Origin of the sequence: Pseudidiomarina aestuarii (genome assembly GCF_048263735.1) — a bacterium.
In the GTDB taxonomy this organism is placed as follows: Bacteria; Pseudomonadota; Gammaproteobacteria; order Enterobacterales; family Alteromonadaceae; genus Pseudidiomarina; species Pseudidiomarina aestuarii_B.
Genome location: NZ_JBLXDX010000005.1, coordinates 1 through 57019 on the forward strand (window position 1 = coordinate 1; position 57019 = coordinate 57019).

At 48.0% G+C, this 57019-nt stretch carries 60 protein-coding genes and 1 tRNA gene (1 of these 61 cut by a window edge); 42 read left to right on the plus strand and 19 right to left on the minus strand.

The features are described from left to right. Window positions 1-191 precede the first annotated feature (191 nt). Window positions 192-932: a TerC family protein gene (locus ACN0S4_RS10865; RefSeq protein WP_417657699.1), complete on the minus strand. Its 741-nt coding sequence runs from the start codon at window positions 930-932 to the stop codon at window positions 192-194. Window positions 933-1085: 153 nt separating this feature from the next. Between ACN0S4_RS10865 and ACN0S4_RS10870 the strand changes: the two genes are divergently transcribed. The 7 genes from ACN0S4_RS10870 (at window position 1086) to tgt (ending at window position 7677) form a co-directional block, all read left to right on the plus strand. Further along, window positions 1086-1766 carry a TIGR00153 family protein gene (locus ACN0S4_RS10870; RefSeq protein WP_417657700.1) on the plus strand — a complete coding sequence of 227 codons (681 nt, stop codon included), beginning with the start codon at window positions 1086-1088 and terminating at the stop codon, window positions 1764-1766. Between the two features lie 13 nt (window positions 1767-1779). After that, window positions 1780-3051: an inorganic phosphate transporter gene (locus tag ACN0S4_RS10875; RefSeq protein WP_417657701.1), complete on the plus strand. Its 1272-nt coding sequence runs from the start codon at window positions 1780-1782 to the stop codon at window positions 3049-3051. Between the two features lie 141 nt (window positions 3052-3192). After that, window positions 3193-3735 (plus strand): RNA polymerase sigma factor, encoded by a 543-nt coding sequence (locus ACN0S4_RS10880; RefSeq protein ID WP_417657702.1) that lies wholly within the window; start codon window positions 3193-3195, stop codon window positions 3733-3735. Further along, on the plus strand, window positions 3732-4319 hold the full coding sequence (locus ACN0S4_RS10885) for a hypothetical protein (RefSeq protein ID WP_417657703.1): 588 nt from the start codon (window positions 3732-3734) through the stop codon (window positions 4317-4319). Before ACN0S4_RS10880 ends, ACN0S4_RS10885 begins: the two co-directional genes overlap by 4 nt. Before the next feature lie 5 nt (window positions 4320-4324). Next, window positions 4325-5338, plus strand: coding sequence for a hypothetical protein (locus ACN0S4_RS10890; RefSeq protein WP_417657704.1), 1014 nt, complete (start codon window positions 4325-4327; stop codon window positions 5336-5338). Between the two features lie 116 nt (window positions 5339-5454). Then, complete coding sequence (gene queA, locus ACN0S4_RS10895; protein WP_417657705.1) at window positions 5455-6510, plus strand: tRNA preQ1(34) S-adenosylmethionine ribosyltransferase-isomerase QueA; 1056 nt, start codon at window positions 5455-5457, stop codon at window positions 6508-6510. 51 nt (window positions 6511-6561) lie between these two features. Then, on the plus strand, window positions 6562-7677 hold the full coding sequence (gene tgt, locus ACN0S4_RS10900; RefSeq protein ID WP_417657706.1) for a tRNA guanosine(34) transglycosylase Tgt: 1116 nt from the start codon (window positions 6562-6564) through the stop codon (window positions 7675-7677). On the opposite strand, the gene ACN0S4_RS10905 is transcribed toward tgt, so the two are convergent. Next, complete coding sequence (locus ACN0S4_RS10905) at window positions 7670-8299, minus strand: MarC family protein (RefSeq protein WP_417657707.1); 630 nt, start codon at window positions 8297-8299, stop codon at window positions 7670-7672. The two genes, tgt and ACN0S4_RS10905, sit on opposite strands and share 8 nt — an antisense overlap. 257 nt (window positions 8300-8556) lie before the next feature. Between ACN0S4_RS10905 and rpsU the strand changes: the two genes are divergently transcribed. From rpsU to ACN0S4_RS10945, 8 genes are all read left to right on the plus strand, one after another. Next, on the plus strand, window positions 8557-8772 hold the full coding sequence (gene rpsU / locus ACN0S4_RS10910) for a 30S ribosomal protein S21 (RefSeq protein WP_034733010.1): 216 nt from the start codon (window positions 8557-8559) through the stop codon (window positions 8770-8772). A gap of 167 nt (window positions 8773-8939) precedes the next feature. Further along, window positions 8940-10685: a DNA primase gene (gene dnaG / locus ACN0S4_RS10915; RefSeq protein WP_417657708.1), complete on the plus strand. Its 1746-nt coding sequence runs from the start codon at window positions 8940-8942 to the stop codon at window positions 10683-10685. A gap of 186 nt (window positions 10686-10871) precedes the next feature. Beyond that, window positions 10872-11258 carry a DUF3192 domain-containing protein gene (locus tag ACN0S4_RS10920; RefSeq protein WP_417657709.1) on the plus strand — a complete coding sequence of 129 codons (387 nt, stop codon included), beginning with the start codon at window positions 10872-10874 and terminating at the stop codon, window positions 11256-11258. A 140-nt stretch (window positions 11259-11398) separates the two neighbouring features. Continuing rightward, on the plus strand, window positions 11399-13234 hold the full coding sequence (gene rpoD / locus ACN0S4_RS10925) for an RNA polymerase sigma factor RpoD (protein WP_417657710.1): 1836 nt from the start codon (window positions 11399-11401) through the stop codon (window positions 13232-13234). Between the two features lie 167 nt (window positions 13235-13401). Beyond that, entirely contained in the window at window positions 13402-14169 is a 768-nt protein-coding gene (locus tag ACN0S4_RS10930) for an amidohydrolase family protein (protein WP_417657711.1), read from the plus strand. Between the two features lie 176 nt (window positions 14170-14345). Further along, window positions 14346-14422, plus strand: a tRNA-Ile gene (locus ACN0S4_RS10935). Window positions 14423-14766: 344 nt separating this feature from the next. After that, the gene (locus ACN0S4_RS10940) at window positions 14767-16638 is read left to right on the plus strand and encodes an N-6 DNA methylase (RefSeq protein ID WP_417657712.1); all 1872 of its coding nucleotides are present in this window, start codon (window positions 14767-14769) and stop codon (window positions 16636-16638) included. Then, window positions 16638-17717: a DNA adenine methylase gene (locus ACN0S4_RS10945; RefSeq protein ID WP_417657713.1), complete on the plus strand. Its 1080-nt coding sequence runs from the start codon at window positions 16638-16640 to the stop codon at window positions 17715-17717. Before ACN0S4_RS10940 ends, ACN0S4_RS10945 begins: the two co-directional genes overlap by 1 nt. 53 nt (window positions 17718-17770) lie before the next feature. On the opposite strand, the gene ACN0S4_RS10950 is transcribed toward ACN0S4_RS10945, so the two are convergent. Next, the gene (locus ACN0S4_RS10950; protein ID WP_417657714.1) at window positions 17771-18901 is read right to left on the minus strand and encodes an HNH endonuclease; all 1131 of its coding nucleotides are present in this window, start codon (window positions 18899-18901) and stop codon (window positions 17771-17773) included. Window positions 18902-19667: 766 nt separating this feature from the next. Here ACN0S4_RS10950 and ACN0S4_RS10955 point away from each other — a divergent pair. The 15 genes from ACN0S4_RS10955 to ACN0S4_RS11025 all read left to right on the plus strand — a co-directional run bounded on the left by ACN0S4_RS10955 (window position 19668) and on the right by ACN0S4_RS11025 (window position 27621). Beyond that, window positions 19668-20129 (plus strand): hypothetical protein, encoded by a 462-nt coding sequence (locus ACN0S4_RS10955; RefSeq protein WP_417657715.1) that lies wholly within the window; start codon window positions 19668-19670, stop codon window positions 20127-20129. Between the two features lie 42 nt (window positions 20130-20171). Then, entirely contained in the window at window positions 20172-20612 is a 441-nt protein-coding gene (locus tag ACN0S4_RS10960) for a DUF6896 domain-containing protein (RefSeq protein ID WP_417657716.1), read from the plus strand. After that, a complete protein-coding gene (locus ACN0S4_RS10965; RefSeq protein WP_417657717.1) occupies window positions 20597-21055 on the plus strand; it encodes a hypothetical protein in 459 nt (152 codons plus the stop codon). The genes ACN0S4_RS10960 and ACN0S4_RS10965 overlap by 16 nt, the downstream gene beginning before the upstream one ends. Window positions 21056-21104: 49 nt before the next feature. After that, entirely contained in the window at window positions 21105-21539 is a 435-nt protein-coding gene (locus ACN0S4_RS10970; RefSeq protein WP_417657718.1) for a hypothetical protein, read from the plus strand. 19 nt (window positions 21540-21558) lie between these two features. Further along, the gene (locus ACN0S4_RS10975; protein ID WP_417657719.1) at window positions 21559-21969 is read left to right on the plus strand and encodes a hypothetical protein; all 411 of its coding nucleotides are present in this window, start codon (window positions 21559-21561) and stop codon (window positions 21967-21969) included. 87 nt (window positions 21970-22056) lie between these two features. Further along, a complete protein-coding gene (locus ACN0S4_RS10980; protein ID WP_417657720.1) occupies window positions 22057-22596 on the plus strand; it encodes a DUF2569 domain-containing protein in 540 nt (179 codons plus the stop codon). A 156-nt stretch (window positions 22597-22752) separates the two neighbouring features. After that, window positions 22753-23706: a sensor domain-containing diguanylate cyclase gene (locus tag ACN0S4_RS10985; RefSeq protein ID WP_417657721.1), complete on the plus strand. Its 954-nt coding sequence runs from the start codon at window positions 22753-22755 to the stop codon at window positions 23704-23706. Between the two features lie 132 nt (window positions 23707-23838). After that, window positions 23839-24090, plus strand: a complete 252-nt coding sequence (locus ACN0S4_RS10990; RefSeq protein WP_417657722.1) for a type II toxin-antitoxin system Phd/YefM family antitoxin — start codon at window positions 23839-23841, stop codon at window positions 24088-24090. Next, the gene (locus tag ACN0S4_RS10995) at window positions 24080-24364 is read left to right on the plus strand and encodes a type II toxin-antitoxin system RelE family toxin (RefSeq protein WP_417657723.1); all 285 of its coding nucleotides are present in this window, start codon (window positions 24080-24082) and stop codon (window positions 24362-24364) included. Before ACN0S4_RS10990 ends, ACN0S4_RS10995 begins: the two co-directional genes overlap by 11 nt. Before the next feature lie 66 nt (window positions 24365-24430). Further along, window positions 24431-25972 (plus strand): S10 family peptidase, encoded by a 1542-nt coding sequence (locus ACN0S4_RS11000; RefSeq protein WP_417657724.1) that lies wholly within the window; start codon window positions 24431-24433, stop codon window positions 25970-25972. Window positions 25973-26005: 33 nt separating this feature from the next. Continuing rightward, window positions 26006-26377 (plus strand): VOC family protein, encoded by a 372-nt coding sequence (locus ACN0S4_RS11005; protein WP_417657725.1) that lies wholly within the window; start codon window positions 26006-26008, stop codon window positions 26375-26377. 132 nt (window positions 26378-26509) lie between these two features. After that, window positions 26510-26845: a hypothetical protein gene (locus ACN0S4_RS11010; protein ID WP_417657726.1), complete on the plus strand. Its 336-nt coding sequence runs from the start codon at window positions 26510-26512 to the stop codon at window positions 26843-26845. Window position 26846: 1 nt separating this feature from the next. Further along, complete coding sequence (locus ACN0S4_RS11015) at window positions 26847-27014, plus strand: hypothetical protein (protein ID WP_417657727.1); 168 nt, start codon at window positions 26847-26849, stop codon at window positions 27012-27014. 19 nt (window positions 27015-27033) lie between these two features. Next, window positions 27034-27381, plus strand: coding sequence for a VOC family protein (locus ACN0S4_RS11020; protein WP_417657728.1), 348 nt, complete (start codon window positions 27034-27036; stop codon window positions 27379-27381). Between the two features lie 30 nt (window positions 27382-27411). Beyond that, a complete protein-coding gene (locus ACN0S4_RS11025) occupies window positions 27412-27621 on the plus strand; it encodes a hypothetical protein (RefSeq protein ID WP_417657729.1) in 210 nt (69 codons plus the stop codon). On the opposite strand, the gene ACN0S4_RS11030 is transcribed toward ACN0S4_RS11025, so the two are convergent. Next, complete coding sequence (locus ACN0S4_RS11030; protein ID WP_417657730.1) at window positions 27602-29788, minus strand: OsmC domain/YcaO domain-containing protein; 2187 nt, start codon at window positions 29786-29788, stop codon at window positions 27602-27604. The genes ACN0S4_RS11025 and ACN0S4_RS11030 overlap by 20 nt on opposite strands. Before the next feature lie 81 nt (window positions 29789-29869). Next, the gene (locus ACN0S4_RS11035) at window positions 29870-30412 is read right to left on the minus strand and encodes a DUF3750 domain-containing protein (protein WP_417657818.1); all 543 of its coding nucleotides are present in this window, start codon (window positions 30410-30412) and stop codon (window positions 29870-29872) included. Between the two features lie 115 nt (window positions 30413-30527). Between ACN0S4_RS11035 and ACN0S4_RS11040 the strand changes: the two genes are divergently transcribed. The 3 genes from ACN0S4_RS11040 (at window position 30528) to ACN0S4_RS11050 (ending at window position 33725) form a co-directional block, all read left to right on the plus strand. Then, window positions 30528-30824 carry a YciI-like protein gene (locus tag ACN0S4_RS11040; protein WP_417657731.1) on the plus strand — a complete coding sequence of 99 codons (297 nt, stop codon included), beginning with the start codon at window positions 30528-30530 and terminating at the stop codon, window positions 30822-30824. Window positions 30825-30893: 69 nt separating this feature from the next. Continuing rightward, complete coding sequence (locus tag ACN0S4_RS11045) at window positions 30894-32264, plus strand: diguanylate cyclase domain-containing protein (protein WP_417657732.1); 1371 nt, start codon at window positions 30894-30896, stop codon at window positions 32262-32264. A 114-nt stretch (window positions 32265-32378) separates the two neighbouring features. Beyond that, a complete protein-coding gene (locus tag ACN0S4_RS11050; RefSeq protein WP_417657733.1) occupies window positions 32379-33725 on the plus strand; it encodes a sodium-dependent transporter in 1347 nt (448 codons plus the stop codon). A 73-nt stretch (window positions 33726-33798) separates the two neighbouring features. Here ACN0S4_RS11050 and ACN0S4_RS11055 read toward each other — a convergent pair whose 3' ends face one another. The 3 genes from ACN0S4_RS11055 to ACN0S4_RS11065 form a co-directional block, all read right to left on the minus strand. Further along, the gene (locus tag ACN0S4_RS11055; protein WP_417657734.1) at window positions 33799-34704 is read right to left on the minus strand and encodes a tetratricopeptide repeat protein; all 906 of its coding nucleotides are present in this window, start codon (window positions 34702-34704) and stop codon (window positions 33799-33801) included. A 137-nt stretch (window positions 34705-34841) separates the two neighbouring features. Further along, a complete protein-coding gene (gene kynU, locus ACN0S4_RS11060) occupies window positions 34842-36092 on the minus strand; it encodes a kynureninase (RefSeq protein ID WP_417657735.1) in 1251 nt (416 codons plus the stop codon). Further along, window positions 36082-36954, minus strand: coding sequence for an alpha/beta hydrolase family protein (locus ACN0S4_RS11065; RefSeq protein WP_417657736.1), 873 nt, complete (start codon window positions 36952-36954; stop codon window positions 36082-36084). Before ACN0S4_RS11065 ends, kynU begins: the two co-directional genes overlap by 11 nt. Window positions 36955-37120: 166 nt before the next feature. On the opposite strand from ACN0S4_RS11065, the gene ACN0S4_RS11070 reads away from it, so the two are divergent. Next, window positions 37121-38416 (plus strand): NAD(P)/FAD-dependent oxidoreductase, encoded by a 1296-nt coding sequence (locus ACN0S4_RS11070; protein WP_417657737.1) that lies wholly within the window; start codon window positions 37121-37123, stop codon window positions 38414-38416. Here ACN0S4_RS11070 and ACN0S4_RS11075 read toward each other — a convergent pair. Both ACN0S4_RS11075 and ACN0S4_RS11080 read right to left on the minus strand, forming a co-directional pair. Then, window positions 38413-39057, minus strand: a complete 645-nt coding sequence (locus ACN0S4_RS11075; RefSeq protein WP_417657738.1) for a response regulator — start codon at window positions 39055-39057, stop codon at window positions 38413-38415. The genes ACN0S4_RS11070 and ACN0S4_RS11075 overlap by 4 nt on opposite strands. Then, on the minus strand, window positions 39054-40196 hold the full coding sequence (locus ACN0S4_RS11080) for a sensor histidine kinase (RefSeq protein WP_417657739.1): 1143 nt from the start codon (window positions 40194-40196) through the stop codon (window positions 39054-39056). The genes ACN0S4_RS11075 and ACN0S4_RS11080 overlap by 4 nt, the downstream gene beginning before the upstream one ends. Window positions 40197-40332: 136 nt before the next feature. On the opposite strand from ACN0S4_RS11080, the gene ACN0S4_RS11085 reads away from it, so the two are divergent. Together ACN0S4_RS11085 and ACN0S4_RS11090 are read left to right on the plus strand one after the other, a co-directional pair. Beyond that, complete coding sequence (locus ACN0S4_RS11085; protein ID WP_417657740.1) at window positions 40333-41103, plus strand: hypothetical protein; 771 nt, start codon at window positions 40333-40335, stop codon at window positions 41101-41103. 59 nt (window positions 41104-41162) lie between these two features. After that, a complete protein-coding gene (locus ACN0S4_RS11090; RefSeq protein WP_417657741.1) occupies window positions 41163-41369 on the plus strand; it encodes a hypothetical protein in 207 nt (68 codons plus the stop codon). 30 nt (window positions 41370-41399) lie between these two features. Here ACN0S4_RS11090 and ACN0S4_RS11095 read toward each other — a convergent pair whose 3' ends face one another. Next, window positions 41400-41897 (minus strand): DUF962 domain-containing protein, encoded by a 498-nt coding sequence (locus ACN0S4_RS11095; protein WP_417657742.1) that lies wholly within the window; start codon window positions 41895-41897, stop codon window positions 41400-41402. A gap of 66 nt (window positions 41898-41963) precedes the next feature. On the opposite strand from ACN0S4_RS11095, the gene ACN0S4_RS11100 reads away from it, so the two are divergent. Then, entirely contained in the window at window positions 41964-43007 is a 1044-nt protein-coding gene (locus ACN0S4_RS11100; protein ID WP_417657743.1) for an AI-2E family transporter, read from the plus strand. 12 nt (window positions 43008-43019) lie between these two features. On the opposite strand, the gene cfa is transcribed toward ACN0S4_RS11100, so the two are convergent. The 3 genes from cfa to ACN0S4_RS11115 form a co-directional block, all read right to left on the minus strand. Continuing rightward, window positions 43020-44165: a cyclopropane fatty acyl phospholipid synthase gene (gene cfa / locus ACN0S4_RS11105; RefSeq protein WP_417657744.1), complete on the minus strand. Its 1146-nt coding sequence runs from the start codon at window positions 44163-44165 to the stop codon at window positions 43020-43022. 80 nt (window positions 44166-44245) lie between these two features. Beyond that, on the minus strand, window positions 44246-45418 hold the full coding sequence (locus ACN0S4_RS11110; protein WP_417657745.1) for an ammonium transporter: 1173 nt from the start codon (window positions 45416-45418) through the stop codon (window positions 44246-44248). Window positions 45419-45429: 11 nt separating this feature from the next. Next, the gene (locus ACN0S4_RS11115; protein ID WP_169931409.1) at window positions 45430-45768 is read right to left on the minus strand and encodes a P-II family nitrogen regulator; all 339 of its coding nucleotides are present in this window, start codon (window positions 45766-45768) and stop codon (window positions 45430-45432) included. 259 nt (window positions 45769-46027) lie between these two features. On the opposite strand from ACN0S4_RS11115, the gene rcsF reads away from it, so the two are divergent. From rcsF to glpQ, 3 genes are read left to right on the plus strand one after another with little or no spacing between them, the layout of a single operon-like run. Continuing rightward, the gene (rcsF, locus tag ACN0S4_RS11120; protein ID WP_417657746.1) at window positions 46028-46402 is read left to right on the plus strand and encodes an Rcs stress response system protein RcsF; all 375 of its coding nucleotides are present in this window, start codon (window positions 46028-46030) and stop codon (window positions 46400-46402) included. Between the two features lie 26 nt (window positions 46403-46428). Continuing rightward, entirely contained in the window at window positions 46429-47472 is a 1044-nt protein-coding gene (locus ACN0S4_RS11125; RefSeq protein WP_417657747.1) for a cysteine synthase A, read from the plus strand. Next, a complete protein-coding gene (glpQ, locus tag ACN0S4_RS11130) occupies window positions 47465-48526 on the plus strand; it encodes a glycerophosphodiester phosphodiesterase (RefSeq protein WP_417657748.1) in 1062 nt (353 codons plus the stop codon). The genes ACN0S4_RS11125 and glpQ overlap by 8 nt, the downstream gene beginning before the upstream one ends. Here glpQ and ACN0S4_RS11135 read toward each other — a convergent pair. Both ACN0S4_RS11135 and ACN0S4_RS11140 read right to left on the minus strand, forming a co-directional pair. Continuing rightward, on the minus strand, window positions 48435-48926 hold the full coding sequence (locus ACN0S4_RS11135; protein WP_417657749.1) for a GNAT family N-acetyltransferase: 492 nt from the start codon (window positions 48924-48926) through the stop codon (window positions 48435-48437). The two genes, glpQ and ACN0S4_RS11135, sit on opposite strands and share 92 nt — an antisense overlap. Continuing rightward, window positions 48916-50382, minus strand: a complete 1467-nt coding sequence (locus ACN0S4_RS11140; RefSeq protein ID WP_417657750.1) for a RimK family protein — start codon at window positions 50380-50382, stop codon at window positions 48916-48918. The genes ACN0S4_RS11135 and ACN0S4_RS11140 overlap by 11 nt, the downstream gene beginning before the upstream one ends. Before the next feature lie 158 nt (window positions 50383-50540). On the opposite strand from ACN0S4_RS11140, the gene ACN0S4_RS11145 reads away from it, so the two are divergent. After that, window positions 50541-51047, plus strand: a complete 507-nt coding sequence (locus tag ACN0S4_RS11145; RefSeq protein WP_417657751.1) for a TIGR03546 family protein — start codon at window positions 50541-50543, stop codon at window positions 51045-51047. 5 nt (window positions 51048-51052) lie between these two features. Beyond that, window positions 51053-52825, plus strand: coding sequence for a TIGR03545 family protein (locus ACN0S4_RS11150; RefSeq protein ID WP_417657752.1), 1773 nt, complete (start codon window positions 51053-51055; stop codon window positions 52823-52825). 57 nt (window positions 52826-52882) lie between these two features. Here the strand turns inward: ACN0S4_RS11150 and ACN0S4_RS11155 are convergent, their stop codons facing one another. The 3 genes in view from ACN0S4_RS11155 to ACN0S4_RS11165 are tightly spaced (at most 11 nt apart) and all read right to left on the minus strand, a layout consistent with a single transcriptional unit that may run on beyond the window. Further along, a complete protein-coding gene (locus tag ACN0S4_RS11155) occupies window positions 52883-54052 on the minus strand; it encodes an E22 family MetX-like putative esterase (RefSeq protein WP_417657819.1) in 1170 nt (389 codons plus the stop codon). Window positions 54053-54054: 2 nt separating this feature from the next. Continuing rightward, window positions 54055-55725 (minus strand): long-chain fatty acid--CoA ligase, encoded by a 1671-nt coding sequence (locus tag ACN0S4_RS11160; RefSeq protein WP_417657753.1) that lies wholly within the window; start codon window positions 55723-55725, stop codon window positions 54055-54057. Window positions 55726-55736: 11 nt separating this feature from the next. Next, window positions 55737-57019, minus strand: partial view of a GntP family permease gene (locus ACN0S4_RS11165; protein WP_417657754.1) — the 3' portion only. Its footprint extends 13 nt past the window's final position; only the last 1283 of its 1296 coding nucleotides appear in the window; its start codon lies beyond the right edge, outside the window — the gene reads right to left on this strand; the stop codon is at window positions 55737-55739.

Here is a 57019-nt window from a genome sequence, read left to right on the forward strand (position 1 = left end):
GTCGATGCGATTGAAGTCATTCGTGTGGATGGTAAATCCAGTGGTGGTCAGTTAAGTATCTGGCTGGCCTTGATGGCTCTGGGTGGCGCGCTTTGGCGTCGTCGCCCACAGGTCAAACTGAAGCGTGCAGCATAAGCCATTAGGCAAATAAAAAGGCGACCCGAAGGTCGCCTTTTTTAATTCTTCTAGCCTTATTCTTCTATGCGCTTTTTCAACTGCACTGGTTCGCGATTTTTACGAATGCGAATATTCAGAAGTTCCACTAATAGTGAGAACGCCATGGCAAAGTAGACGTAGCCTTTCGGTACGTGGAAGCCAAGACCTTCACCCATAAGAGTGAAACCAATCAAGATTAAGAAGCTCAGAGCTAGCATTTTGATGGTTGGATGTGCATCGACGAAGTCCCCAATAGCCTTGGCTGCCAGCATCATGACTAATACGGCAACTACAACGGCGATAATCATTACGGCTACGTAATCAACGAGGCCAACTGCTGTAATAACCGAGTCGAGTGAGAAGACGATATCAACCACCGCAATTTGCGTAATGATTGCACCAAACGTGGCTACTTTCCCCGACGTTTTCTGTTCATGGCTACCCTCCAAAGCATGGTGTATTTCTAAAGTACTCTTGCCGAGTAAGAACAACCCGCCAAAGAAGAGAATCAGGTCACGCCCAGAGAACCCCATATCGAATAGATGAAACAAAGGCTCTGTTAGCCCCATCACCCAGACAATCGAGAGCAATAAGGCAATGCGCATACCCATCGCCAGCATCAATCCAATTTGGCGAGCTTTTTGTCGTTGCGACTCCGGCAACCGCCCAACCAAAATCGAAATAAAAATGATGTTATCGATACCAAGCACAATTTCTAAAGCGGTCAGTGTGGCCAGCGCAATCCACGCTTCTGGTAATAAAATCCATTCAAACATAAAGTTCCACTTACATTGGTTAGAGATTGAATTACAATACGAGGGTTATTGATGCTAGACAAGCGGCAATAAAAAATTGCGTTCACAGCTAACTTTGCTAGTATTCGCAACCCTTATAAAACGTTTCATCCGCAGCAACAAAGGCGAACTTTTATGTCTGCAAATTCGTTTCTTGGTATGTTTGCCAAGTCGCCGATCAAACCGATGATCGAGCACATTGAACAGGTTCATGACTGTGCAATGGCCCTCAAACCTTTCTTCCAAGCCGTCTATAAAGGTGATTGGAAAGAAGCCGAAATCCACCGCAAAGAAATCGTCCGTAAAGAAAAAGCCGCTGACGACCTCAAACGCGAAATTCGACTCAATCTTCCTAGCGGCTTATTCATGCCAGTAGAGCGTACCGACCTACTCGAGTTGGTATCGCAGCAAGATCGCATCGCCAATAAAGCCAAAGATATCTCAGGACTGATTACCGGTCGGGAAATGCAAATTCCAGCCGATATGGTGGAAGGTTTTGATGCCTATTTGCAGCGTTGCCTCGATGCGACCGACAAAGCGAAGGAAACCATCAGCGAATTTGATGACTTACTCGAAGCCGGTTTCCGCGGCCGCGAACGCAAAATTGTCGATAACATGATTTCTGAATTGGATGGTATCGAACAAGACACCGATGTGTTGCAGATTCAATTGCGTCGCCAGTTACGTGCGCACGAACAAAACATGAATCCACTCGACGCTATGTTCCTCTACCAGATTCTCGATTGGGTAGGTGACTTAGCTGACCTCGCAGAGCGCGTTGGTGCGCGTTTCGAGCTGATGCTCGCTCGCGTCTAACAGGAGACTCACGATGGATATTATTTCTACGTATAACCTCACGCTGATTCTTCTCGCTGCTGCATTTGCCTTCTTTATGGCATGGGGTATTGGTGCGAATGACGTGGCAAATGCCATGGGTACCTCGGTCGGCTCCAAAGCACTAACTATTAAGCAAGCCATTATCATTGCGATGATTTTTGAGTTTGCGGGTGCCTATTTAGCTGGCGGCGAAGTCACTTCTACCATCCGCAAAGGCATCATTGATTCAGCATACTTTGTCGATACTCCAGAAATACTGGTGTTCGGTATGATTGCGTCCTTGCTAGCAGCAGGGTTCTGGCTGCTCATCGCCTCGTGGCTTGGTTGGCCAGTATCAACCACGCACTCAATTATTGGTGCTATCGTTGGTTTTGCTGCAGTGGGTGTGAGTGCAGACTCGGTCAACTGGGGTAGCGTTGCGGGTATTATTGGTAGCTGGGTGGTGACGCCGTTAATTGCGGGTCTATTAGCCTACTTTGTATTCCTTAGCGCCCAAAAATTGATTTTCGATCAAGATAATCCGTTTGCGATGGCGAAACGTTATGTGCCGATTTATATGGTGCTAACCGGTTTTGTAATTGCGCTTGTGACGCTAACGAAAGGCTTGAAGCATGTAGGTCTTGAGTTCTCCACATTCCAGAGCTTTATGATTGCGCTAGCTGTAGGTATCGTGGTCGGTATTATCGGCAAGTATGCAATTTCACGGATCAAATTTGACCCTTCTGCTGATAAAGACATGCATTACACCAACGTTGAAAAGGTGTTTGCTATTCTTATGGTTGTGACTGCCTGTGCCATGGCGTTTGCCCACGGTTCCAATGACGTTGCTAACGCGATCGGCCCACTAGCTGCAGTGGTAAGCATTGTTGAAAGTGGCGGTGAAATCCAAAGCAAAGCGCAATTGGCTTGGTGGGTTTTACCAGTCGGAGCCGTAGGTATCGTGCTTGGTTTAGCGATGCTGGGTCGTCGTGTTATTGCCACTATCGGTAAAGGCATTACGCACTTAACCCCAAGTCGTGGTTTTGCCGCAGAGCTAGCAGCGGCTAGTACGGTGGTCATTGCATCCGGTACCGGACTTCCGATTTCAACGACGCAAACTCTAGTAGGTGCGGTATTAGGTGTCGGTATGGCACGCGGTATCGCGGCATTGAACTTGGGCGTAGTGCGAAACATCGTTGTATCTTGGGTAGTTACGCTCCCAGCGGGTGCGATTATGTCGATCATCTTCTTCTATATTCTCAAGGCTTCTTTCGGAGTTATCTAAAAGCCGGTGAATAGTGAAAAGATAATAGAAAAAAGAGACTTCGGTCTCTTTTTTTTTGCCTGCGGAAAACTTTTTTTGATGCGGTTTCGACTACAGTATTGAAGCTAGCGGATACGCCGCTGTGATAAAGGGAATCATTCTGTGTTTGCACCGTCTGATCAGCGCCTCGTCAAACGAGCGCTCGAAAATAATAAACAAGCATGGCTCGAACTCGTGAAGCGCTACGAAGGATTAGTCTACAACTATGCCTTGCGTATGGTGAGCAATCGTGACGATGCACTAGATTTGATGCAGGAAGTGTTTCTATCGGTTTTTCGAAATCTGGGAGCATGGCGCGGCGAAAGCTCATTCAAGAATTGGATGATGACTATTGCGCATCACCGATGCATCGAGCACTACCGTCGCCGCAAGTCTTTTGCAGACGATTACGATTTTGAGCAGGAAGCCTCGACGGCCGATTGGGACAGCCCCGAAGCAGTATATTCCGGTCAGCAACAAGGCCAACGACTCGTTCGGGCGATGCAAGAGTTACCGATTGAACAACGCGTGGTGGTTGAGTTGAAATTTTTTCAGCATTTGAGTTTGCAGGAAATTGCGCAGCAAACTGAAACGCCTTTGAACACAGTGAAGTCGCGCCTGTATGGCGCGGTGAGTAAGTTACAAGAATTGGTGGAGGCAGTATGAGTAAGCACCAGGATTTTGAACAATGGTTGCAACGCACAGCCGATGAGATGGTGAATGAACCAGTGCCCGAGTGGCCACGGGAACGCACCTTCCGCGCGACAGCAGAGAATACCTTACGGTGGTGGCAGAAGCCTTGGTTGCCTATGACCTCATTAGCTGCATCGGCATTTGCCATGGTGTTGGTGATTGGCCAAGTGCAGATCCATAACATCGCTGATGGTTTCTCAGTCAGCTTCGGTGGTGGCGTCGACGAAGCCAAATTAACCGCCATGGTCGAGCAGCGCTTGAATGAATACGGTGCCGCCCAACAACTGACATTAGCGAACTACGCCAGCAACCTGCGCGAAGACTTCCGCGAAGACTTTCGCAGTGAACTCGGTGCCGCTAACCAGCAACTCGTGAATTATGTGCTGGCGACCAATCGGCAAGAACGCCAGGACGACATGGAAGATCTCATTCGTTACGTCAACGCCCAACGCGAAGATGATCAGGTCTTTTTTGCCAACCAGTTACAACAATTTTCGGAAGATTGGCTGCAGGAAACCAGCTATCCGATGAGCCCTATGAATAGCACTCAGGAGTAATAACTATGCGTCAATTAATGGTCGCTTCAGCAGTAGCATTAGCAGTAGGTTCGGTCGCCATGACCGCGCAAGCGAATTCGGAGCAACGCGCCGAGCTACGCAAGCAACTCGAAATTATGAACAGTATTTTTGAAACCTCATTGAAACAGGAACAGTCGGGCGAGCGCCGCTTTAGCTTTGGTCGCGGCTTGGACTACAGCTACTTGGCTGGTCAAGGCGTGGTTTACCGCACCCAAGTAGGTGGCAATTCGTTCCGGATGTTCTTCGGTGATGGAGCACCAACCCCACCAATGCCGCCGACTCCGGGAATGGCTGGTATTGCACCACAGATCGAAGTAATTCGCGGCGGTGAAGATGGTGATGAGCTAGTGCGGATGTATTCCGGTGACTCGTTGGAAGCACTGGAAGAGCTAGAGGCACTCGGTGATGAAATGGAAGTCATCATTGAATCACAGGAAATTGTGATCGACGGTGACTCGGTTTGGACTAGTAGCGGTGAGTCTGATGAATCACGCGAAAAAGTGCGCGCTATTACTCGCAATATTCGTGAATCAGGACGAGAAATTCGGGATGTTAGCCGTAAAATCCGTGACCTTGAATTCTCTCGCCGCTCGGCTAATGGCGAAGGGCTGGTGAAAATCGAAAGCGAGCTCGAGAAGGCGCGCAAAGATATGCGCGAACTCGAAACCGAAGTGCAGCAGGAAACTGAAAAGCTCCAAGCCATTAATGCGGAGCGGCAGCAAAAAGTCCTCGTCCGCCGTGCCGAGCGCGAACAACAACGTGCCGAGCGCATTGCTCAATTTGAACAAACCATGGCACAAACTTTGTGTGACTATGGACGGACACTACGGTCGTTACCGAATGGCGAGAACATTACCTTTATCCTTGAAGGTGCAGGTGACAAAGAGCAAGGTGGTGAGGACAAAATCTTCATTTTCTCGAAGCGTAATGTCACCGAATGTTCAGGTTCTGACGGAGCGAGTGATCTATTAGCAGAAGCAGTCACGTACTCCTTTTAACTGGTCATTAGATCGGTTGTCATCTATTCAGGCGCATCCTCGTGGTGCGTCTTTTTTTTGCGCAACAAAACAGGTAAAGTACGCCTCCCGCAAGCCACATGAATGAACCGCCAGCAATGAACGTTTCTGATTTTACATTCGAACTACCAGACGAATTGATTGCCCGTTATCCGCAACCCGAGCGCAGTGCCAGTCGCATGTTGTGTCTCGATGGTCCTACGGGCACGGTAACGCACAGTCAATTCACCGCTATCGTGGAACAACTCCATGCGGGAGACGTGCTGGTATTCAATGATACGCGGGTTATACCAGCACGATTGCTAGGGCACAAACTTAGCCAAGAGCAGGGCGCTGGTGGCAAAGTTGAAGTACTAGTGGAACGCATTGTGGATTCGCATCATGTGCTAGCGCATTTGCGTAGCAACCGAGCGCCAAAAGTTGGGCAGCGGATGTTACTTGAGAACGCTGTCGAAGTAGAAATGGTCGGGCGCAAAGATGCTCTGTTTGAACTGAAGTTTTTAACCTCAGAGCCGGTGCTAGAAGTACTCGAGCAGCATGGGCATATGCCATTGCCACCGTATATTGACCGGCCCGATGAAGACAGTGACCGAGAGCGCTATCAAACCGTTTACAACAAGAAACCAGGTGCGGTGGCAGCACCGACCGCAGGTTTGCACTTCGATGATCAGATTTTACAGCAGCTTCGCGACAAAGGCGTCGAGTTTGCCTACGTAACGCTGCATGTTGGCGCAGGTACGTTCCAGCCAGTACGTGTGGACGTGATTGAAGAACATGTGATGCACAGCGAATATGCCGAAGTTCCCGCAGATACAGTTGCAGCGATTCAAGCGGCTAAAGCGCGGGGGAATCGAGTTGTTGCGGTGGGTACCACATCAGTGCGTTCGTTAGAAAGTGCTGCTCAGGCAGCAGGCTCTGAGTTGATCGCGCCATTCTTTGATGACACCTCGATATTTATTTACCCGGGCTACGAATTCAAGGTCATCGATGCGATGATCACCAATTTCCACTTACCCGAATCGACGTTAATCATGTTGGTATCGGCGTTTGCAGGACGTGATGCCGTATTAGCCGCCTATGCTGAAGCGGTACAAGAGCGTTATCGCTTTTTCAGTTATGGCGATGCCATGTTTGTGACGAAGCAGAACGGCTAAGGTATACTTGCGCCTCTCGGACTGTTTTTCCGTGTTTAACTCGGTGATGAAATGAAATTTGAACTCTTAAAGACCAGCGGCAAAGCACGCCGCGGGCGCATGATTTTTGATCGTGGTGTAGTTGAAACACCTGCCTTTATGCCAGTGGGTACCGCAGGTACTGTGAAAGGCATGAGCCCTGAAGAAGTGGCCGCTACCGGTGCGCAAATCTGCCTCGGTAATACCTTTCATTTGATGTTGCGTCCTGGCACCTCAATTATTAAGCAGCACGGTGACCTGCACGACTTTATGAATTGGGACAAACCGATTCTTACTGATTCGGGTGGTTTCCAAGTATTCAGCTTAGGTGAGCTGCGCAAAATTACCGAAGAAGGCGCGACCTTTCGTTCGCCAATCAACGGTGAAAAGATTCTTTTGACCCCAGAAAAGTCGATGGAAGTGCAACGTGATCTGGGCGCTGACATTGTCATGATTTTTGATGAATGTACGCCACATCCCGCAACTGAGGAGCAGGCGCGTACATCGATGGAATTGTCATTGCGTTGGGCACAGCGCTCGAAGCAAGCGCATGGCGACAATCCTTCGGCATTGTTCGGTATCATTCAGGGCGGTATGTATGAAGAGCTGCGTACCGAATCATTGAACGGGCTTACAGACATTGGTTTTGATGGTTACGCCATTGGTGGTTTGAGTGTCGGTGAACCGAAAGAAGATATGATGCGTGTACTCGATCATATCGCGCCGGAAATGCCAGCGGATAAGCCGCGCTATCTGATGGGTGTGGGTAAGCCAGAAGACCTCGTTGAAGCGGTACGACGTGGCGTCGACATGTTCGATTGTGTGATGCCAACGCGGAATGCTCGTAATGGTCACTTATTCGTAAGCACAGGTGTGGTGAAGATTCGTAATGCAGTGCATCGCACCGACACCGGACCACTGGATTCTGAGTGCGACTGTTATACCTGCCAGAACTATTCGCGTGCGTATTTGCATCACTTGGATCGCTCCAATGAAATGCTCGGTGGTCGCTTAAACACGATTCACAACTTGCACTACTATCAGAAAGTGATGCGCGATTTACGTGAGGCGATTGCTGAAGATCGCCTTGAAGCACATGTTGCTGAGTTCTACGCGAAACGCGAGATGGAAGTACCCGCGCTTAAATAGCGCGGGCAATATCGATAACGTAAGGCTTGATACCAGCGAAGAAGAATTCGACCGCAATCAGCATTACAATCAGACCCATCAAGCGCATAAGAATCTTCGAGCCACTGCGGCCAAGCTTCGCCAGTAATTGACGGCCGCTCGCTAAAACAATGGCAGTGAGCACACAGACCACAAAAATAGCGACGTACATGCTAATTGAGCTACCTGGACCGGTACTGGCCTGATTGGTCAATATCACCATGGTGATAGCGCCAGGGCCGGCAATCATTGGTATTCCGAGTGGTGTAACTGCTACGTCAGAGCCAAAGTCGCCGTCGGTTTCGCCATCAACGCGCTTGGGAACGGTGCGGCCACGTAGCATTTCGTAGCCCATCACGAAAAATAGAATACCGCCGGCAACGCGGAGTCCGTTGACGGAGATACTAAAGAAGCTAAAGATCGCTTCACCAAGTAATGCAAAGACGCACAGCGCGATAAACGCGGTAATTGATGCCCGCATAGCTACCCAGCGCGCAGCTTTCGGCGTCATTGCCTCGGTCAACGCAATGTAAATAGGAATCGCCGCGACCGGATTGATCATGGTGAACATAGAAGTAAACTGAAATAAAAATGTCTCGAGCATGGGTGGACTCCGCCAATATAGCGCTGCGCTGGGTTAACGAGCTTAGCTATTGTAGCGAGATATTGTAACGGGAATGTAGGGCAAAGCAACGCATTCCAAGCGGTCGCAGAGATTTCCCGAAAGCAAAGAAAAACATGATCTCTAGCTTTACAAGAGGATCTGAACTCGCTACAATTCAGCACCATTTTTAATTGTCGTGGTTAAAAATTAACCAATCCGATAACCAACAACAGAATTTTCATTGAGGTGAGATTTTAATGCCAGTTGTTAAAGTAAAAGAAAACGAGCCGTTTGACGTAGCACTGCGTCGTTTCAAGCGCTCTTGCGAGAAAGCAGGTGTACTGTCTGAAGTTCGTCGTCGTGAATTCTACGAAAAGCCAACTTCAGAGCGTAAGCGTAAGAAAGCCGCTGCTGTTAAACGTCATGCGAAGAAGCTGTCGCGTGAGAACGCGCGCCGCACTCGTCTTTACTAAGACCGCGCTTGATTCTTGCCTGATCGTGTAAACGATTAGAAAAGCCGAATGGGGAAACTCATTCGGCTTTTTCATTGCGTGTTTGCAAGGCTCGCGTTTCACAGTAGAATCGATCGCTCAATTCAAGCGCTGTTCCGTTTCAATCCGACTCAAGCAAAAGGACTTCCATGGCTGGTCTCATTCCAAAAAGCTTCATTCACGATCTGTTGGATCGCGCGGATGTTGTGGAAGTGGTTGATAGCCGAGTCCCGTTGAAAAAAGCAGGTCGGAATTATCAGGCGTGCTGCCCATTTCATAACGAAAAATCACCCAGCTTCACCGTCGCTCCCGACAAGCAGTTCTATCACTGTTTTGGCTGTGGTGAGCATGGCAATGCCATTGATTTTTTAATGAAGTTTGACGGTCTCGAATTCCCCGAAGCCATTGAAGAGCTGGCGCGGATGATGGGTCTTGAAGTACCGCGTGAACAAGTAGCCAATCCACAAGCCGAAGCACGCAAACGCGCACAAGCCGCAGATGACTACCAGCAAATGGAATTGGCAGCCAAGTTCTTCGCTCATCAGTTACGCAAGCATCCGAACTCCGCGCGTGTGATCGACTACTTGAAAGGGCGTGGACTCAGTGGCGATATCGTCAAAAGCTTCCAGATAGGCTATGCGCCTGCTGAGTGGGATGGCTTACTGAAAGCCCTCGCCAAATCGCAAAATGACAAGCAACAACTAGCCGAATTGAAGCTACTGAACAATAACGACAGCGGCCGTTTCTATGACTTCTTCCGTGACCGCATAATGTTTCCGATTCGTGATCGGCGCGGGCGGGTTGTCGGCTTCGGTGGTCGCATCCTCGAAGGTGATGGACCCAAGTACCTGAACTCGCCCGAAACTCGCGTGTTCCATAAAGGCCGAGAGCTGTACGGCTTCTATGAAGCACGGCAAGCGCATAAAAACCAGCTCGACCAAGTCGTCATTGTGGAAGGCTATATGGACGTGGTGGCGCTAGCGCAGGCGGGTATTTCCTACGCGGTGGCGTCTCTAGGTACCGCAACCACTACCGAACAACTGCAGATGCTGTTTCGTGCCACCAAGCAAGTGATTTGTTGTTACGACGGTGACCGTGCCGGTCGCGATGCCGCTTGGCGCGCCTTAGAAAATGCGTTGCCGTTGCTAACTGACGGCCTCGCGATGACTTTCCTGTTTCTGCCCGATGGCGAAGACCCTGACACGCTCGTGCGCAAAGAGGGCAAAGAGGCCTTTGAACAGCGCTTAGGGCAGGCGCAGAGCTTCACTGACTACTTCTTTGAGCATCTGAGTGCTCAGTACGACCTCAGCACTGACAGTGGCCGTGGTGCGCTATTGAGTGATGCGCGACCGCTCATTGAAAAAGTCGCCAGCGAGTTCTACCAAGAGTTGCTGACCGAGCGCTTAGCTAAACTATTGCGTCGCGATGTGTCGCAAATCAAGAGTCATGTGAAAACACAAACAGCGGCAAGCAATAAACCGTCGGATGCACTAAAAATGACACCGATGCGCCGTGCCATTGGGCTGTTGGTACAGCATCCAGCTATCGGCAAAGACATCCCCATTCATGATGAACTCAAAGGACTGAAAATCCCAGGCATCGATTTACTGCTAGCACTGCACAAGCAAACCCATGAACAACCGCGCACCAGCGCACAGTTACTGGAACTCTGGCGTGACACCAAAGAAGAAAAAGCACTCCGCCAATTGGCAAGCTGGCAACATCAGCTTGATGATGAGGATGTGGAGAAAGAGTTCTACGGAATCTTCTGCTATTTCATTGATGAGTTCGTGAAGCAGCGCGCTGATGAATTGATTGAAAAAGAGCGCCACAGTCCACTCACGAAAACCGAGAAGCACGAGTATCTCACCTTGCTTAAATATCTTAAAAAATAGCTAATTTCGCTAATCTGTCAGTGAATTCCTCACTGACGTTTCCTCACGCTTTCTTGCAAACCGTTACATTTAAAGGCTTTCCCGAGTTGGCATCATGCTTGCATACTGTATGAGTCAGAAGTCGACAATACTTCAATTCGAATCATTATTAGACATCGAAATAAAGAATACATATGGAGAATTCAGATGCGTAAAACTCAAGTAGCAGGATTAGCCGCAGCATTGGTTGCTGCTTTAACGTTGCAAGGTTGTATTGTGGTTGCTGACGGCGACGGCAGCTATAGCTCTTCATCCGACAGCTGGCAGAAACAAGAACGTGAAAATCGAAAAGTGATTGCTAGCCTCGACGAAGGTGCCACCATTAACGGTATCGAAAATCAATTAGGTACACCAAATTTCTCTGAGCTGTGGACAGTCGATGGCGACACGTATCGCGTTCTTTACTATCGCACCCATCGTACCGCCTCAGATGGCGAAACCACCAAAGATGAATGCACACCATTAGTCTTTGTGAACGGTAGTTTAGTGGGCACTGGTGACCTAGCTGTGAGCCGAATTCCTGCTAAGAATTGATTAAATTCTGGCTGAAAACTACAGAATCTGCTATCATTTCCGGTCTTATATTTATCTCCCTTTCGAATATCGATACCGGGGATTAAGACCGGTTTTGCTTATTTAATTTTTGCTCGTTAAATAATAGGTGGTAGATCTGTATGCAGCAGAGTCGTCAATCACAACTCAGACTTCTTATTGCCAAAGGAAAAGAGCAGGGTTACCTGACTTTTTCCGAAGTGAATGACCATTTACCTTCTGAGATTGTAGATTCTGATCAAATTGAAGACATCATCAGCATGATCAACGACATGGGTATCAAGGTGTTTGAAAACGCACCAGATGCCGATGAGCTGATGATGAGTGAAGACACCGCCGATGAAGACGCAGCAGAAGCTGCCGCGCAAGCATTAGCGAGTGTTGATGGTGAATTAGGCCGTACCACTGACCCAGTGCGCATGTACATGCGTGAAATGGGTACTGTTGAGCTGTTGACCCGTGAGGGCGAGATCGATATCGCAAAGCGTATCGAAGAAGGCATCAACCAAGTTCAGTGTTCGGTAGCAGAATATCCAGAAGCGATTAACTTCCTGCTCGAACAGTGGGATACCTGTGAAGCTGAAGAAATGCGTCTGACTGACATCATTTCAGGCTTCATCGATCCTAACGAAGTAGACACTGCGCCTGTAGCCGCCACACATATCGGCTCTGAGCTCTCAAAAGAAGAGCTTGAAGACGAAGATGATGACGATGACGACGACGATGATGATGACGCGAACGAGGGTGGTATTGACCCTGAGTTTGCCCGTCAAAAATTCGGCGAATTGCGTGACCAGTATGAGAAAACTCGTGCGGCCATCAGCAAGCACGGTCGTGATCATGCGAAAGCTCGCGTGCAAATTGAAGCACTCAGTGATCTCTTCAAACAATTCCGTTTAGTACCGAAGCAGTTCGACCGTCTGGTCAAAGACATGCGCGACATGATGCATCGTGTGCGTGTGCAAGAACGTTTGATCATGAAAATGTCAGTCGAACAAGCCGGTATGCCAAAACGTAATTTCATGAAAGCGTTTGCTGGTAACGAAAACAGCACCGCTTGGTTGGAAGCACAAATCAGCTCTGGTGAGAGTTATTCGGATGCTCTGAACGAGCTGAAAACCGAACTTGAGCGTTGCATTCACAAACTCGCAGAAGTTGAAATCGAAACCGGTTTAACTATTGCGAAAGTGAAAGACATTAACCGTCGCATGTCGATTGGTGAAGCGAAAGCGCGTCGTGCCAAGAAAGAAATGGTCGAAGCGAACTTGCGTTTGGTTATCTCGATTGCGAAGAAGTACACCAACCGTGGCTTGCAGTTCTTGGATTTGATTCAAGAAGGTAACATCGGTTTGATGAAAGCGGTCGACAAGTTCGAATACCGTCGTGGTTATAAGTTCTCAACTTATGCAACCTGGTGGATTCGGCAGGCAATCACCCGTTCTATCGCGGACCAAGCACGCACCATTCGTATTCCAGTGCATATGATCGAAACGATCAACAAGCTGAATCGTATCTCGCGGCAGATGCTGCAAGAGATGGGGCGTGAGCCGTCGCCAGAAGAATTGGCTGAGCGCATGGTCATGCCAGAAGATAAAATCCGTAAGGTGCTGAAAATTGCCAAAGAGCCAATCTCTATGGAGACGCCCATTGGTGATGATGAAGACTCGCATCTGGGTGATTTTATTGAAGACACCACGCTTGATTTGCCGGTGGATTCAGCAACTTCAGAAAGCTTACGCAATGCGGTACGTGAAGTCCTTGGTGGCTTGACGCAGCGTGAAGCGAAAGTTCTGCGGATGCGCTTCGGTATTGATATGAACACTGACCATACGTTGGAAGAAGTCGGCAAGCAGTTTGACGTAACCCGTGAACGGATTCGTCAGATTGAAGCGAAGGCGCTGCGTAAGCTTCGTCATCCAAGCCGCTCAGAGCAACTGAAGTCATTCCTCGACGAATAGTTGCAGGCCAGCGTGTTCAGGTGAACGAATACGTTGATTAAGAGTCAGAAAAAGCTCCCCATGGTGACATGTTGGAGCTTTTTTCATACCGCGTATAAACGGGCTCGATGTGAAATTTGTGCCTAAATGCGTTAAAGTAGTGCTAATTTCGCTGAAAAGGATGATTTATGATCAACTCCCCAAAGCGTATTGTGGATGCGCATTTTCACATTTACAACAGCGCTTATCCTTTGATTGAGAACCAAGGCTTTTTACCGCCACCGTTCTCGGTTGAAGATTATCAACATCGTACCAAAGAGCTGAATATTGTCGGCGGTGCGGTGGTATCAGGCTCAGTACAGGGCTTTGACCAAAGTTACTTTAAACCGACGCTGGATCAGCTTGGTGAGAACTTTGTGGGTGTTACCAACTTACCTAGTACCGTGTCCGACAAACGCATTCTTGAGCTGCATGAGCAAGGCATCCGTGCCGTGCGCGTGAACCTAAAGCGCGGCGTAGTGAGCGGCTTAGATAACATGGTCGACTACGGCAAACGAATCTGGGATCTAGTCGGCTGGCACTTAGAACTGTATGTCGACAGTCGTGAGCTCGATGAAGTGATTCCAAAACTAGTCAAACTGCCAAAAGCATCAGTGGATCATCTGGGTATGGCACGCTCTGGCTTGTCACAAGTGCTGCGCTTAGCTGAAGCTGGCGTGAAGATTAAGGCAAGCGGCTTCGGTCGTACCGAGGTCAACGTCGCGCAAGCTGTGAAGAAGCTGTACGACGTCAATCCTGACTGTTTGATGTTTGGTACCGATTTACCATCAGCGCGTACCGAGCGCCCGTTCAACTTGGGCGACATCGACACCGTATACGAAGCGCTTCCTGACGAAGCCGCTATCGATAAAGTATTCGCGACCAACGCAGCCGAATTTTACGGCATTAAACTCTAACTTTTCGCGGCTAAGGTCATGACAAGCGGGCGCAATTTTCATATACTTGCGCCCGCTTTCGTTTTCTACGCAGCAATCCTCACATGGCCCCTTAGCTCAGTGGTTAGAGCACCCGACTCATAATTAGTGAGTCCATGTGGTACCATAGGAAATGTTGGTTCAAGTTGTAAAATCGTGGCCCCATAGCTCAGTTGGTTAGAGCATCCGACTCATAATCGGCAGGTCCCCTGTTCAAGTCAGGGTGGGGCCACCAATCCACAAAATACGCGGCTTCTAGCTGTGCTAAGTTCTAAAATCCATCACTCTTACTAGCAAAATCGACTGGCTGTAGCTGAAAAAGCTTGGGCTTGTTAATTATTCATGGTTTCAAGCACAACCAAAGCACCACGTAATACACCGGCTACAGCATAGTGTAAAAAGTCGTAAGGTATATCTAAATTTATCCGTTGTGAATTTGAGGGTTTAAGCATCTTAACCCCCACCCCTAAATTGTCATAAATGACAGAGTGTGATAAGATTATTTTTTTATTTATATTTCATAATGTTATAAATCTATCTCTTGCATGAATACAGTTGAAAACAAAGAGAATTTAAAAAATGACTAAAACCTCGAGTAGCATACAAGTATCAATCAGCGTGCCTGAGCAGCTACTTCAGAGCATAGAAAAAAATCGAAACGGCATGAGTCGGTCTGACTATATCAGAAAAATTTTGGAAAGCTCTGAACTGTCAACGCAAGAAAGAAACGCCAATGGAGTAGTTTACACCCCAAATAATTTGGCAAAGTTTGTAGCTGATAAAGTTTTGTCTTACTATTTTTCGAGCCGAGAGCATCCTAACATTGATAGGTTGAGCATTATTGATCCAGCTTGTGGTGATGGAGAGCTTCTAGTTGCCATAACAGATGCCAGTAAATTTTATGAAAAATACGATAACAAACTCAGTTTGCAAGTTTTCGGCATTGATATTGACAAGAAGGCACTTCAGCAGGCTGAACGAAGATTAAAAGAATACGAGCATCTGCACCTTATTAATACTAATGCGCTATGTCCTTACAACGAATCAAATCATGAGGGTTGGCGTAAACTACTAGACAGATATTCTATTAAAGATGGATTTGATATTGCTATTGCAAATCCACCTTGGGGTGCCGACGTAGTTGATTATAAAGAAAATTTAACTGATGGGTCATTTACTCTCTTTAACAGGCAATTTGATACTTCGGATCTTTTTATAGAGTCAACTCTTAGAAACCTTAAAAAAAATGGATTATTAGCATTCATCATTCCTGACTCTCTTTTTTATCAAGAAAGGGAGCCTCTCAGGAAACACCTTCTGACTAATACAAGAATTCATTTTATTGGGCGATTCGGCGAGAAAATATTTAAAGATATTAACCGTGCCTGCGCTGTTATTATTTGTGAAAAGACCGAACATAATCAACAACATGATATAGATTGTTTCAGATTGTCAGTAGAGCAACGTAACTTAATTTTAGCTGGAAAAACGACTTTTCATGATGCTGAAAGCAAGCTGTCACATAAAGTTAAGCAATCTAGATTTTTATCTAACAACAATTACTTGTTTAATATAGATATAGATTCAGAGCTTGAAAGCACTTATAACAAAATTTCAGCCAAAAAAAGCGTTCTCGGTAATTATCTCACAAGTTCACGCGGTGTTGAATTGTCGAAGAAGGGCAACGTTATAAAATGCCCTAATTGTAGTAAATGGTCTGCATATCCCAGCAGCAACACTTTTAATTGCGGTCACTGTAAAAACGAGTTTATTAAAAGTGATTGTAAAAAAGAAGTAATTATATTTAAAAAACCTATTGATAGTTCAAACCCTCTCATTGTCGGTGAACACATCAATCGCTATAGACTAGAACCAGACTTGTGGATAGACACAACAAAAAGCGGAATAAAATACAAAGGTACAGAACTATATTCCGGAAAGAAAATGCTGGTGAGAAAGACAGGTATTGGTATATCTGCCTCTATTGATTACTCTGGCAGCATGACTAACCAAGTTGTTTACATATTTAAATTAAAGTCAGATTCTAAGTGCTATTTCCCGCTAGAGTTTTATTTAGCCTTAATCAATTCTCGACTAGCATTCTTTCTCATTTCAATGTCAAACGGCGAAATTGAATGGAAATCACACCCTTATGTAACTCAAACTCAAATACTCGACTTCCCTTTACCAGTTTTAGATATGCTTCCACTCTCGATTAAAGAAAGAATAAATTTGGTGACTAGGGAGCTTAGAGAGACTCTAGAAGCAAAAGACGTGGTTTCTAACTTATTAGATGCAAAAATAGAGCGACTTGTTGCAGACATATATGGATTAGATGAGTCTGACTATAAATCCATATATAAAGTCCTAGATAGTTCACAAGAACTGCTAACCATAAAGGCTCTAAAGAACATTTCGATTCAAGATATTTTTACCAGCGAGACGTTGTAATGGGATATCGATACATAGGCTCCAAATCCAAGATTCTGGATATCGTATTAAATAAAATTCAAAAGCTAGCTCCCGTTGGTTCTCACATAACTGACTTAATGACTGGTACAGCTACCGTTGCTATCGAACTTAGAAAATTGGGTTATAAAGTTACGGCTAACGATCTAATGACATACTCTTATCATCACGCAGTGACAGGATTAAAGTTCCAGAGAAGCCCTAGCTTTGAAGGTGCGTTTGAATTTATTGAGAATAATATAACCAAGAAAGAGTTTAGAGACGACAGCGTTTCGGCATATAGTAAATTTATAACTGCACTTAATAACTCACAACCAATCAAAGGATATTTTTGGAATGAGTTTTCTTTAGACGGTTCCCCCAAGAATACCGAGAAACCCAGAAACTATTATAGCAGTGAAAACGCAGCGAAAATTGATGGAATTCGCGCTAACATTACCAAATTGAAAGAGAAAAACTCATTAACAAATGTCGAACTTAGTCTAGTTTTGCACGACCTAATAATGGGTACAAACGACATTGCTAATATTGCAGGAACATATGGCCACCATATGGCGAAACTCTCTGGAAGAGCTTGTGATGATTTGCGGTTATATACTAGCGATTTGCTTTTATTAAATGACACAGAGAACCACACTGTATTACAAGGATATGCTGAGGATGTTTCATCTCAGATATCTTGTGATGTTTGCTACATAGATCCTCCATACATGAAACGTCAATATGCCGCTAATTATCATATATTAGAAACATTAGCGCGTGGAGACATTCCAGAAGCAATAGGTGTCAGTGGCTTAAGACCTTGGAGAGATCAATATTCGAATTTCTGTACAAAAACAAAAATCAGGGATTCATTTAGAAAAATTTTTACCAACATGAAAACCAATAACTTTTTAATTAGTTATAGCGAAGATGGCCTACTACACCTAGAAGACTTTATTGAACTTTTAACTCCTTACGGGCAAGTGGAAATTGATACCTTTTCACATAAAAGATTCAAAAGTAATAATAGCGCATTAAAAAACGAACTAACCGAATACTTAATACACTTACAGAGATAATTTAACAGTCACCTACCATGTAGGTGACTGTTAAATTAGGAAATAATATTTAATTAAGTCGCCTTGTCGAATAACTCAGCATGCCTTGGGTGCCATGTTATTTTATAAGGCTTACTATTTATCGTGATATCCAACGTAGCAGTGCCATCCTCTAAGTGCTCCATTCTACTTAAATCTATTGGAGACACATTAGCAAAGTGTAGCATCTTATGCATTTGCGGGCTTAGAACGACTAAGTTTTCTGGATTATCAGCGCCTCCTTCACCCAGCGGGATGAGATGATGAGCTTCAGTATAGTTTATTCCATCTTTCTTTTGAAAAACGAACTCATCACCAGTTATCTGGCATTTGTGATTGTATAGTGCTTTAAGTTTCTTGACTATTTTGGAGTTCCGATCTCTGATTTTTATCACTCGCTCGGATAACTTAGCTTCACCTTTTCCGAAATCTTCATCGAACCAACTATCAATAACTTCGGTTTCGTCAGACTCTTTTACTGGAAAACTGGCTTCGCTTTTCGGTTCAGACACTAAACTAGGTTGTTGAGCCAAATTAGTACTAAACGGGAATTTAATATCTTCAGGACACAAGAAAACGTCTCCGGCGTCAAAACTCAAAACGCCTGAATATCCTTCATTAAATGCTGCCGAATCAAACATCCCGCCAAATTTTGCTAGATCACCATCTCGCACTGGCAGCGCAGTCGTTCTATCATTAAGATACCAACCAGCCCAAACTTCTCCATCATAAGTAGAAGCAAGAAACACCATTAAACCTGTAGGACACTGATGTCTATCAGTATCATCAATTGGCTTAGGGAAGCCATTTACGGGAAGCCAAGCCTTAACTCTATTTGAACTTCTAGACTGTAATTTCTGACTAGTAATACTAACTGACGCAGCACGTCGCTGATAAATTTTTAATTCTTGGTCAGCATTTCCCGATTTACTGATACCGATACTGTATACGGGGAAGTTCCAGCATGGCCCTTGCGTAGCAGTAGTTCTTTTGACATTTATTATAGGCTCAAAAAAACTCTTCCAATCTTCTAAACGAACCGACTTAACAGGGAAATCTATATAAGCCTGCCCCCCGCCACCAGTTTCCATTCCTGGTGGTTTATTAATATTAAAAAAATCGGCGTGAGTTAAATTTCTATACACTATACTTTTTACAGATTTCATAGTAACACCCTGAAAAACAATACATCCCTCTGTTTCCATTCTGTGTTTTTTCAACTCGGATCGCAAGTATTCTGCTTAAATTTGACAGTTCTAATTTTTATTAATGCTTAGTAGCCTAAAGATAGGAAACTCATTGAACCATTCGTGGGGGTATATAGGGGTGGTTATAAGGTATAAGTATGCCTGCTGAGCAAGTCGCTGTAAATCTGTGGGATTAATCATGGATGAAAGTGATCTATTAGGGATATTAACAGCGAAGAACCAGAATTATTGTTACCAACGGAGTAAAATTGATCCACTGAGGGTGCGGCCTTTTTCTTGGATCAGTTTTCACCCGTTGTTGACACTAAAGCGGTCGATTAGCGAGAAATGATTCTTTAATGTGACTCTCGATTGTCTATGAATGCTAACTCGGATTTTCTATTTGTAAGTTTTAGTATGATTTTTTTTCTGATCAACTAGCCAATGGACGTCGCTTTCGCGTCTCAAATATTGTCGATGATCATAGTTTCGAAGTGTTTGGCCAGCTTAATATGCAAAACAGGTGGCATAAAAACTGAAATCTCATTGAAAATATGGTGTTATTTGGGGGAAAGGTCAGAGGTTCGGGTTTGATCTGGAGAAATTAGAGCTTGTTTACTCAAAACAACTCGTTCCTGAGGAACCAAAATATATGGTCATGTCTTTTGCTGCCGCGTAGGCCACGACAACATATGTTGGCGCCAGAACAGATTCGTTCGATAACCATGACGAGGGCCTGTTAGCTGTGATTAATCCGGAACTTTTGCTGGAAGATTTTTTAACCGTAGCCGACATCGCCCGGATCAAAATTAACCGGGATCAGGTTTCGGTTGAAATACTTCCAGCGCCACATCGGCCGCCGAGCCGCCTGCCAGCTGGTAAAATGGCAATATACGTATTTGTTTACGGGGACACCACACTTAAAGTCGGGAAAGCTGGCTCTAACAGCCAGGCTCGTTACATTAGTCAGCATTACAATGCTGGTAGTTCCCCTAGCACGTTGGCTGCAAGTCTCCTGAAGCGGGGCGGCGAGATTGGAGTGTCAAATCTGGACAATGACTCGGTCTCGGAATGGATCAAGAGTGAAACCGATCGAATCAACTTTGTCTTAGACTCTGAGGTAGGGATTGATGGCCTTTCCCTCTTTGAATCATTCCTGCATTGCCGCCTCAAGCCAGTTTTTGAAGGATTTTCGAGTCAACGATAAGACAAAGACGGCGGTATTAAATCGCCATGTTGTGAGGATGTCATGAGTACGAACCCAATTAAAGCTGCCATTCCGTTATGGTATGCCCAAATGATCTGGGCGAAAGAGTTAATTCGACTAGGATTAGGACTATCGAAGGCAGAAGACATTCTTTTGAGAGAGAATCGTGGCTGCAATTTAGTACCTGGAACTGCTTGGTATATTCGAACTCATGGCACGGGTGTAGATATTTTAAAAAATACTGATGTTGGCGGAATCGATTTTGATTTTGACAAGCCCGATCCAGATCCGTGGCGAATGCAAATCTTTGTTGAGAGGCAAGTGAAAGATGGAAATTTGCCCTACGAAAACTATCGTGAATTACTTGATGATGAAGAACTAATGAAAAAAGCTATTACTGAGGCATTGTCACAAAATGCACAACAAACGCTGGCGTACCGAGCCTTTGAGCAAGGCGTTAGGCATCTATGTTTAGTGCAATGAATCAGCACAAGTATCTCGATTTGATTGAGATACACGAAACTTATAAAGACTGCCTCAGGATCGTGCTAGCTGAGGCAGGTGTATCTGATGTCGCCCCGCAAATGTCATCAGATGAAGAACCCAATGAGGCGCTACGAAAGTTACTTAACGAGAGCAAGCGCATAGAGATTGCTGACAACAGTGCCCGCTATGAAATTGTATTCGATGATTACATAGCATATGCAGTTACCAATGAAAGCTATGCTGGTGGCATCGAAGGAAGTTTCGAGGGTAGGCTTGCACGAGTTTATTCGGAGTCAGCGTTTTTGAACTATATTAGCCAAGCAACATTAGCGTCGGCAGATTATCCTCGCTCTTTTGCACACTATGGCTTTTGCTGCCTCAACCAGATCATAGATGTTGTATCTGAACGACCGCCAACGGTGAGATTGCTCAGTGCCTGAAAAGGTCAACCATCGCGACGTTATACGACAGTAGGAACGGAATCCGCTAATGTTTCAAACTATCAAATCTCGGATAAAAATTGATAACGCCATATTCACCTTCGGTGAGACGGAAACTAATGGTACAAAACAGAATGAATACTTGGTTTTTTGTGCCGGTGCCAGTTCACATCACGTTGAATGGCTGTCACCAGTGAAGGGCAGTTCCCTGCATTTATTAATAATCACGCTTCGCGAGATAATGAATCAGGGATATAAAGGAAAGGTTAAAATCAAAAAGGGTTGGTCTAGCGTTAATTTGCAGTTTTTTGGTGTAAAGCCCAACAAAGGCATAAAAGTTAAAGCTAATTTTTCAAGCTTTTTGTTTTACAGTAGCGCCTTTGGCAGTTCTTATATAACTGAATCAGTAATGGTTCAGTTAGTGTCGAATCTGGAGGACATTGCTGCGTTGCAGGATGCCGCACATCAAGGCGCGCACGAATAGGCAAGGGAGCAGGGAATTTGTGAGTGAAACGATAGCTTTCGAACAGAAACTCCTTATCGAAATCAGAATTGGCGAAAGCCACGAACGAGTTCATGCGGCTTGGCGGGATGATACCAACGAGGGCTTTCTGATTTGCAATGAGATAAATTTAATATTTAATGACCAATCGATCTTCGAGATTAAACCATGTGAAGTGGAGGTTGCTGGTCGATATCCAAGTCTCAGTTTGTCGGTAAACAGAATCGATTCAACGAATCTTCACAAGCGCTTCCAAGCGAATGATCTGCCGATGAAGATCAAAGAAGTTGTGCAAACCGATTACTTGGGTGAGGATACTCCGAATCAGCTTGAAATTGTTCTTCAGAATGCCAGCAAGATTATTATCAGGCACGTTTTCCCACCCATGACTATGGGTATAAGACTAGAGTAAGTGGATATGCCTCTAAACCCTCTGGGTTTGCGAGTGTGTGACCTCTCTCAGAATCAGTGACATTAGCCATATTGGATGGCGCGCGACATGAACAAGGATGAAATGATGAGTGATACCTCGGAATTAAAGGGTTTAGGAGGTTGGTTGATAATTATCGGTATTGGGGTTTGTATGAGCCCAATTGGTATAATTGTCGAGCTTGGACCAATGTATTACAGCATTCTTGCCGAAGGTGTAATTCCAGCGTTAAGCAATCCTCTTTCTGAGTTTTATAATCCATTATTAGTGCTTTTGATTTTTGGTGAACTCGTCATTAACTCGCTAATGGCAGTAGTTTCCGTGTATCTCATTTATCTATTTTTCTCAAAGCATTATCAATTCCCAAAAGTTTATATAGCGGTAACCATTATATCGGTAATTATTTTTCCACTTGATGCATGGTTGGGTTCACTGGTATTTCCAAATCAGCCATTGTTTGATGACGAAACTTTGAAGTATTTCTTCAGATCACTTGTTGCAGCGATGATTTGGATTCCATACATGCTTGTCTCTGAACGAGTGAAAGCAACTTTTGTGGAAAAGCGGCCGGAGAACCAACTGCAGCCAACTACCGACACCATCGGCTAGTTAAAGCCTCAGTTCTATATTTTCGACACGAACCTTGGAAAGGCTACCGTCTCTCAAGCTTTGTCATGTTAGGTCGACACGGCACTAATTAAGATTAGTGTCTAAGTAGATGATCGCCCATACTCATGTTTAGCGTCTAAACATAGAGTTCAAATTATGCAAAAGCCAGCGATCCCAGAAAACGAAGCAGAACGCCTTCACGCACTAAAAACTCTTTGTATTTTAGATACGGGACATGAGGAGCGGTTTGATCGAGTGACACGGATGGCCAAGCGGCTGTTCGGCGTTGACATAGCGCTCGTTAGCTTGATTGATCAGAATCGGCAGTGGTTTAAGTCAAATCAAGGATTGGATGTTGACGAGACACCGCGCGATATATCGTTCTGTGCTCATGCAATCAATCAGGATGGACTGTTCATCATACCCGATGCGGTCGATGATGAACGTTTTTCCAATAATCCATTAGTGACTGCGGGGCCAAAAATTCGGTTTTATGCTGGTTACCCTTTGAAGTTACGGCCGGGCCTAAAAATCGGAACGTTGTGTTTAATCGATTCTAGTCCTCGTGACATGAGTGACGAGGATCGACAACTTCTCGCGGATCTGGGTGCAATGATTGAGCAGGAAGTGAAGTCCATCCAACTGGCAACGTTAGATGAGTTGACTTTGATATCCAACAGGCGCGGTTTCCTAACACTCGCTAATTATTCTATCGGTATGTGCAGACGCCATGAGGTTCCTTTTACCCTCGTAGTTTTTGATCTGAACAAATTCAAACAAATTAATGATAAGTATGGGCACCATGAAGGTGATTATGTATTGAAAGCTTTCGCGCGGCTCATGCTTGAGACGTTCCGAGAATCGGATGTTGTTGGTAGATTAGGAGGCGACGAGTTTACTTTAATGCTGTCCAATACGGCTGAAGATCAAGTCGCTTCAATACTTGCTCAGTTTGCTCAAGCCGTCGAGGAAGAAAACGACTCGAATCAGAAACCTTTTAAAATTGAATACAGTGCCGGTATCGCTAGTTTTGCTCCAGACAATGACCTAACAATAGAGAGCATGATTAAGGTAGCTGATGCAGCGATGTACGAGCATAAACGGAGATGAGTGAGCTTTTCGAATCGGCGACGTTACGCTCGGCTGTTTTGACGGTGTTAGGGCATACACAAATTTCGACTAGCTAACATCAGCAAGCCAGCCTAAAATAAGACCATAATACAGGTCATATTTGAGGTCTTTATGCAACACGTCCTTGCTGATTTCTCCGTAAGTATTTCAGAGTTAAAGAAAAATCCGTCTTCGCTGCTGAGCGAAGCCAGCGGTTCCCCAATTGCCATTCTGAACCATAATAAGCCAACCGCCTACCTGATACCGGCGGCGACCTATGAAGCTATCATGGAAGTGGTTGAGGATTACGAACTCGGCAAGCTGGTCGAAGAACGCCGCGCTGAGCTATCTGATGCAGTGACGGTGTCATTGGATGACTTATAAGCTCAAGTTTGTACCTTCCGCACTCAAGGAGTGGATGAAGCTGAGCGCTCCAATCAAGAGCCAGTTTAAGAAAAAGCTTGAGGAGCGCCTCATTAATCCGAGGGTTCCATCAGCAAAGCTTGGTGGTTATAGCTCCGTTTATAAGATCAAGCTGCGTTCAGCCGGTTACCGCTTGGTTTATGAAGTAATTGACGACGAAATAATCATCATTGTTCTGGTTGTCGGTAAACGGGAAAAAGGCCAAGTTTATAAGACGCTTAAGGATAGAACTTAGAGAGCATCGCTTTACCTTTTCTATTTGTGCTAATCTCAAACAATCGCTCAAATAGGACATAACCCAGTGAAACCAATAACTCCTTACCTCGTTTGCTTCGTGCTACTCATCTCGATCACCCAATCAAACAGTGTGTCAGCACAAGAAACTGATGCCGCTACTGAGCAAGAGCAGGCTGAACAGCCGGTTCCAGAGCCGACGCGCTTTCGTTCTGAGCACAAAGGAACGTTTAATGGTGAGCGACTCAATTACACGGTGGACGCGGGTGAAACCTATCTGCGGAATGCAGAAGGCGAGCCTACTGCGGCTATTTTTTCCTTTGATTATGTGGCGGATAGTAAGCAGCAGCGTCCAGTAACCTTTATTTGGAATGGTGGTCCTGGGTCGTCGTCTACTTGGTTGCACATGGGTGCTTATGGACCGAAGCGTATTGTTGTACCCAGTGATGCGGAGCATCCCGGTGTAGCGCCTTATACTATTAAAGACGCTCCCGAAACCATTCTTGATGTCACTGATATGGTTTTTGTCGATCCCGTCGGTACCGGATTTTCGCGAGCAATTGGGAAGGGCAAAAAAGAGGACTTTTGGGGGCTGACTGAAGACGCGAACTCCATGGCCGCTTTTATTGCTGAATGGCTGACGCAGAATAATCGTTGGAACTCGCCACTATTTTTGTTGGGTGAGAGCTTCGGTACCACGCGAGCGGCTGCGGTTGCGAAAGTACTGCGTGAAGACTATGTCATTAACGTCAACGGTATTGTGTTTGTGTCACAAGCGCTCGACTATCAAGGGTCGACGCCTTATGTCGACGACAACATCATTTCCTACATTACCTATATTCCAACCATGGCGGCGACTGCGTGGTATCACGGTAAAGTGGAGCAATCCGGTGACTTCGAAGCCTTTATTCAAGCGAGCCGTGAATTCGCAACACAAGAACTCCTTCCAGCCCTGTTTCAAGGCAATTTACTGAGTGATGAGAAACGTGCTGAGTTGGTCAGCGAGCTGCAGCGCTTCACTGGCTTAAGTAAGGAATACATTGAGCGGGTTGATTTGCGTATCAATGCATTTAGATTTGCCAAGGAACTCAAGCGCGAAGAGGGTATTGCAGTCGGTCTTCTCGATAGTCGCTACACCCTTGATGAGCGCGATGACGTTGCACCACGCCCGGGTGAAGATGCGGCGGGAGCTATTTCGCCAGCCTACAAAGCCTCGCTGATGCACTATATGCGTAATGATTTGGGTGTGGATTGGAATCGTCCTTATTTGAATCCGGCTGACCCAGAGCTGTCTGGAAAGTGGCACTGGAGTCCTCGGCCTGCAGGTAGCTCGTGGGAACCACATTACGTGAATACGGCTCCTGATCTAGCGGCTGTGCTACGCAGCAATCCTGCGTTAAAAGTCATGGTTGGTTCGGGCTATTACGACCTAATCACACCATTCTTCGACGCCGAGTACACGCTCAACCGACATGGCATTGCCGCGAACGACATCATCTATCACTACTATCACGGTGGCCACGTGATGTACGTGCATGAACCGGCACGAAAGGCCCTACTCGAAGACACCCGTGAATTCATCAAGGCGCAGAGTCAAACTTCTGACTAAACTAATTGAGTTTGATGCCACAGGAGAAAGGACATGAAACTTGGATGCTTTTCAGTCAGCTTGACGGTTAAAGATTTAAAAAAGTCGCGGGAGTTCTACGAGAAGTTGGGATTTACCGTTTATGCCGGTGAGGAGTCGCATCGGTTCCTCATTATGAAGAATGGCGATACCAACATCGGTCTATTTGAAGGCATGTTCGACAAGAACATTCTGACTTTTAATCCCGGTTGGGATCAGGATGCATCGCCGTTGGATTCGTTCACGGATGTAAGAGAATTGCATGAGCAGCTCAAGGCCAAGGGCCTGGAAATTCTGCATCCTTCACTTGATTCAGACAGCGGTCCAGCAAGCTTCTCGGTCATTGATCCGGACGGAAATCCAGTCCTTTTTGACCAACACGTTTAAAGCAAAAGACCGACACGGAGGCCGCACTTGATGTTCAAATATCTGAGAGGATTGTTCTCTGATTTTTGACACGCTCATGGAAAAGTATCGATGTCTATAAAGTCTTACCGAATTGTTGGAGGAGCTCTAGCCATGACTCTCATCGGCTGTGCATCTTCCCCTGAAACGACATATCAGCCGCCTTGTTTCGACACAGTGGACGAGGCGAGAACATTAGGGAGTGCGATCTTCCTAGATGGCTTCAACGAACGAGTCAATTATTGGCTAAATATTGACAGGCAGTCGCCGAGGGTTAGATTTGGCTTGGCGTACGATGGCTTTGATGAGACTAAATATTGTCCAAGTGGAGGCTATCCAATAGTCATTATCTATGACGATGAGTTCGGTCATCACAAAGAAGAACGAGTCATGAAAACGGCGCAAATGGTGTTGAAAAACATGATTCGTCAATCAGTAAAGGAATCTTAAAATGAAAGGATATACCCACGGTTTGTTACTGGTATTATTTTTAGTTGCAGCGATTGTTTGCTATGTGATCGGCATTCCATCCGGAGCTGTAGGTTTTGTCCTCGCAGGCATCGCGTTCGAAGGTCTATTTTGGTTTGGAATTCTCGGCCGCAAACGGAACTCTGAGTAGTCTAAATAAGGACACAGCTATGAGCGGCGAAAAAATTAACTACGTCGAGTTCCCAGCAACTGATATTGAGGGGACTAAAACGTTCTTCAGTAAGGCGTTTGGTTGGACGTTTGTCGACTATGGTCCTGACTATGCATCCTTTCAAGGTGCGGGTTTAGATGGCGGATTTTTTCGCTCTGAAAAGTCTGCTACAGTTGCATCGGGAAGCGCTTTGATTGTGCTCTACAGCAAAGAGTTAGAGGCATCACAACAGCGGGTTGAAGCAGCGGGTGGCACCATAATGGTACCGATCTTCGACTTCCCAGGCGGGCGTCGATTCCACTTTAGTGACCCAAGTGGCAATGAATACGCGGTTTGGTCTGAGTAATTCGGAAAAATAACTACAACAAGGACGACTATGAATATTAATATGACTTACATCGGACAGGGCATGATCCTGTTCATGATTGTCACGGTTATCGTGACTTATTTATTGGGTAAGCGGAAAACACAGAATGCTGGTTGGGCAGCCTTTGTCGGATTCTTAACCGCCTTCGTGCCACCCATAGCATTGCTTTACATGATTGTTTTAGTCATGAAAAAGGACGTCAGCCCTTCTCACGACTAGCACGTGCAGCATGCAGCTTTTGGTAGCTTTCGATAAGACGTAGATGCTTTTCCAAGCCCTCAAGCTGCATATTGGTTGGCTCTAAGCCAGCGAAGCGCACACTGCCTTCAACCGAACCAATCACTTGCTCCATCACCTCAGTGCTGAACATTCGCGTCAGATTGTGTCGGTAATCGTCCAATTCTAACGAATCATCGAGTTCTATCTCTAAGACGGCCTGCATGGCGCGATAGAACAACTGGCGGGCAACCGTGTTGTCGTTGTACTGGAGGAACTCTTCAACGCCTTCCAATGCCTCTTCATGCTGTCCGAGTGCAAGGTAAATCAGTGTTTTTAGTTCAAGAATAGTCAGTTGACCCCAGACCGTATTCTCATCAAATTCAATGCCGATTAGCGTGATGATATCCATATATGGGTCGAGTTGGCTCTCTTCGAGGCGCTCGACTAAGTCACGCAACTCATCATCACTCAAACGATGCAAATTAAGAATAGCTTCCCGATATTGCAGCGCCACATTGGTATTGTCCCAAACTAAGTCTTCAACTGGATACACTTCAGAGAAACCTGGCACCAAAATACGACATACTGGCGCGCCCAAGTCAGTATGCACGGTCATGTAAACTTCTTTGCCAAGGTCAGCCAAGATGCCAAACAAGGCATCGGCTTCTTCTTGGTTAGTCCCCGCAAAATCCCAGTCGACAAAGCTGTAATCGCTACGCGCACTAAAGAAGCGCCAAGACACCACACCTGAGGAATCGATAAAATGCTCCACAAAGTTGTTCGGCTCTGTGAGTTCCATGGAATTAAAGGTGGGAGGAGGCAGGTCGTTCAAGCCTTCAAAGCTGCGGCCTTGCAGTAGCTCAGTGAGGCTGCGTTCAATGGCTACGGCCATACTTGGATGCGCACCAAATGAGGCAAATACGCCGCCCGTGCGTGGATTCATCAAGGTCACGCACGCAACAGGGAATTGACCGCCCAGCGACGCATCTTTCACCAATACTGGAAAGCCCTGAGCTTCGAGCGCTGCAATGCCTTCAACTAAATGCGGATAACGTGCGAGAACCTCAGCAGGAACATCCGGTAACGCCAATTCTTGCTCGAGGATCTGCTTTTTCACCGCACGTTCAAAAATTTCTGATAAACACTGCACTTGCGCTTCCGGCAATGTATTACCCGCACTCATACCGTTGCTTAAGTACAAGTTCTCGATCAAGTTCGACGGGAAATAAACGGTCTCGCCGTCAGAGTGACGCACAAACGGCAATGCACAGATACCGCGATCGACGCGACCAGAGTTGGTATCGATTAAATGAGAACCACACAACTCATCGTCGGGGTTATAGATGTCTAAGCAGTAGTCATCCAGCAAACCGTCAGGCAACGAGTCATCATCGGTAAGGGCGAACCACTTTTCATTGGGGTAATGCACAAAGTCGCTATTCGCAATCGCCTCACCGAAGTACTGATCGTTGTAGAAGAAGTTGCAGCTCAGACGTTCAATAAACTCACCCAAGGCTGAAGCCAGAGCCGCTTCTTTCGTTGCGCCTTTGCCGTTGGTGAAACACATCGGCGAGGCCGCGTCGCGAATATGCAGCGACCATACGTGGGGCACTATATTCCGCCATGAGGCAATCTCAATCTTCATACCCAAGTTCGCCAAAATAGCTGTCATATTGGCGATCGTGTCTTCAAGCGGTAAGTCTTTCCCTTCAATATAGGTGCGCGAGCCGTCAGTCGGGCTGCCCATCAACAAGGCTTGGGCGTCTTCGTCGAGGTTTTCGACCACTTCAATTTGGAACTCAGGACCCGTTTGAACCACTTTTTTCACGGTGCAACGTTCGATGGAACGCAAAATCCCTTCGCGGTCCTTGTCAGAAATATCTTCTGGCAGTTCTACCTGAATCTTGAAAATTTGGTTGTAGCGATTTTCAGGATCCACAATATTGTTCTGTGACAACCGAATATTGTCGGTCGGAATATCGCGCGCCACACAATAAACCTTAACGAAATAGGCGGCACATAGCGCTGATGACGCGAGGAAATAATCAAATGGACTCGGTGCAGAGCCGTCGCCTTTGTAGCGAATCGGTTGGTCCGTAATGACTGTGAAGTCATCGAACTTTGCTTCGAGTCGGAGGTTGTCGAGAAAATTGACTTTGATTTCCATGAATAGCGTACCAGCGTTGATGGGTGAGACGTCATTGCGTTGCGGTCGCTATTATCGCTTTTTTGCACCCATTAGTCTTGCCTAATCGGCGTCATTGTCCGCATAACCACTGCCAATCGCGCTAAACGGCAACTCTAATCCCAATTCTGGAACTTGCAGCGCAATCCATGCCGGGAAAGTATTACTATTCGGGCCAGGGACTGCAGTATATTCGTTAGCCCACGGGTAACGCTCAGCAGCAGCTTGAATTTCTGGAATCAGTTCAGCCGCGCGCTCACCTTGCAGCGAGTAAATTTTTTCGGGTTCAGCACCATACCAGAATCGATCTGGAGTAGCGGTTTGATAAACGCGCAGAGCAGGCTGTCCGCTTTCGACACGCCAACCTACTACTTCATAGACTGTGTATTCACTAGCATTTTCGGGCTTCACAGCAATCCACGTGTGGACAGCAAACCAACCTCGCCAACCGAAGGCGTCAGCCGCATACGCTTCAATCACAGCTTCAGACGTCACTTCTGGATTTGCCGCAATACCAGCAGGATCGCGTGACGCAGAGCGCCAGTCATTGCTGGAACAACCGACCAACCAAATAGCTAAAAGAGCGACTAAAATACGTTTCACAATTCACCTTTCACTTATGCTGAATCTATTACTAGCTATAAACGCATAAATTTTTAAAAAGATCGCTTACAATCGATGCCTTACACAATTTTAAAGACCACCAACGTGGGAGCCAGCTATGCATTATGTTTTGATTTACCAAGTTGCAGATGACTATTTAGAGCGTCGAGGCCTGTTTCGCGAGAAGCATCTTAAGTTGGCCTGGAATTATGCAGAGCGCGGCGAGCTCATTTTGGGCGGGGCTGTCGGTGAGCCAATCGACCGAGCGCACCTGGTGTTCAATGTTGACTCGAAGGCAGCGGTTGAAGCTTTTGTGCAGGCTGATCCATATGTTCAGAACGGTTTAATCAAGAGCCACCAAATTATGCCGTGGCATACGGTTGTCGGTGATCTGGCAGCCAACCCAACGCGCTAACTATGGTCGATAGCCACAGTCGGCTAATATGAGCTATGATTGATTGCAGAGAATGCGGAGAGATTTTAAATGCGAATCAATCAACTAGCGCAAAAAAATAAGACATACTGGGGTGGGGTGACATTCGCCGCAGTATTGTACTGTGTCATTATGCTCATGGTGGTTGAGCAGCTTGCTGATGGTATTCAAGCGGGTGCAGAACGTGAAGAGCGTGCACAAGTCGAAGATCAAGCAGAGTCAATCAAAGCACGATTAGAATTATTTATATTTTCAGACATTTACACTGCTAACAGTATATCCACCTTGCTATCGGTTGATCCCGACTATGTACTGCGCAGGTTCGATGAGTTGGCTGGAAACGCTATAAGTCGAGGGTTTTATATCCGAAATATTGGTCTTGCTCCTGATAATATAATTCAACGCATTTATCCTTTAGAAAGTAATGAAAAAGCATTGGGTTTAAATTTTTCCGACTATCCTGAACAACTTCAAACGGTTAATTATGCGCGTGAACAGCAATCAGTATTTTTAGCTGGTCCATTAGAATTGGTTCAGGGTGGGTTAGGTATCATAGCGAGATTTCCAGTTTTTTCAGATTTCCCCAATAATCAGGATTACTGGGGGACAGTTAGTGTTGTTATAGACGTTGAACCCTTTTTAGAGGCATCTGGACTAAATAAATTCTCTCGACAACACAAAGTAAGTATCCGCGGTGTTAATGGGAAGGGAGCTGCTGGAGCCCTATTTTGGGGAGATGCCGATACCTTCGAGAACGCTGACTTCATGCAACGCATAGACTTGCCAAGCGGCAGTTGGCAAATGGCCGTGAAAGTGGGGTCCACTTTCGACGTTAACTGGTGGCAACGACCTATGATAGCGCGAGGTATAGGTTACTCTATCGGTCTTTTCATATTGTTATTGATAGCGACTTTAGTACACTCATTTCGCTTGGCTCGCTCAGCCTCCTACTCTGATTCACTAACGGGTCTGCCAAACCGTCGTTTTGCAGTAAGGGAATTACAAAGAACTTTGAAGAGACTCAGCGCAAACGAACAAGCAGCCGTCATGTTAATGGATCTTAATGGCTTCAAAGCCGTAAATGATGAACATGGACATGAGGCGGGAGATGAATTGTTGCGCGGTGTTGCTCTGACCATGCGGGCTGCTCTCGATGATGACGTTACGCTGGCGCGTTTAGGTGGTGATGAATACCTTGCGATAGTGCCTGACACGACTGAGCGAAAAGCTGGTTTGATTGCGAAAACCCTGCTCGATACCATCCACAATTATTATTTGAATTACCATGGAACAGAGTTGCATGTCGGTTTGAGTATTGGACTAGCAATGTGCCCGAAAGATGCGACTACAGCGTCTGACTTATTGAAAGCGGCAGATGAACGCATGTACGCCGACAAAAAACGCCGAAAAACGACAAGCTAACCGCAATTTATCGACAGAATTGGACCGACCTTCGGTTTAGGGATTGCATTTTGATGCTGAATTCCTCTACAGTGCTGCATCATTAAAAAATATAACAACAACGAGAGAAGTGTTATGACGGTTGCAACCGATACTCGAGGTGCTTGGGGCTCCAAAATTGGCTTCATCCTCGCCGCCGCAGGTTCTGCAGTTGGCCTTGGCGCCATTTGGAAGTTCCCTTACATTGCTGGCCAAAATGGTGGCGGTGTTTTCTTACTAGTCTATTTGGCGTGTGTATTCTCAGTAGGTGTCGTGATGATGCTGTCTGAGATGATGATTGGTCGTCGCGCAAAGAAATCTGCGACTTCAGCCTATCGAGCGCTTGGTGGCGGTAAGTGGCATTATGCAGGGTGGATATCGGTTCTCTGCGTCTTCCTCATTCTCGGTTTCTATTCCGTTGTTGGCGGTTGGACCATTGCCTATATCTTCGAAGCTGTGCGTGGCGACGTCCTCACCACAGATGGCGCCGAACTAGAAGCGGCCTTCGCTAGTTTCATTGGTGACCCGCTTGCAGCGTTGATTTACACCTCGATTTTTGCGTTTATCACGGCATCGATTGTTATAGCTGGCGTGCAAAAAGGTATTGAGCGTATTTGTAAGATCCTCATGCCAACCTTGTTTGCCTTGTTGATTTTCCTCGTGATTCGCAGCTTAACGCTACCGGGAGCAATGGACGGTTTAATTTATCTGCTAACACCGGACTGGGGCAAACTGTCAGTCCGGATGGTGCTAGATGCATTAGGCTTAGCCGTGTTCTCACTATCAGTAGGTGCAGGCTTGATGATTGCCTACGGCTCTTATCTCTCTAAAGAAGAGAAAGTGGTGAATGCAGGCTTATGGATAGCATTTTTAGCCATTTTGGCATCCGTATTGGCAGGTCTAATGATACTTCCTGCAGTATTTGCGTTTGGCGTCGATCCTGCGGCTGGTCCTGGCCTAACCTTTATCACTATGCCAGCATTGTTCGCACAAATGACTGGTGGCCAGTACCTTGCTATTTTGTTCTTCTGTTTGCTGTTGTTTGCAGCTATTACATCAGCGATTTCGATTCTCGAGCCAGCTGTTGCGTTCTTGATTGATGAATATGACCTACCGCGCAAAAAGGCCACGCTCATTGTCGCTATCAGCAACTACGTGATCTTGAGTGTACCTGCCGCGTTGTCGTTTGGTACCTTGGCTGGCGACTTGATGATATTCGGTAAGACACCGTTTGACTTGATGGACTTCATTGCCTCCAACGTACTCATGCCAATTGGCGGCATGTTAGCGGCAGTCTTTGTGGGCTGGCGCGTGTGGCCTGAAATCAAAACCGTGTTGGTCAAGGAAATGCCAGAGTGGTGTACTTACGTATTCCGGTTCGTGGCCGGTGTGTTGTCGCCTGTCCTCATCGGAGCCGTAGCCTACTTCCTGATCTTTGGCTAAGCAGTCCTACAGATACGAAAAAACCGCACGTGGTAACACAGTGCGGTTTTTTTATGCGGATTACCGAGGTCGATTAGTTTCCGCCACTTAACAACTCATTCAGCGAGCTGGCGCGACCGTCAGGTCGAGTTACGGCACAGGGGCTGCCTGAATCGGCACAGCTTTTGCCACGAATCCGCGAACCAATTGAGCGGCTATCGTACATGCCAGAAGTTTCCAACCTGTCCACTAAGCCCTGAATTTGCGTTTGGTACAAGCTCGCATCTGCAGTGACTTGAATACGTTCTACGTTTTCAGCTGCGCTCATGCGCGCGCGTAGGCGCTCATCGACCTCAACCGAATCCGCATCAATACTACGAGACACTTCGCGGAGATATTGCTTGGCTGGGCTAAATCCGGCAATCGTGAGGCGACTGTATAAATCACCGGCGCCGACTAAGTCTTGGTCGACCGCAGTGCCGGTATGCTTCAGCCGCGCTAGTGCAAACATGGCGCTCACGAGATTTTGGTCAGCGGCGGCTTCGATTAGCGTGAGCGCCTCGTTGGTGGCTGCTTCGTTACCCGATTCCAGTAATAACACTGCTTTTTTGTATTGGGCTGGGGCGTACTCGAGTTTAACGGCTTCGTCTAACAAGTCATTCGCTTCTGTAATGTCTTGTTCGACCACGTTACCCGTGCGATACCAGTCAGACAGCAAATACATGGACAATGCGCTGCGATAGCGCACGCCTTGACGCGCAAACTCGAAAGCCAGTTCTTCATCTTTCTCGAGTCCGTCACCACTTGCGTAGGCCATTGCAACTACTGCAGCAGCGTCGCCGCTGCCGTTACGAGCAAGCTTCACTAGTCGGCGCATCTCATTTTGACAATCGCCGCTCGGACACACTTCAATATGGCTGGTACTAGACGCTTCCGTGGCGACCGCTGGGGTCACGCTCAGCGCGGCGGCAACGAACAGTGCGGATATGGATAAACGCATGACAAACTCCTGAATGAATTACGCGCATACTATCAACTTTGGACAGTACGAGGTCAATGAAGGATTTGTTCAAAAGTGCAACCAAATGCTAATGACAACTACATATCATTAACATTCGGTTGGGATAGTATTCTTGGTTAGGTCACAGCGTTACGCTGTTGCCAGCGCGAATCTAAATGCGCTTCAGTGGCAATAACATCACGAATAATTTGTACCGCTAACCAGATTTCATGATAGCTGGTGTACAGCGGCGTAAAGCCAAATCGAATGTAGTTAGGCGCTCTAAAATCAGCAATCACACCACGTTCAATGAGAGCTTGGCACAAGCCATAGGCATGGTCGAAGGCGTAGGCCAGTTGACTGCCGCGCTGGGCTTCTTGCTCGGGTGCAATACACTGCAGCATTTGTGTCAGGCCTGCATCGTGTAAAAGATCATGGAATAGTCGAGCCAGTCGTAATGATTTATCGCGAACATCTTTCAGATCGACTTGATCGAATGCAGTCAACGCACCTTCCACTGCAACCATGGCGGTCACGGGCGGGGTACCAGCTAAGAACTGTCGAATGCCGGCGGCGGGTTGGTAGTTATTGCTAAACTCGAATGGTTGCGCGTGTCCCATCCAACCCCTTAGTGGTTGCTGCATGGTTGCATGATGGCGCTCCGCAGCATACACAAATGCCGGCGCTCCAGGTCCACCATTAAGATATTTGTAGGTGCAACCTACCGCGAAATCGACCTGCCATTCGTCCAAACAAACCGGCATTGCGCCCGCGCTATGGGCTAAGTCGACTATCACGAGAATATTGTTTTCGTGCGCAAGGCGAGTCAGTTCGGCAATCGGCAGGCGACGACCCGTACGAAAGTTAACCTCAGTGACCATGAGAATGGCCACATCATCATTCAAGGTTGAGCTGAGTTCTTTTTCTTCGACTAACTGCAACTCGCAATTGCCTTTACCGAGCAGGTCCTGCAGACCTTGCACCATATACAAATCGGTGGGGAAGTTATCGACAGTTGAGATGACTTTATGACGACGTTGACCTCGCGCGGTTTGCACTGACAATGCAGCAACCAGCGCTTTGGTTAAATTCACTGAAATAGAGTCGCAGCAGACTACTTGGCCTGCAGCAGCACCAATCAGTTGACCAATGCGGTCACCGACACGAATTGGTAAATCGATCCATTGATGTGCGTTCCAACTGGTGATGAGGTCTTGTCCCCATTCTTGAGAGACTGTTTGTTGAACGCGTTCTTGGGCCGCGTGAGTGAGCAGTCCGAGGGAGTTGCCATCAAGATAAATGGTGCCCTCGGGAATCACAAAGCGTTCGCGAACGTGCGCTAAAATGTCTTCTGAATCAAGCTTGCGCGCGGCCGCTTCATTTATCATTTAATACCTCATCAAGCAGACGAACAAATTCAGCAAAGGCCCGTGTACCAGGATGTACAAAGTCAAAATGTCCAGCTTCGGGAACTATAAGTTTACGTGCTTTAGGTAAAGCATCGGCTTGAGCTACTGGGACAATCGAATCGGCGTCACTGTAGAGCAAAACGGTATTATCTACGGCTTCATGTTGTGACGGGCTAGCCACCATATATTCCACCGGCAATTCGTCGGGCTTACCACCCATAAATGCTGCAGCCGCTTGCTCACAACCACTCTCTCCAGCACCGTACGCGGTCATATCGGTAATGGCTGCTAAACCAATGACTGCGCGCAAATCGAGTTCAGTCTCTTGTGCCGCTAGCAATGCCAAGTGGCCGCCAGCTGAATGCCCGGCTAAAGCCACTTTAGAGAGATCTAGTTCGCCCGGAGCTGCGGACTGTAGCGCTTTTAAACCAGCTTGAATGTCCAGCATCGAATAAGGCCAACCACCACCGGTTTCACCCGTCCGACGATATTCAATGGACCACACAGCATACCCTTCTTGCGTCAAAGCCGTCGCCAAGGCATGCGTATGCTTGCTGTCGTAAGACGAGAGCCAGCAACCGCCATGTACAAACGCCACCACAGGGACCGGTGATTCGGGCGTCGCTTCGCGTGGTAACCACAGTTCGGCAAACTGAAATGGCGACTCACCATATGCGAACGTATCGAGGGGTGTACCTGTGGCTAGTTCGGTGACCGCGGTGTAAGTGACTTGCGGCTCGGTTGCGGCATACTCTTGAGCGTTTGCAGGCTGCGCCAGAGCTCCGCCAGCAAGCACGGCTAAAACAGATAAAATTGCTGAAAGGTTTGAGTCGGTGCGCATGTGTACTACCTCTGAATCAATGCTTTGGTGTAGTGCATCTGAATGCTAAAAAAACAGGGAAAAACCATACAAGTTATCCCCTGTAAAGACAATAAAATCTTCGGAAAATCCATGCGAAGAGGCGTACAATAAGTGGCACTTAATCGAGTATCTGCAAGGATTTCGCATGACTCATCAGCATATTGTTGTGGTTGGGGGTGGCGCCGGCGGTTTAGAGTTAGTCACGCGCCTCGGTAAACACTATCGAAAGGACTCACAGGTTCGTGTGACACTGGTCGATAGAAACCTGACCCATGTCTGGAAGCCCTTGCTGCATGAGGTGGCTGCTGGCGCATTAGATGCCGATCTCGATGGCGTTGATTATCGGGTGCAAGCAGCGGTGGCGGGGTTTCACTTTCAACCTGGCGAACTGACAGCAGTCGATCGCAAGCAGCAACGCATAACGTTAGCGCCTATCTGCAATGACCAAGGCGAGGCAGTCGTCGCGAGTCGCACTATCGAGTACACCAAGTTAGTGCTGGCGGTTGGTTCTGTAACCAATGACTTTGGTACCGAAGGCGCTGCGGAGCATTGCTATTTCCTCGATAGCGTCAAGCAGGCAACACGCTTTCATCACACCCTAATGAATACCTTTCTGTCGTTGCAATCCCAGCGCTATCCACAGCCTTTGCAAGTTGCGATTGTTGGCGGTGGTGCCACCGGTGTTGAGCTCGCCGCTGAATTGCATAAATCGGCGGAGTTGATCCGCGCTTATGGATTTGAAGACTTTGAGCTCACGCAGTTACAAATCACGCTGATTGAAGCCGGACCGAGAATCTTGCCCGCATTACCAGAGCGTCTCGCTTTAGCAGCGCAACATGAACTCGAGCAGTTAGGCGTGAAGGTGCTAGTCGATACCGCCGTCACTCGAGTAACAAAAGAGGCATTTGAAACCAAGGCCGGAACATCAATTCCAGCCCCACTAAAAATTTGGGCTGCCGGTGTGAAAGCGCCCAATTTCCTGAGCGCTATTGAGGGGCTTGAATTCAATCGCGCCAATCAAGTGGTCGTGCGCGAAACATTGCAAGCCAGTAACGACGATAATCTGTACGTCATTGGCGATTGTGCCGCGTTTACTCAAGCGGACGGTAGTCGCGTGCCGCCGCGGGCACAATCTGCGCATCAAATGGCGACCATGTGTGGCCGCAATATCATTCGGCAGTTGAGTGGTAAGAAACTGCAACCTTTTGTGTATCGCGATCGCGGCTCGTTGGTGTCGCTGAGCAGCTATTCTGCAGTCGGTAGTCTGATGGGGAATTTGACGCGCGGTGCCATGATGGTTGAAGGCTGGCTAGCCCGTATCATGTATAAGTCGCTGTATCGCATGCATCAAGTGGCTGTGCATGGCTACTTTAAGACATTTCTCTTCATGCTCGTGCAAGGCATCAACCGCCGCCTAAGGCCAAAACTGAAACTCCATTAAATTAAGCCGGATTCGATGGCTTTGAGCACTGCTCGGGTGCGGTCACGCACGCCGAGCTTGGCGAGAATAGTGGAGACTTGGTTCTTGACCGTGCCCTCAGATTTAAACAGGGCTTCAGCTATTTCACGATTGCTGCAGCCCGCGGCCAGCAACCGTAGGATTTCAATTTCTTTGTTACTCAGCGGCTCGACTAGAGGTTCGTTCTCATGCTGGCCCCGCAAACCTTGCAAGCCTGATAGAATGCGTTCCGTAACGGTCGGATGGATCAAGGTTTCGCCGTTCGCAACGGCGAGAATGCCGTTGATCAGAATATCGAGCGAAACATCTTTCAGTAAGTAGCCTTTGGCGCCGACTTCAAGCGCTTTGAGAATGAGTTGATGGTCATCAAAGGTAGTCAGCATGATCACCGGACATTTGAAGCCCTGCTGCTTCATGGCTTCAACTGTAGCAATGCCATCACGACCCGGCATACGAATATCCATCAAGACGACATCAGGCTGGCTGGTTGCCATAGCCGTCAGTGCGGCATCGCCACTGGATGCTTCGCCGATAACTTGAACGCGGTCGTCTAACTGGAGCAGGCTAATGATGCCCTGTCGAACGAGGTTCTGGTCATCCACCACCAACACGCCAACGGTCATGAGTCGATCCTCGCTTGCGCTTGTATGCGAACAAACCCGCCTTGAGTATCAATCTGACAATTACCACCAAGAGCTTGCCAACGCTCGCACATGCCAGTTAAACCGTTCCCGTAAGTAAGGGCTGTGCTTGCTTTACCATTATCAACAATATCTAGCAGCACCAGATCTTGATTTTGTTGCAGGGTGATGGTCATCTGCGTGGCGTAACTGTGTTTCAGTGTATTGGTAATGGCTTCTTGAGCCGTTCGCAGCACCGCCTCTGCAAGGCGTAGGTCGGTCACTTGAATGGGCTCATCACAAACCACGTGCACCTGCACTGGAGTCACCGTGGTCGCGAGCTGTTGCAGTGATTCGCAGAGCTTCAAGTGACCAGAGTCACGCATGTCCGATACAGCTTCGCGAACATCAGCAAGTAGCAACTTCGCAATCGCGTGACAGCGTTCAACCTGCTCACGCGCTTCGCCCGTGGTTTTGTGGCTAGCGATTTGAAGGTTGATAGTCAGTGCCGTCAAATGATGTCCGAGCAAGTCATGGATATTGCGGGAAATCCGTAAGCGTTCATCTTGTTTGCTAGCAGCTGCCAGCAGCGCTTGGGTGGAACGCAACTCACGGTTGACGGCTTCTACTTCAGCTCGAGCTTTGCGTTCGGTTAATTGCGCCTGCATGGTCATCATGGCGAATAAATTGAACGTCCAGAACAGTACAGCGGTCAGCAAGCTCCCCGAAACATTCCAGTAGTAGCCGTAAATCAACCATAAGGGAATGGTCCAAACCACCGACAAGGCCACAGCTCGATTAAACGGCATAAAGTAAGGGATTTGCGCGGCCCAAATAACCGCATAAATTGCGACATAGTTAAATGGCACCAGGAAATAGCAGGCAATAATAATGCCGTACTGGCCAATAACAGCCCACACGCGTTGGCGCACAGTTCGAGTTGGGTGGTCATCCGTGGTGGCATATTCAAACAAGCCAAAAAACACCAGCATCAGCGCAGCGGTACCACCCACATGCAACCAACCAAACCCGTTTATCGCAAGAAACCAACAAGCGCTCGCACTCACCAGCAGCCAGGTAATAAAGGCTGCGAAGCGGTCGAGTCCGAAGTGCTGATGAAATTTTTGTAGCCACGTTTTCATGTCAGCAGTATTGCACGTTGCGGTTTCGAGGCAATAGGCCGAAAGTCATTTTTCATCTTGTGACTTGTGGCACTGCACGAAGGCCTTTCGTGCATCTAAAGTAGACCTTAGCTAATTCGGGCTGAGGAGGCTCACTATGTTCACGTTACATCAATCACTTTTTTGGCTTCACATTGTTTTTGGCACCATGGCTTTGATTCTATTTTGGGTGCCTGTGCTCACCAAAAAGGGTGGGCTCAACCATCGGCGCTTTGGTCGCTATTACTCGTGGGTTATGTATACCGTGTCGTACTCGGCCATTATTATGGCGCTGATGGTTTTGGTGAATCCTGAAGCGGTTAAGCCAGGGATGCTCACTAACGCGAAGAATCCCGAACAGGTTTTACTGTTCGTTCGCAATTTTTGGGCATTACTGTTGTTTCTCGGTGTGTTGGTGCTTACGGGGATTCGCTACGGCAACTTAGTCATGGCCTGTAAAGCTGACCGTGAACCATTGCGAACGTGGCACCACTTAGCACTGCACATGAGCCTACTAGTCGGCAGTTTGTGGTTACTTTATATCTACTTCTTTAACCAAGGCATCATCCTGCATCTGATATTTGGTTGCTTAGGCGCGGTGAGTGTCGTGCAAACCTTTCGCTATGTTTTCGCCAAAGAAATCACGTTGGCGCAATTGTGGAGACAGCACATGGAAGCCATGGTGGGAACTGGCATTGGTGCGTATACAGCCTTCCTAACCTTCGGAACACGCCGTTTATTCAGTGAGATGGGTGATTGGCAATGGGTATTCTGGATCCTTCCGGGCATAGTCGGTGCCACGGCAATTACTTTGCTCTCGAAACAATATGAAACGAAATTTAAGGGCAAAATGGCGCCAAAATCACGAAAAAATGCGCCCGCCGCGTAAACTTTTCCACCGGTGAACTATACTTAAAGACAGGCAAACCAGTGCGTAAGGAGGTTACCATGCGTCTAATCATTGCCTGTCTTGCTGCTGTAGTCGTGGTGGGGTGTTCACAAACTCCAACTGCGAGCATGAAACAACGCGTTGTCGATGAAAATTACGTAGCTCTTGTGGAAAACGCTGCGCATAGCAATTCATCACGCGTGGAAGTGATCTGGATTAACCCGCCAACTCACATTGTCGCTCAAACTGACAATATGAAGCCATAGGGCTAATCCATTAAAGACAGGGATGTCTTTCTATTCCTGTTGAAACCGAGCTTCAATAGCTTGGTGGAGTTGTTTTTTTCCGCCCAGCATAAACACTACTTCTGCGACGACAAACAAGGGGCCAATGGCCAATCCCATAATATCGTCCACGAATGCAGGTTTCTTGCCTTCGAAATAATGACCGATAAACTGAAACACCCAGCCCACTACAAACATCCCAATACCTGCCGTTAGCCATGCGGCGGTGCCAAGTTCGGAAATGCTGGCGCCAAACCACACTGCCAACCCGAGCAACACCGTCATCAAAATGCCTAAGGCAACATCAAGGTAGAGGTAAAACAAAGCCGCAACAAGGCTCACCAGTATGGCTGGTGATAGGGCAATGTCGGCAATCATAATGCTTGGCCGAGCGAGTAGCGTTTCGATACCGAGCACAATCAGCGGAATGCCAACTAAGTGCGTAATGATATTGCGTTGATCTCGGTGATACGCGGCGTATCCAGCCAGATGGTCTGTTATTGTTTTCATTGTTGCTCACCTTTCATGAAGCTGTCAGTATAAAAACATTATCACAACGTACAGGGATTGCTAGCTATGCGTGAACAATTGGAACGCCGCGCATTTTTACTTTTACTCGCCGCCGTCACCATTGCTTTTGGGTTTATTTTGGAGCCGTTTTGGGGCGCTATTTTCTGGGCTTGCGCCGTTGCTGTTATTTTCGCGCCATTACAAGCATTGCTGATGCGCAAACTGGGCGATAAGCCCAATACGGTGGCACTACTCACCTTGATGATTTGTATGACCATTGTCGTTATTCCGGTCATCTTTTTATCGGTAGCGTTTGTGCAAGAGGGGGTGCAGTTTTATCAGCGCTTGAATTCTGGTGAGATTGATCCGAAGCAAATTCTGACACAACTCCGTGATGCATTTCCTTTGTTCGATCGTGCGCTTATTGAACTCGGCATCGATACCGAGGGCTTACGCGAACGTATTGCCAGTGCGGCCCTTGAAGTCAGTCGTTTTCTGGCCCGCGAAACCTTTACCATTGGTCAGAGTACGTTTAGCTTTCTGATCAGTCTCGCCCTCATGATGTATTTGGCATTTTTCTTGCTCCGTGATGGCTCTAAGTTAGTCCAGCTCATGATTCGTGCATTGCCACTCGGTGATGAGCGTGAGCAGGCACTCTTCCAGAAGTTCGCTGAGGTGACCCGCGCTACGGTGAAAGGAAACCTAGTTGTTGCTGTGGTACAGGGTGCCCTAGGTGGATTTATTTTCTGGATCCTCGATATCCCGGGACCGCTGCTATGGGGCGTTGTGATGGCGTTCTTGTCTTTGATCCCAGCGGTGGGCGCAGCGATTATCTGGTTCCCTGTCGGTCTCTATCTCTATGCCACGGGAGATTGGATTAGTGCGACCGTTCTGATGGCCTACGGTGCTGTGGTGATTGGCTTAGCCGATAATGTATTACGTCCTATTCTAGTGGGGCGTGACACTAAGTTACCCGACTATGTGGTGCTGTTTTCAACCATCGGCGGAATTGCGCTATTCGGTATCAATGGCTTTGTCATAGGTCCGCTGGTAGCTGCACTCTTTATGGCGACGTGGCAAATTTTTATGACTGAGTTTAACGCCGACTAACCCCCCGTTATATTAAAGCGCCTGTGCATCAGCAGCATCGCTGCTGAGCACGGGACGCTGATAGCCGCCACTGACACCATGATGGCTAAAGACCCACTGCCAAACCTGTAAGTCTCGCGCTCGAAACGCCCCTGCACAGCTCAATAAATAATAGCGCCACATGCGCACAAAGGTTTCGCCTTTATCTGCTCGAATGTCCTCTTCATGCTGAGCGAAATTGTGATACCAAGCCATTAATGTAGGATCATAATCGGCGCCGAAATTGTGAATATCTTCGGTGCAAAATAAATCGCGTGAAGCCCCGTCAATATGCGCCAAGCAGGGTAACTCGCCGTTGGGGAAGATATACTTGGCAATCCAAGGGTCAGTGCCTTTTTGAGCTCGGTTTCGACCAATGGTATGCATCAGGAATAGCCCATTTGGAGCCAAACAGCGCTTTGCCACCTGCATGTAGGTTCGATAGTTTCGCTGGCCGACGTGCTCGAACATGCCCAGACTCACAATGGCATCAAACGACTCATCTAGTTCCCGATAATCTTGCAGACGAAACTCAATCGGGAGTCCTTGGCAACGCTGGCGACCCAGCTCGGCTTGTTCCTTTGACACAGTAATACCGACGCACTCAACGCCATAACGCTCGGCGGCATACTGCATAAACGATCCCCAGCCACAGCCGATATCAAGAATACGCATACCTGGTTGTAGCTGAAGCTTCTGACAAACCAATTCAAGTTTATGTTCTTGTGCTTGCTCGAGTGAGTGCGCATGATGCCAGTAGCCGCAGGTATAGACCATGCGCGAGTCGAGCATGGCTTGGTAGAGTGGGTTGCCGATGTCGTAATGTCGCTGTCCGACTTCAAACGCTCGGCTTGTGCTTTGCAAGTTGAAGAGACGGCTCTTGAGATGGTGCCATAGCAAGCGCGATGGGCGAACTTGTTCGTGTAATTTAGCTTTAAGGAGCCGATAAAAAAGTTCATCAAGTTGGACGCAATTCCAGGCGCCTGCCATGTAACTTTCGCCTAACCCTAGATTTCCGCGCGCAAGCACATCAGCAAACATCGACTCGTCATGGACTTGAAGGTCCCATGGACGAGAGCCATTGATGGCGATATCTGCTTGTCCCAAAAGTTCGGTAATGAACGCTTTGGAGCTACTCATGAATCCCTCCGACACAGAACATCTTCCGACTCAGTGTAGTCGAAATCGATGATATTTCCTGTGTCGGAGAGCTGTGCCCTTTAGCGCGACTTCGCTGAAACAAACTCCGGATAAGCCTCGACGCCACATTCGCTGATATCCGCACCGTCATACTCAGCTTCAGCGCTGACACGAATGCCAATGGTAACGCGAAGTAGCCACCAGATGACGAAACTCGATGCAAACACCCAGCCGAAAATCACGGCAATGCCATAAAGCTGTGCTGTTAAGGTGGCTTCTGGGTGCGTGACTGCGACCAACAGCAAACCATAGATACCGCATACACCATGAACCGAAATGGCACCAACGGGGTCATCGATGCGAATACGGTCGACGGCAATAATCGAGACAACGACCAGCACACCAGCACCAGTACCGATCAACGTCGCGACCAAGTGAGTCGGTACCGCGGGTTCTGCGGTAATGGCAACCAATCCGGCAAGTGCACCATTCAGAATCATGGTCAAATCAGCTTTGCGCCAAATCAAGAAGGTGAGTAAGTAGGCTGCAATAGCTCCGGCAGCGGCCGCCATATTGGTATTGACGAAGATAGTGGCAACTGCGTTCGCATTATCCACGCTAGATAGTGCGAGTTGCGAGCCGCCATTGAAGCCGAACCAACCGAGCCATAATATCAAAGTACCGAGTGCTGCTAAGGGCATGTTGGCACCGGGAATGGCGTAGATACGACCGCTGTGCCCATATTTGCCTCGGCGTGGGCCGAGAAGGAGTACACCGGCAAGCGCTGCTGCGGCACCAGCCATGTGGACAATGCCTGAGCCGGCAAAATCGATGAAGCCTGCTTGGGAGAGGAAACCGCCGCCCCAAGTCCAACTGCCTTCAATGGGGTAAATCACCGCAGTCATGACCACCGTGAAAAGGAGGAAGCTGGTCAATTTCATCCGCTCAGCCACGGCACCGGAGACAATGGACATGGCGGTCGCCACAAACACCACCTGAAAGAAAAAGTTTGCAGCGGGTGCGTAACTCTCCGTGCTCACGGGGCCATACATCCATTCGTAGCCAACCAGCAGATAACAAACACACGCAAGCGCGTACAACAAAATATTCTTCACCAATATCTCGGTCGTATTTTTGCTGCGCACTAGTCCTGCTTCCAGCATGCTAAAACCGGCCGCCATCCACATCACGAGCGCTGCGCTAATGAGTAAATAAAACGTATCCAGCGCGTAGGCAATAGATTCAATAGTCATAACGCTCTCCTTTAAATAGCTTCTGCGTCGATTTCGCCGGTGCGAATGCGAACGACTTGAGTGAGCGGCATCACGAAAATTTTCCCGTCGCCCGTATTACCCGTGTGGCTCGACTCTTGAATGGTCTCGACTACGCTCTCCAGTTGCTCTTCTGTGACCGCAATATCGATGCGAATTTTCGGAAGGAAATCGATTCGGTATTCGGCTCCGCGATATAACTCGGTGTGACCCTTCTGACGTCCGAAGCCTCGAACTTCGGTAATGGTCATTCCGTTGCAGCCAATTGCAGCGAGTGCTTCTCGCACATCGCTGAGCTTGGCTGGTTTGATGATGGCTATGACTAGATGCATGGCATGTCCTTTTATGATGTTGTTAGATAGGTACAGCTTGTCGCATCCTGAGTGTTGCAAAGTCGATGCCAACTTGAGATCTGCATATATAGCGGGTTTTAGGGGCGAAATAGACAGGAAGTTGCACTATTTTGGTGCAACGCTGATTATATTTGCGTCAACATGAGGCGCATAACCCTCCTGAGTAGCAACAAACTGGACAAGTGACGGGGGAACTCGTAATGTTTTGACTCTTGATGTTGACCAAAGAGGCGTTGTGATGAGCGTAACTCGAATAACCTCAAACCTGATTCTAATCATGTTGCTAGTAGGGTGTCAGACGGCGCCAACTCAGCGTTTTAGCGATGCCCAACTTGCGCAACTGGATACAGTGAGCTTTGTTCGCCCCTATGAATTGTCGCGCAATGATGTGAGCTTTTCACCGCTTGGCGAAGTAACAGGGGAAAGCTGTCAAACCGGTTTGATGCAAGCACCGGCAACCGAAGAAGATGCCTTGCTTGCCCTCAAATTAGCCGCCGCAGAACGTGGCGCGAATGTGCTCGTTTTGCGACAATGCGAAGGAGTAGCAATTGATGGCTGTCGCTCTGCTTGGATGTGTATCGGTGATGCCCATCAAATGCAGCCACTCCAGTAACACGTCGACCGAACAAGGAATCATTCATGCAAGTAGCACAGCGTCCCGCTGATCTGATTGGCCAAACGGATCTGCTCCGACTGCAGTCGTTATCTGAACTGACAGGTTGCGACATCTACGTCAAACTTGAATCACAAAATCCAGGCGGTTCGATTAAAGATCGTGCCGCATTGCAAATGATCAAAGATGGCTTTGCTCGCGGCGAATTAAAGCCGGGCATGACCGTAGTTGAAGGAACTGCGGGAAATACTGGTATTGGCTTGGCTTTAGTAGCACGTTCTTTCGGTTTGAACATGTTAGCGGTGATGCCGAACGATCAAACCAAAGAAAAAGAGCGCATGATTACGTTGCATGGTGCGGAGCTGAAAACAGTACCGCCGGTGCCATTTCGAGATGAAAACCACTTTTATCACACCGCGCGTCGGCTAGCTGAAAGCCGTGACGATTGTTGGTGGGCCAACCAATTTGAAAATACCAGCAACGCGCGTGCGCACTACCTCAACACCGGTCCTGAAATATGGGAACAAACGCAAGGGAAGATTGATTTTTTGGTTTCCGTTGCGGGTACTGGTGGGACGATTGCCGGTAACTCGATGTACCTCAAAGAGCAGAACCCAGATGTGCAAGTGTGGCTTACCGATCCCGATGGTTCTGGTATTTATAGTTATTTGAAGACCGGTGAGTATGTGTCGAAGGGCGGCTCAATGACTGAGGGGATCGGAATCATGAGATTGGTCGAGAACTTCCGCCAAGCGCAAATTGATGCCGCTGTGAACTTGCCCGATCAAGATCTACTGACCATTTCGCGCTATGTCCGCGACCATGATGGATTAGTTTTAGGCAGTAGCTCTGCATTGAACGTTGCTGGCGCCTTGTGTGCAGCAGCCTTGCATGGTCCCGGCAAAACCATTGTCACGTTTGCCTGTGATTTGGGTGAGCGCTCGGCCAGTAAACTGTACAACCCTGAGTATTTGCAGCAGCGTGATTTAAGTCTGGACTTAGAGCCAATGGAATCGTTACTCGCACGTTATGCTCAGAAGCAATCTGAGGTTTGGTATCGCCATGGCTAAATGGGTTCTCATTGGTTACACGCTGCTGATGATGCTGACGGAAGTGGCAGCCGCTCAGCAGTTACAACCCTTGATGATTGCCCATCGTGGTGCGTCCGGTTATGCCCCTGAACATACCGCCACCGCAGTCGCGCTTGCGCATGGTATGAACGCCGACTATATCGAACAAGATGTGGTTCTCAGTCGTGACCACGTACCGGTCGTGCTACATGACTTAAAGCTCGATGCGGTCACCAATGTTGCTACTGTATTTCCCGATCGAAAACGCCCGGATGGGAGCTATTACGTGCTGGATTTCACTTTTGCCGAATTGCAGCAATTAACGGTGAAAGAGCGCTTTGATCCAGCTACCCAACAGCGAGTTTATCCACAGCGGTTCCCTCACATTGGTAGTAGCCATCGCATCATGAGTTTGGCACAGCAGTTGGAACTTATTCGTGGTTTGAATGTGAGCCGCAATAAGAACATTGGTGTCTATATTGAAACCAAGGCGAGTCGCTGGCATCGGCAACATAACTATGATGTGGTTGCCGCCGTTGTTAAAGTGTTAAACAAATACGGCTATCTGGAACCAGTGCCGCCAACACCTGTATATCTACAAAGCTTTGAGCCGGAAGATCTGCGTCGCCTGCAACGTGAGTTTTACGTGGAGCTACCACTGGTGCAGTTAGTCGCTGAGAACAGCTGGAACGAGAGTCCGACCGACTATGCGCCGATGCGCACTGCAGCAGGCCTGGAATCGCTATCAACGCACATCGATGGTGTCGGCGTTTGGTTAGGCCATGTAGTGAAAGGCGTGACAGACGAGGGACTTATTGAACTCACCGACTTGATTCAAGATGCGCATGCTGCCGACCTGAAAGTACATGTTTATACCTTGCGTCGGGATGCCTTACCAAAAGGGGTCACTGATTATCAGTTGCTCTTAGATACTCTGGCAGCTGAGGGCGTTGACGGGCTCTTTAGTGATTTTCCGGACTTGCGTCCGTCCATGACAATCGCATCCGATACCCATCCGTCCCATCATCGTAGTAGCCCGGCAGCAGATCAGTAACAGCGAAGTCGAGCTTTTCGTAGAGCGCGATTGCCCCTTTATTGTCGACCTTAACTTCCAGCGACAGTGCCCGAGCACCATGCTCGCGTGCCATTGTGATTGCCGCTTCGAGTAAGGCTCGGCCTAACCCTGTCCCGCGCGCTTCCGGCGCTGTGGCAATGGAATAAAGACGCCACACCTGACTATTGAGGCGGGTCAGCAGTAGGGTATAGCCCACTAATGCCTGCGTTGAAACCAAGCGCGCAACGGTGAAATGTCCTGAAGAACCGCGAATGAGTCGCTGAAAACTACGGCGACCCATGCGGCTGTAATCAAAGCAGCGGGCTTCAAGCTCGACAAGGTCATCCACATCGGCAAGTGTTGCCGACTGGATGACCCAAGTAGACGGATTACTTTTCATCGAGACGACGGAAGAAATCTCGCATGATGATGTGATAAAGCTCATCACCCAGCAATTGGTCTTCTACACCAGAGTCGATCGACGGGTTGTCGTTGATCTCAATAATTACTGGGCCTTTTTCGGTGACCTTCATGTCCACACCATACAAGCCATCGCCAATTAAGCGAGTAGCCTGCAGCGCAGTTTTCACAACTTCTTTCGGCACCTGATGCACACCCACGGTTTCAAAACCACCCGATTTGGTGCGGCCGCCGGTTGGGCTGCCGTGGTTGTATATCTGCCAATGATTACGTGCCATAAAATACTTACACGCGTAGATAGGGCGATTGTTCAGGATACCAATACGCCAGTCATAATCGGTACGCACAAACTCTTGTGCGAGTAAAATCGTCGATTTGGCGAACAGTTCTTTGGCGACACGACGAAACTCTTCGACGTTCTCAGCTTTCTCGACACCAATGGAAAACGAGCCATCTGGAATCTTCAACACCACTGGATAACCGAGGCGATCGCCTATGGCTTCATAATCGATATCTTGCTGACTTAACAACAACTCCGTGCGTGGCGTCGGAATACCATGCTTGTCGAGTAGCTCTTTCAAGAACACTTTATTCGCACACTGCAAAATAGAGTTCGGTGCGTCAATGACCACCATCCCATTGGCTTCGGCTTTCTTCGCGAAGTGATAGGTATAGTGATTGATTCGCGTGGTTTCGCGAATGAATAGTGCGTCAAATTCCAGCAATCGGTTGTAGTCATCTGCCGTGATAAGCTCGGCGTCAATGTCCGCCTCTTTGGCTGCTTTAATAAAGCGTTGCAGCGCTTTTTTGTCGCTGGTCGGAATCGGTTCTTCAGGATCGTGCAGGATGGCTAGGTCATAGCGATATTCCTTCGGCGCCCGCGCTTTGCGCCACACACGTTTGCTAAAGCTATCGAGTGCGTTGCCAAAAAATGTTTGCTGGGCGTCGTTGAGTTCTGACAACTTCTCTGCTTGTAGCTTGCTGATGAACCAGCGACCTTGATAACTAAACTCAACCGACAACAATGGCGTTGGATAACGGTCAAAGATTTGTCGGGCAAAATTCGCCAGCAACGGATTCTCAGTCTGCCCAAAGCAAATCAAGATGTGCAACGGCTGCGATTGATCCGAACTATTCAACACCTTGAGCAATTGTTTGTCGGTGTTCGCGAGTAACAATTGATAGTGCGAAAAGTTCGCCAAGTCATTGATGGTCGATACCGATGGCAAGACGCGCTGTCCGCGTGCCTCAGCGAGCAAACTGACATAATAGCCAGTCGACAGATAGCTCAAATCACCACAGAGGTTCAGCAGTTGCGTTCGTGTTTTAGACGACTGCTGCTGCAGAAATTCACTAGCGGTGATAATGGATTGGCTCGGATAGTAGGGCTGCCAATCGGTAATGTCTTCCAAAATGATGAGCGCAGAGTTTTGCATAGTTGCTCCGTGTGAGTGTGCGGCGCATTTGTAAGGCTATTCAGCCTAAAACACAAGCAAATAATAGTCTAATTTCACGTAAATTTTTCGTTCATTGGCGGAATGTACGCTATTCTTTGAAGTCATAGAAAGTAGTCACTCAATAGGAGTCAAATGGAATGCTGACTTTGCTTGCTCGTTTCCTCAAAGCATTGAATTCTGAAACTGGCGCTTGGGCACTCGCGTTTGCGTTTGTGCTCGGGATGATCATGGGCTTCACCCCACTTTTCCGAGTGCACAATCTCGCTATTTTGCTTATCGCATTATTGTTTCGCATTAATCTATCAGGCTTTTTGGTCAGTTGGATGATTTGTTCGGGTATTGCCTACCTTCTGGATCCTTGGTTCCATTCGATTGGTAGTGCGGTATTGCAAGCAGAGTCATGGCAACCGGTGTGGCAAGCAATGTATGAATCAGCTTGGTGGCGCGTATTGCAATATCATCACTCTATTACTATGGGTAGTTTGATTGTGAGTCTTTGCTTCGCGCCATTCCTCGCCATTATTAGCTACTTTTTGGTTACCCAATACCGACAACGTATTCAACGATGGTTCTTGAAGTTACGACTTGTACAAGCGATGCGAGCGAACAAGTTTTGGGCCATCTACTCAGATTTGCGGGGGTAACTGATATGACTACCAATATTCGTCAAAGCGCCATTCGCTGGCCAGGGCTCGTCGCGTTCTTGATTATTGTCGGGCTGTTAGTTGCCTTCAGTTGGTTGTTACTGGATACCATTATCAAGTGGTCGCTCGAACGGTCACTGGGAACGTTAAACGGTGCCGAAGTAAACATTGAGAGTGTTGAGCATACTTGGGTGCCGCTGGGCGTTCGAATTGAACGCATTCAAGTGACCGACCCGCTCACGCCAACGATGAATCGTGTCGTGATTGGCGCGGTGGAAGGGACCATGAATGTCGAGCAACTCCTGCTCGGCCGCTTACATTTTGAGAATGTAGTGAGCACCGGTATCCGTGTGCAGCAGCCTCGCGAGAGTGAAGGTGAGGTCTATCAGGCTCCCAATCGAGAAGATGTTGAAGGTTGGGCGAAGCAGGGCTTAGCTGCTTTAAATTTAGAAGTCCCGAGTACGGATAAAATACTCGAACGGATGGAGCTCAAAACTCCGGCAGCGATTAGCGAAGCGCAACAAGCTTTTGCAACGCAGAAGGAGCGTGTGAATGACGCTCGCTCGCAACTACCGAGCGAAGAAAAGATTAAAGAGTACGAGGCCAAGGTCAAAGCACTGACGGAATCTGAAATCAAAACGCCACAAGCATTGGTCGCTAAACGCGAGGAATTCGAGGCACTGAAGGAAGAGTTCGAAAAAGACAAAGCAGCGCTGTTGAGCTTTAAGGAAACGGTTACCAACGCTGTTGATCAACTCCAAACGCAATTTGAGGCGGTCAAAGATGCGCCGGCTCAAGATATGGCACGCGTGCAGGAGTTGATGCAACTCAATAGTGCTGGGTTAACTGAAATTACTGCACTGCTTTTTGGTGATCAGGCTCGCGTGTGGAGCAATTACATGTTGCTGGCTTATGAACAGTTAGCGCCAATGCTAGCGCGTTCGGCCGATGCTGCTGCTATCAAACCTCAGCGCGGTGAGGGCGTTTGGTTTTCGTTCACCGGTGCCAATGCACCACCTGACTTTCTCATCAAGCTTGCGGACACTGAGTTTGCATTTGGCGAGACCATTCTGGATGTGCAGTGGAACAATATTACCCATCAACATGAGCAGTTGGGTCAACCGACAACATTCCGGGCGCGCGCCGACAACACGCAGTTGTGGAGTTCGTTTAATCTGAATGGTGAGCTGGCGTTGGGTGCTGAAGGCGTTGATGCACGGCAACAGTGGCAGCTCAAAGGGGTGAAGCTCGACAATTTAGCATTGAGCGAGAGCTCAGAGTTTGCCGCCAATATTGTTGCTGCGCTGCTGGATAGCGAAGGTTCCGTTGCGCTCCGCGATAGTGCCCTCGATGGCGATGCAACGATACGACTAGCTGATATGCAAGTGACTGCAAACGCCGAGAACCGCTGGGCACAAGTGGTCGCTTCAGCGCTGCAAAGCTTAACTCGCTTGGATATTCAGACCTCCATTGCCGGCAGTATGACTCAGCCAACGTTTAATTTACGCTCTGACCTAGACCGTCAATTAGGTAGCGCATTAAAATCAGCGGCGTTGCAAGAAGTCGAGCCAGAATTGGCGAGCTTACGAGCAAAACTGCAGGAACAGTCTGGTGGTTTTCTGGGTGAGAACGAGGAAGAATTGAGCGAGTTGGTGGGTCTACTCACAACCGCTGAAAATCGCGAAGCACGGTTACAAGAACTGCTAGAAGCGAAAATCCAAAACAAACTTGAAGACCAAGTAAAAGACCGCCTCAAGGGCCTCCTCAACGGCGGCTAAATAAAAAGAGGGCACCATGTGCCCTCTTTTTGTTTCGAATTAACTGTTCACTATTTACTATTCACTCTCGATAAATGCCTTCAGTGTCTCAGCTTTCGTTGGGATGCTGAAGATACCATCCAGATGTCCCCAGATACCCTGAATCTCTTCATACTGCGGCTCTTTGCCTTGCTCTTCGAGAATCGCGACAGTTTGCTTCGCGAGATAGGGCTGTAGCAGTAAGTCATTCGTAGCTGGCAAAAATAGAGTTTTGGCTTTGATGTTGCTCAAGCCTTTGGCCAGACTTTCATCGTGACCCGCTACGAACAGCTGGTTAGCGCGAACCAAGTACAACAAGTGATTCGCATCAGCCAATGGTGCGCGACCTGCTGCTGCACCAAATAAGTAGCTGACGGCTGGCAGGTCGGTCATGACGCTATCCAATCCAGCGGCTGGTAACACATCTTGCTTTGGCGCTTGCATATTCATGATGGTTGGATGCATCGCTTGCTGAGTGATCATCGCTAACGTGCTGGTGACGCCAGTCAATGGTGCTTCACCGCTGTAGTAATCACCTTGGTTCCAGTTCGGGTCCGCTTTAATCGGCCGCGCCCAATGCTCAAGCGCCATGATGGTCCACGCATCCATAGCTCCGGTGCCAATCACCGACACCATACGTTCAACAGAGTCTGGATACGCAGCAGCCCATTCAATAGCTTGTAGCGATCCCATCGAAGCACCAACGACCGCATGCAATGTCTCAATGCCCAGACTATCCAGCAACGCCTTTTGGACGTTTACAAAGTCACGAATGGTGACCACTGGGAAATCAATTCCGTAAGGTTTGCCGGTTGCCGGATTGATCGATTTAGGACCCGTAGTGATAACATTCGGGTCGCCCGGGAAGGCATTGACCAGAGTATCTGAGCTCACCACATAGTATTTATTGGTATCGATAGCTTTGCCCGGACCAATAATGCTATCCCAGTAGCCTGGTAGTGGGTCAGTCTCGGCATATTTGCCCGCCGCGTGACTATTGCCCGAGAAAAAATGGGTAATCAGAATCACGTTATCTTTGGCTTCATTGAGTTCGCCATAGGCTTCCCAACCAACCGTCACTTCCGGAATCGTCTCGCCACCAACCGTCACATAATCAGCCATGGTGAAGGCTTGCTTCTTGACGATGAGCTCGGCGTGAGCTGAATTTATGCTCAACAACAGCACCGCCGCAATCCAATAAATACGCATTTTCATGAGTGTTGCTCCAGTAGGTAATTCGCATACTGCTTGCGCAGTTCATTCTTAATTAGTTTGCCAGTACCGGTATGCGGTAGTTCGTCGACAATAATGACGTCATCCGGCATCCACCATTTAGCAATTTTATCCTGCAGGAATTCCAAGACCAGCTCTTTGCTAACCGTCATGCGTGGATTGGCCACCACGAATAACAGCGGGCGTTCATCCCACTTCTCGTGTTTGACACCAATTACGCAGCTTTCATTCACCGCAGGGTGTTGGCTACAGATATTTTCAATTTCGAGTGAGCTAATCCATTCGCCGCCGCTTTTGATGACGTCTTTTTTGCGATCGACCACTTTCATGTAGCCATCCGCATCAATCACTGCGATGTCACCGGTGGCGAGCCAACCGTCCGCAAAAGTGTCGGCATCGTCACGTTGGTAATAGCTGCTGGCAATCCATGGGCCGCGGACGCGTAATTCTCCGCTGGTGACGCCGTCGTGCGGCAAGGCTTGCCCATCAGCGTCGACAATTTGCATATCGACTCCGAAACAAGCTCGTCCAGCTGTGGTTTGAATGGCATATCGTTCTGTTGCAGGACGCTCGAGTAAGCTCGGTTCAGGCGGTGCTGAGCAGGCTAGGGGACCTGTTTCCGTCATACCCCAAATAGGCTGCCAGTAGACGTTGTAGAGTGTGTCGTAAGTTTGTACCAATCCGAGTGGTGAAGCAGCGCCACCTACACAGACGCGCTCGAGTGATTCCATCGTTTCGCCCGAAGTGCGCAGATAATTGTGCAAAGTCAGCCAAATAGTCGGCACGCCTAAACCAACAGTCACCTGTTCTTGAGTGATGAGCTCGTACATCGCAGGTCCATTCATGCCTGCGCCGGGTAACACTAGTTTGCAGCCAGACAACGGTGCAGCGTAGGGAGCTCCCCAAGCACCCGCATGATACATAGCGACCATTGGCATCAACACGGTGTCTTGGCGGAGGTCGAGCAATTCACTGCTAACCGTGGCTTGAGCGTGCAGTACCATGGCTCGATGAGAGCTCAGTACACCTTTGGGATTGCCAGTTGTTCCTGAGGTATAACAAAGCAGCGCTCCACTGTCTTCATGAATGGCTGGCCAATCATATGTTTCTGGCTGATCGCGCAGTAGCGCTTCGTAGCAATAAACAGGTAAAGGTAGGCTTTCAGCTTGTGCTGGCAAGTGCTCTTCATCGCAGAGAAAAACAATACCTTTGATAGTCGTGAGCTGACCGGCAAACTCACATACCAAGTCCGCAAAGCCGATGTCCACGAACAGCCAGGTATCTGCCGCATCTTCAATGATCCATTGAATTTGATCGGCGAAGAGCCGCGGATTAACCGTATGTATGATGGCACCGGAACCACTGACGGCATAGTACAGTTCCAAATGCCGATAGGTATTCCAAGCCAAGGTGGCGACTCGCTCACCCTCTTGCACACCCAGCGCCTGTAATGCGTGGGCAAGTTGATTGGTGCGCGCATAACAGTCTTGATAGGTGTAGCGATGAATATCTCCCTCAAGCCGACGGCTAACCACTTGTTGTTGTGGATGCCGCCGCACCGCATGACGGAGTAGATCAATAATCAATAATTGGCTCGATTGCATTGCCCCAGGTACGGTTGGGACAGACTGAGTCGTTGATTCAAACATAACGGATTACCCTACCACCAAATGAATAAGCCGATTGCCATCGCTAACCCAACAAAGGGCACGACAACAGTGACTGCTGCGACAGGCCAATAAGCAGCCTGATGGGTTTCACGACAGATTGCGCGAATGGTCGTCACTACGTAACCATTGTGCGGTAACGAGTCGAGAGCACCCGATGAAATGGCCACAATACGATGCAATTGGTCTGGATTTACGCCCGCATCAATGTAATGCGGCCCCAGCACTGGCAGCGCAATGGCTTGGCCACCTGAGGCAGAGCCGGTTAAACCAGCAATCACACTCACCGCAACGGCCGCGCCCACCAACTCGTTGCCAGGCAAACTGGTCATAAAGGCAACGGCTTCGCTAAACGCTGGGGTAATTTTGGCGATACTGCCAAAACCGACTACCGCGGCAGTGTTACCAATAGCAATGAGTGCGCCGGTAGAAGCCTCCGCAATTGCGGAAGACACGTTAATAAAGTAGCGATAGTTGATGATTGCAATCGCGAGCACACCACCGGTGAGTGCAATAATCAGAGCGTTTTGCTTGAGCTCATCATGGAAAAGAAAGCTCAGGGTCAGCACCACAATCAGTGGTACGAGGCCACTAAAGGGACTGGGTAATTCACGTTCAGCGAGCACTGGGTCACCTTCACGAACTTCAAAACGTTCGCCGTTGGCGACTGCTTTGTTGATCAGTTTTCGTAACCACCAGTAGCCAAATATCGCCATAAACACAGCGACGACTAAACTGACTTCCCACGCGGCATATGGCGAGGTGCCTAAGTATTGAATCGGGATCCAGTTTTGAATTTCGGGTGAGCCGGCTGAGGTCATGGTGAAAGTGACCGAGCCAAAGGCTAGTGCGGCAGGTATAAAACGGCGTGGTAAATCGGCGTCTTTAAATAATGATAGGGCCATTGGATAGACTGAGAAGGCCACCACAAATACGCTGACACCACCGTAGGTTAAGATGGCGCAGGCTAACACCACGGCTAAAACTGCTTGCTGCCGCCCGAGTTTACCAATAATCCAGCGTGCGACCGAGTCGGCAGCGCCAGTGTCTTCCATGAACTTACCGAATAGAGAGCCGAGTAAGAACATAAAGAACCATGCTGCGACGAAACTTGCGAAGCCATCCATATATGCGCTTACAAAATTTACATCGCCGGTGAATAGCGGGACGTTGCTGCACAAAGCTACAATGACCGCGCACAATGGAGCGCTGATGAATAAATTCATACCGCGCAGGGTCAGGACGATGAGCAGGGCAAGCCCGCCAACCAAGCCAA

Coding starts and splice junctions, on each gene's coding strand:
- ACN0S4_RS10865 (WP_417657699.1), bottom strand. CDS start 932: ATGTTTGAATGGATTTTATTACCAGAAGCGTGGATTGCGCTGGCCACA.
- ACN0S4_RS10870 (WP_417657700.1), top strand. CDS start 1,086: ATGTCTGCAAATTCGTTTCTTGGTATGTTTGCCAAGTCGCCGATCAAA.
- ACN0S4_RS10875 (WP_417657701.1), top strand. CDS start 1,780: ATGGATATTATTTCTACGTATAACCTCACGCTGATTCTTCTCGCTGCT.
- ACN0S4_RS10885 (WP_417657703.1), top strand. CDS start 3,732: ATGAGTAAGCACCAGGATTTTGAACAATGGTTGCAACGCACAGCCGAT.
- ACN0S4_RS10890 (WP_417657704.1), top strand. CDS start 4,325: ATGCGTCAATTAATGGTCGCTTCAGCAGTAGCATTAGCAGTAGGTTCG.
- queA (WP_417657705.1), top strand. CDS start 5,455: ATGAACGTTTCTGATTTTACATTCGAACTACCAGACGAATTGATTGCC.
- tgt (WP_417657706.1), top strand. CDS start 6,562: ATGAAATTTGAACTCTTAAAGACCAGCGGCAAAGCACGCCGCGGGCGC.
- ACN0S4_RS10905 (WP_417657707.1), bottom strand. CDS start 8,299: ATGCTCGAGACATTTTTATTTCAGTTTACTTCTATGTTCACCATGATC.
- rpsU (WP_034733010.1), top strand. CDS start 8,557: ATGCCAGTTGTTAAAGTAAAAGAAAACGAGCCGTTTGACGTAGCACTG.
- dnaG (WP_417657708.1), top strand. CDS start 8,940: ATGGCTGGTCTCATTCCAAAAAGCTTCATTCACGATCTGTTGGATCGC.
- ACN0S4_RS10920 (WP_417657709.1), top strand. CDS start 10,872: ATGCGTAAAACTCAAGTAGCAGGATTAGCCGCAGCATTGGTTGCTGCT.
- rpoD (WP_417657710.1), top strand. CDS start 11,399: ATGCAGCAGAGTCGTCAATCACAACTCAGACTTCTTATTGCCAAAGGA.
- ACN0S4_RS10930 (WP_417657711.1), top strand. CDS start 13,402: ATGATCAACTCCCCAAAGCGTATTGTGGATGCGCATTTTCACATTTAC.
- ACN0S4_RS10940 (WP_417657712.1), top strand. CDS start 14,767: ATGACTAAAACCTCGAGTAGCATACAAGTATCAATCAGCGTGCCTGAG.
- ACN0S4_RS10945 (WP_417657713.1), top strand. CDS start 16,638: ATGGGATATCGATACATAGGCTCCAAATCCAAGATTCTGGATATCGTA.
- ACN0S4_RS10950 (WP_417657714.1), bottom strand. CDS start 18,901: ATGAAATCTGTAAAAAGTATAGTGTATAGAAATTTAACTCACGCCGAT.
- ACN0S4_RS10960 (WP_417657716.1), top strand. CDS start 20,172: ATGAGTACGAACCCAATTAAAGCTGCCATTCCGTTATGGTATGCCCAA.
- ACN0S4_RS10965 (WP_417657717.1), top strand. CDS start 20,597: ATGTTTAGTGCAATGAATCAGCACAAGTATCTCGATTTGATTGAGATA.
- ACN0S4_RS10970 (WP_417657718.1), top strand. CDS start 21,105: ATGTTTCAAACTATCAAATCTCGGATAAAAATTGATAACGCCATATTC.
- ACN0S4_RS10980 (WP_417657720.1), top strand. CDS start 22,057: ATGAACAAGGATGAAATGATGAGTGATACCTCGGAATTAAAGGGTTTA.
- ACN0S4_RS10985 (WP_417657721.1), top strand. CDS start 22,753: ATGCAAAAGCCAGCGATCCCAGAAAACGAAGCAGAACGCCTTCACGCA.
- ACN0S4_RS10990 (WP_417657722.1), top strand. CDS start 23,839: ATGCAACACGTCCTTGCTGATTTCTCCGTAAGTATTTCAGAGTTAAAG.
- ACN0S4_RS10995 (WP_417657723.1), top strand. CDS start 24,080: ATGACTTATAAGCTCAAGTTTGTACCTTCCGCACTCAAGGAGTGGATG.
- ACN0S4_RS11005 (WP_417657725.1), top strand. CDS start 26,006: ATGAAACTTGGATGCTTTTCAGTCAGCTTGACGGTTAAAGATTTAAAA.
- ACN0S4_RS11010 (WP_417657726.1), top strand. CDS start 26,510: ATGACTCTCATCGGCTGTGCATCTTCCCCTGAAACGACATATCAGCCG.
- ACN0S4_RS11015 (WP_417657727.1), top strand. CDS start 26,847: ATGAAAGGATATACCCACGGTTTGTTACTGGTATTATTTTTAGTTGCA.
- ACN0S4_RS11020 (WP_417657728.1), top strand. CDS start 27,034: ATGAGCGGCGAAAAAATTAACTACGTCGAGTTCCCAGCAACTGATATT.
- ACN0S4_RS11025 (WP_417657729.1), top strand. CDS start 27,412: ATGAATATTAATATGACTTACATCGGACAGGGCATGATCCTGTTCATG.
- ACN0S4_RS11030 (WP_417657730.1), bottom strand. CDS start 29,788: ATGGAAATCAAAGTCAATTTTCTCGACAACCTCCGACTCGAAGCAAAG.
- ACN0S4_RS11040 (WP_417657731.1), top strand. CDS start 30,528: ATGCATTATGTTTTGATTTACCAAGTTGCAGATGACTATTTAGAGCGT.
- ACN0S4_RS11045 (WP_417657732.1), top strand. CDS start 30,894: ATGCGAATCAATCAACTAGCGCAAAAAAATAAGACATACTGGGGTGGG.
- ACN0S4_RS11050 (WP_417657733.1), top strand. CDS start 32,379: ATGACGGTTGCAACCGATACTCGAGGTGCTTGGGGCTCCAAAATTGGC.
- ACN0S4_RS11055 (WP_417657734.1), bottom strand. CDS start 34,704: ATGCGTTTATCCATATCCGCACTGTTCGTTGCCGCCGCGCTGAGCGTG.
- kynU (WP_417657735.1), bottom strand. CDS start 36,092: ATGATAAATGAAGCGGCCGCGCGCAAGCTTGATTCAGAAGACATTTTA.
- ACN0S4_RS11065 (WP_417657736.1), bottom strand. CDS start 36,954: ATGCGCACCGACTCAAACCTTTCAGCAATTTTATCTGTTTTAGCCGTG.
- ACN0S4_RS11070 (WP_417657737.1), top strand. CDS start 37,121: ATGACTCATCAGCATATTGTTGTGGTTGGGGGTGGCGCCGGCGGTTTA.
- ACN0S4_RS11075 (WP_417657738.1), bottom strand. CDS start 39,057: ATGACCGTTGGCGTGTTGGTGGTGGATGACCAGAACCTCGTTCGACAG.
- ACN0S4_RS11080 (WP_417657739.1), bottom strand. CDS start 40,196: ATGAAAACGTGGCTACAAAAATTTCATCAGCACTTCGGACTCGACCGC.
- ACN0S4_RS11085 (WP_417657740.1), top strand. CDS start 40,333: ATGTTCACGTTACATCAATCACTTTTTTGGCTTCACATTGTTTTTGGC.
- ACN0S4_RS11090 (WP_417657741.1), top strand. CDS start 41,163: ATGCGTCTAATCATTGCCTGTCTTGCTGCTGTAGTCGTGGTGGGGTGT.
- ACN0S4_RS11095 (WP_417657742.1), bottom strand. CDS start 41,897: ATGAAAACAATAACAGACCATCTGGCTGGATACGCCGCGTATCACCGA.
- ACN0S4_RS11100 (WP_417657743.1), top strand. CDS start 41,964: ATGCGTGAACAATTGGAACGCCGCGCATTTTTACTTTTACTCGCCGCC.
- cfa (WP_417657744.1), bottom strand. CDS start 44,165: ATGAGTAGCTCCAAAGCGTTCATTACCGAACTTTTGGGACAAGCAGAT.
- ACN0S4_RS11110 (WP_417657745.1), bottom strand. CDS start 45,418: ATGACTATTGAATCTATTGCCTACGCGCTGGATACGTTTTATTTACTC.
- ACN0S4_RS11115 (WP_169931409.1), bottom strand. CDS start 45,768: ATGCATCTAGTCATAGCCATCATCAAACCAGCCAAGCTCAGCGATGTG.
- rcsF (WP_417657746.1), top strand. CDS start 46,028: ATGAGCGTAACTCGAATAACCTCAAACCTGATTCTAATCATGTTGCTA.
- ACN0S4_RS11125 (WP_417657747.1), top strand. CDS start 46,429: ATGCAAGTAGCACAGCGTCCCGCTGATCTGATTGGCCAAACGGATCTG.
- glpQ (WP_417657748.1), top strand. CDS start 47,465: ATGGCTAAATGGGTTCTCATTGGTTACACGCTGCTGATGATGCTGACG.
- ACN0S4_RS11135 (WP_417657749.1), bottom strand. CDS start 48,926: ATGAAAAGTAATCCGTCTACTTGGGTCATCCAGTCGGCAACACTTGCC.
- ACN0S4_RS11140 (WP_417657750.1), bottom strand. CDS start 50,382: ATGCAAAACTCTGCGCTCATCATTTTGGAAGACATTACCGATTGGCAG.
- ACN0S4_RS11145 (WP_417657751.1), top strand. CDS start 50,541: ATGCTGACTTTGCTTGCTCGTTTCCTCAAAGCATTGAATTCTGAAACT.
- ACN0S4_RS11150 (WP_417657752.1), top strand. CDS start 51,053: ATGACTACCAATATTCGTCAAAGCGCCATTCGCTGGCCAGGGCTCGTC.
- ACN0S4_RS11155 (WP_417657819.1), bottom strand. CDS start 54,052: ATGCGTATTTATTGGATTGCGGCGGTGCTGTTGTTGAGCATAAATTCA.
- ACN0S4_RS11160 (WP_417657753.1), bottom strand. CDS start 55,725: ATGTTTGAATCAACGACTCAGTCTGTCCCAACCGTACCTGGGGCAATG.